We start from the raw sequence: 57,671 nt of genomic DNA on the forward strand, positions 1-57,671 counted from the left end.
GGCCAGCGTACCGCCAAGTACGATCAGGGCCGCAGGGCCGTTGATCAATGCCGACAGATGACCGCCTTCGAGGTAATTGCCACCAATGATCGCAACGAATGCCAGGATGATCCCGATCAGGCTCAAGACATCCATCAGACGCAGGCCTCGACCAGATGCCTGCCGATCTCGTCCAGGCTGTAGACGGCGTCAGCCAGGTTGGCCTTGACGATGGCCATGGGCATGCCATAGATCACGCAACTGGCTTCATCTTGAGCCCACACGGTACTGCCGCATTGCTTGAGCAAGCGCGCACCCTCGCGGCCGTCGGCACCCATGCCGGTAAGCACTACCGAGAGCACCTTGTCGCCGTACGACTTGGCCGCCGAACCGAAGGTGATATCGACACAGGGTTTGTAATTGAGACGCTCATCGCCCGGCAGGATTTTCACAGCGCCGCGAGCATCGACCATCATCTGCTTGCCACCCGGCGCCAGCAGCGCCAGGCCAGGGCGCAGGATGTCGCCGTCTTCTGCTTCCTTGACGCTGATCTTGCACAGCTTGTCCAGGCGTTCGGCAAACGCCTTGGTAAAGGCTGCAGGCATATGTTGGACCAGCACGATCGGTGCCGGGAAGTTGCCTGGCAACTGAGTCAGCACCCGCTGCAACGCTACCGGCCCACCCGTGGAGGTACCAATGGCAACCAGTTTGTACGGCTTGCGCTTGGGCGCAGGAGAAGCAGGCGTAGCCGGCACACGGGACGCTGGCGCAGAACGCGGTGCCGGGCTTGCACCCAGGCTGCTGACAGGCTGGCTGTGAGCGGCGGGTTGCGGGGCTGGCGCAGGACTTGCGTAGCTGCCCAGCCTGCGGTTGCTGCGAGAAAGGGTATGGACCTTTTCGCACAGCATCTGCTTGACCTTTTCCGGGTTACGCGAGATGTCTTCGAAGTTCTTCGGCAGATAGTCGACCGCACCGGCATCCAGAGCGTCGAGGGTCACTCGTGCGCCTTCATGAGTCAACGAAGAGAACATCAATACCGGCGTTGGGCAACGCTGCATGATGTGACGCACAGCGGTGATGCCATCCATCATGGGCATTTCGTAGTCCATGGTGATGACATCGGGCTTGAGCGACAGCGCCTGGTCGATCGCTTCCTTGCCGTTGGTCGCGGTACCGACGACCTGGATAGTCGGGTCCGCTGAAAGAATTTCCGAGACTCGGCGGCGGAAGAAACCGGAATCATCCACCACCAGGACCTTGACTGCCATAAACACTCCATTAGGTGGCGCGGCTTGTAGGCCGCGCCACCAGAATCAAATACGCCGGGCGGCGTAACGCTTGAGCATGCTCGGAACGTCGAGGATCAGCGCAATGCGCCCGTCACCGGTAATGGTGGCGCCCGACATGCCTGGCGTACCCTGGAGCATTTTGCCCAGCGGTTTGATGACCACTTCTTCCTGGCCCACAAGCTGATCGACGACAAAGCCGATGCGCTGAGTGCCGACCGAAAGGATCACCACGTGCCCTTCGCGTTGCTCTTCATGAGCGGCGGAACTGACCAGCCAGCGCTTGAGGTAGAACAGCGGCAAGGCTTTGTCGCGAACAATGACCACTTCCTGCCCATCGACCACGTTGGTGCGCGACAGGTCGAGGTGGAAAATCTCGTTGACGTTGACCAGCGGGAAGGCAAACGCCTGATTACCGAGCATGACCATCAGGGTCGGCATGATCGCCAGGGTCAGCGGCACCTTGATGACGATCTTCGAGCCCAGGCCCTTGGTCGAGTAGATGTTGATCGAGCCGTTGAGCTGAGCAATCTTGGTTTTCACCACGTCCATGCCCACGCCGCGCCCCGAAACGTCGGAGATCTCGGTCTTGGTCGAGAAGCCCGGCGCGAAAATCAGGTTGTAGCATTCGGTGTCGCTCAGGCGGTCGGCGGCATCCTTGTCCATCACGCCGCGTTTAACCGCAATGGCGCGCAGGACATTGGCATCCATACCCTTGCCGTCATCGGAGATCGACAGCAGGATGTGGTCGCCCTCCTGCTCGGCCGAGAGTACCACCTTGCCACCGCGGGACTTGCCCGCCGCTTCGCGCTCTTCAGGGGTTTCGATACCGTGGTCCACGGCGTTGCGCACCAAGTGCACCAACGGGTCGGCCAGGGCCTCGACGAGGTTCTTGTCGAGGTCGGTTTCTTCACCGACCAGCTCAAGGTTGATTTCTTTCTTCAACTGCCGGGCAAGGTCGCGAACCAGGCGCGGGAAACGTCCGAAGACTTTCTTGATCGGCTGCATGCGCGTCTTCATGACGGCGGTCTGCAGGTCGGCCGTCACCACGTCCAGGTTCGATACTGCCTTGGACATGGCTTCATCGCCACTGTTCAGGCCCAGGCGTACCAGCCGATTACGTACCAGTACCAGTTCGCCGACCATGTTCATGATCTCGTCCAGGCGTGCGGTATCGACGCGTACGGTAGTTTCGGTCTCACTGGCTGGGTGTTTTTCTGCAGCCGCTGCAGCTTGCCGTGCAGGCGCAGGTGCCGCGGCTTTGGCCGGTGCAGCTGCAGCTTTGGCCACCGGCGCTGGCGCAGGTGCCTGGGCAGGAGCGGCTGCAGGCTTGGCGGCAACTGCAGCAGCGGGAGCAGTAGCGGCAACACTATCAGGCGCAAACTTGCCCTTGCCATGCAACTCGTCGAGCAGAGCTTCGAACTCATGCTCGGAAATATGATCACCAGCGGGTGCCGCTGGTGCTGGCGTCGCCGACGCGGAAGTGGTGGCCAGAGACTCGACGGCAAAGCTGCCCTTGCCATGCAACTGGTCAAGCAGCGCTTCGAACTCATCATCGGTGATTTCGTCACTTGCACCCTGGGCCGCGGGCTCCACAGGTGTAGGCGCGCTGACACTGTCGGGGGCGAATTGACCCTTGCCATGCAACTGGTCGAGTAGCGACTCGAACTCGGCGTCGGTAATTTCGTCGCTGGTTGCGGCAGGTGCCTGCTCTTGCGCTTGTGCCTCAGCCTTGACCGCATTGAGCGAATCAAGCAGTTGCTCGAATTCGGTATCGGTGATGTCTGCTTCAGCCACCGGCGCAGGTGCTTGCTCAAGCACTGGTGCTGGCTCGGGCTCAGCTACCGGCTCGGCGCCTGCTGGCTCGGCCAAGCGAGCCAGTGCCGCCAACAACTCAGGTGTAGCGGCAGTGACATCACTGCGTTCACGTACCTGGCCGAACATGCTGTTCACCGTGTCCAGCGCTTCCAGGACCACGTCCATCAGCTCGGAATCCACGCGTCGCTCACCCTTGCGCAGGATGTCGAAGACGTTTTCGGCGATGTGGCAGCACTCCACCAGCTCGTTGAGCTGGAGGAAGCCGGCGCCCCCTTTTACAGTGTGAAAACCGCGAAAGATTGCATTGAGCAGGTCGGCATCATCGGGACGGCTTTCCAGCTCGACCAATTGCTCGGACAGTTGCTCAAGAATCTCGCCGGCTTCTACCAGAAAATCCTGGAGGATTTCTTCATCGGCGCCGAAGCTCATTAAACGTGCTCCCTAAAAACCCAGACTGGACAGCAGATCGTCGACATCGTCCTGACCGGACACAACGTCTTCACGCTTATCGGCATGAATCTGCGGACCTTCACCCCGAGTCGGATGTTTTTCTTGATCTTTTTCAGCACGCAACTGCTGGTGGTCATGTTCGATACCGGCAAAACGGTCGACCTGACTGGCCATCAGCACGAGCTTGAGCAGATTGCTTTCTACTTCGGTGACCAGTGCCGTAACACGTTTGATCACCTGACCGGTCAGGTCTTGATAGTCCTGAGCCAGCAAAATATCGTTGAGGTGACCGGCGACCTTGCGGCTGCCTTCCTCGCTACGCTCCAGAAACCGATCGACGCGATGCATCAACTCGCGAAACTCCGGCGCAGCCACTTCGCGGCGCAAGAAACGCTGCCAATCGGCGCGCAGGTCACGGGCTTCGTCACTGAGTTCGTGCAGTACCGGGGTGCTTTCCTCGACCAGGTCCATGGTGCGATTTGCGGCGCCCTCGGTCAGCTTGACCACGTAGGACAGGCGCTCGGTAGCATCGGTAATCTGTGAGACTTCCTCGGCCTGAGGCATATGCGGATCGATCTGGAAACTGACGATCGCACTGTGCAGCTCACGAGTGAGCTTGCCCACTTCCTGGTACAGGCCGAGATCACGGGTCTGGTTCAGCTGATGGATGAGTTGCACCGCGTCGCCAAATTTCCCTCGTTCGAGGCTGTCGACCAGTTCGTGGGCGTGCTTTTTGAGTGTCGACTCAAAGCCGTCCAACGATGATTGTGTTTGCTCCATAGCGCCCCCGTGGCGTGTCTCAGCTATTGACGCGCTCGAAGATCTTCTCGATCTTTTCTTTCAGCACTTGCGCAGTGAACGGCTTGACCACATAGCCGTTGACGCCGGCCTGGGCCGCCTCGATGATCTGCTCGCGCTTGGCTTCGGCGGTGACCATCAGCACCGGCAGGTGCTTGAGACGCTCATCGGCACGCACTTTGCGCAGCAGGTCGATGCCGGACATACCAGGCATGTTCCAGTCGGTTACGAGAAAATCGAAGTGACCGCTTTCAAGCATCGGCAGCGCCGTGTTGCCGTCGTCGGCTTCCTGGGTGTTGGTAAAGCCCAGGTCACGCAACAGGTTCTTGATGATCCGCCGCATCGTCGAAAAGTCGTCGACGATGAGGATTTTCATGTCTTTGTTCAATTAGACCTCCAAGCAGTCTTTAACGCGCTCAGCGCTGAACGCGCATTCAATCAATTCGGGTACTTCGTTTCACGACTGCATTGAACCTGCGTTCAACGCGCCCGCCATTCTCCCAGGCGACTACGCAAACGCGCCGCACACTGGCTGTGCAACTGGCTGACGCGTGACTCACTGACACCCAGGACCTCACCGATTTCCTTGAGGTTCAGCTCCTCGTCGTAGTACAGCGCCAGCACCAGACGCTCGCGTTCCGGCAGATTGGCGATTGCGTCGGCCAAGGCTGCCTGGAAGCGCTCGTCTTCCAGATCGCGCGAAGGCTCGAGCTGGGCGGTGGCGCCATCCTCGTGCAGGCCTTCATGTTCGCCGTCCTGCAACAGGTCGTCGAAACTGAACAGGCGACTGCCCAGGGTGTCATTCAAAATCCCGTAATAATCATCGAGACTTAATTGAAGTTCGGCAGCAACCTCGTGATCTTTAGCGTCACGGCCGGTTTTTGCTTCAATTGCACGTATCGCGTCACTGACCATGCGGGTATTGCGATGGACCGAGCGCGGCGCCCAATCACCTTTACGTACTTCGTCAAGCATTGCCCCGCGGATTCGGATACCGGCGTAGGTCTCGAAACTGGCACCCTTGCTCGCGTCGTACTTGTTGGAGACTTCAAGCAGGCCGATCATCCCGGCCTGGATCAAATCCTCCACCTGCACGCTGGCTGGCAAACGTGCCAGCAAGTGATAGGCGATACGCTTGACCAACGGCGCATAGCGCTCGATCAACTCGTACTGTCCATCGCGAGAAGCCTTGCTGTACATCCGATAACCGCTGGCGTTCATAGCACAGGTCCCGCACTCGTCGGTTGCACCAGGCGCTCGACAAAAAACTCCAGATGACCACGCGGATTGGCCGGCAGCGGCCAGGTATCGACCTTCTGAGCAATGGCCTTGAATGCCAGCGCGCACTTGGAACGCGGGAAGGCTTCATAGACCGCTCGCTGCTTCTGCACAGCCTTGCGCACGCACTCGTCGTAAGGCACCGCACCGACATATTGTAGGGCTACGTCAAGGAAGCGATCTGTGACCTTGGTCAACTTGGCGAACAGGTTGCGCCCTTCTTGAGGGCTTTGTGCCATGTTGGCCAGAACGCGGAAGCGATTCATGCCGTAATCGCGGTTGAGCAGCTTGATCAAGGCATAGGCGTCGGTGATGGAAGTGGGCTCGTCGCACACCACCAGCAACACTTCTTGCGCCGCACGCACAAAACTGACTACTGAGTCACCAATACCCGCAGCGGTATCGATCACCAGTACATCGAGATTGTCGCCGATCTCACTGAATGCCTGGATCAGGCCTGCGTGCTGGGCAGGCGCCAGATGCACCATGCTCTGCGTGCCGGAAGCGGCCGGCACAATGCGCACGCCCCCCGGCCCTTGCAGCAGCACGTCGCGCAGCTCGCATCGACCTTCGATCACATCGGCCAGAGTGCGCTTGGGCGCAAGGCCGAGCAATACGTCGACGTTGGCCAGGCCGAGGTCGGCATCGAGCAGCATGACCCGACGGCCAAGCTCTGCCAGTGCCAATGAAAGGTTCACCGACACGTTGGTCTTGCCGACGCCACCTTTGCCGCCGGTTACGGCGATCACCTGTACGGGATGCATGCTACCCATGTTTGTTCATTACCTTGTCTTGCTTAGACTGAGGCCACATGACCGGCTGCGCTTTCAACACCTGAAAAATGCCTGGCAGTCCATCAATGCAGATACTTTGCAACGTCTTCACAATCACCTCAGCCAACACGCTTGCCGGGGCTGTGGTAGAGATCAGCGAACATATCGGCCATCGCCTCTTCGCTGGGCTCCTCCTGCATCTGCACACTCACCGCGCGGCTGACCAACTGGTGGCGGCGCGGCAGGTGCAGATCGTCAGGAATGCGTGGACCATCGGTAAGATAGGCCACTGGCAATTCATGACTGATGGCCAGGCTCAGTACTTCCCCGAGGCTGGCTGTTTCATCAAGCTTGGTCAGGATGCAGCCTGCCAGACCACAGCGCTTGTAGCTGTGATAGGCGGCAGTCAGCACCTGCTTCTGGCTGGTCGTTGCCAGTACCAGATAATTTTTTGACGCAATACCGCGCCCAGCAAGCGTCTCCAACTGCATGCGCAAGGCAGGATCACTGGCTTGCAGGCCTGCGGTATCGATCAGCACCACACGCTTGCGCAGCAGTGGCTCAAGCGCCTGGGCCAGGGACTGTCCCGGATCGACGTGAGTCACCGACACGTTGAGGATGCGGCCCAATGTCTTGAGCTGCTCCTGGGCGCCAATTCGGAAACTGTCCATGCTCACCAAGGCCAGGTTCTGCGCGCCGTACTTGAGCACATAGCGCGCTGCCAACTTGGCCAATGTAGTGGTCTTGCCCATTCCGGCCGGCCCGACCATGGCAATCACACCACCGTCCTCGATCGGTTCGATTTCCGGCACATCGATGCGCCGTGCCAGGTGCGCCAGCAACATACGCCAGGCGCGGCGCGGCTCATCGATACTGCTGATCTGGTCCAGCAGTTCACGCGCCAGCGGTCCGGACAGACCGATACGCTGCAGGCGACGCCAGAGATTGGCCTGTTGTGGCTGGTTGCCCTGCAACTGACTCCAGGCCAGCGAGCCGAGCTGAACTTCCAGCAGCTCACGCAGGCCAGTGAGTTCCGAACGCATGGCGTCGAACAGGCGCGGGTCAACCGGCGCAGCAGCGGCTGCGACCGGCGCGACCGGCTCATCGACCTGCGGCTCGACCAACGGTTCGGAAGCGGTCAGCGGCAAGCCGGCAAACAACTGGCGGTTGCCCTCTTCGCTTTCGCTACGGCTACTAAGCTCGGCCTGGGCAGTGACGATGCGCGACTGGGTCTTGCGCAGTTCATCTTCGAGCTCCACATTCGGAACCCGCGGCGCCAGGGCAGACAGCTTGTAGTCCAGCGCAGCCGTCAGCTCGACACCGCCAGCAATCCGTCGGTTGCCGATGATGGCGGCTTCAGCCCCCAGCTCATCTCGAACCAGCTTCATGGCCTGACGCATATCGGCGGCGAAAAAACGCTTAACTTGCATAACCCACTACCTCAGCCGTTGGGGCCTACTGTGGCAACGATGGTAACTTGCTTGTTGTCAGGTATTTCCTGATACGCCAAAACATGCAAATTCGGTACAGCCAGGCGACCAAATCGCGACAGCATCGCTCGTACCGGCCCTGCGACCAGCAGGATCGCCGGTTGCCCCTGCATCTCTTGACGCTGGGCAGCCTCGATCAACGAACGCTGAAGCTTTTCAGCCATGCTCGGTTCAAGAAGAACACCGTCTTCCTGACCTTGCCCGGCCCTTTGCAGACTATTCAGCAAAATCTGTTCCAACCTTGGTTCCAAGGTGATCACAGGCAGCTCGGACTCAACGCCGACAATGCTTTGGACGATGGCGCGACACAATCCGACGCGGACCACAGCCACCAGCGCGGCAGTATCTTGACTCTTGGCCGGGTTGTTGGCGATAGCCTCGGCAATGCTACGAATATCACGCACCGGCACTTGCTCGGCAAGCAATGCCTGCAGGACTTTGAGCAACCCCGACAAAGTAATGACACCCGGCACCAGCTCTTCGGCAAGCTTGGGCGAGGCCTTGGCCAGCACTTGCAGCAACTGCTGGACTTCTTCGTGGCCGATCAGTTCGTGGCAGTGCTTGTGCAGAATCTGATTCAAGTGCGTGGCAACTACGGTGCTGGCGTCCACCACCGTGTAGCCCAGCGACTGCGCCTGGCTGCGCTGGCTGACGTCGATCCACACCGCTTCCAGGCCAAACGCCGGGTCGCGAGCGGCAATCCCGTTGAGGGTACCGAAGACTTGCCCGGGGTTGATGGCCAGCTCGCGGTCCGGATAGATTTCGGCTTCGGCCAGGATCACCCCCATCAGGGTCAGGCGGTAGGCGCTCGGCGCCAGATCGAGGTTGTCGCGAATATGCACCGTGGGCATGAGAAAGCCCAGGTCCTGGGAGAGCTTCTTGCGCACGCCCTTGATCCGCGCCAGCAACTGCCCACCCTGGTTACGGTCCACCAGGGGAATCAGCCGGTAACCCACCTCAAGGCCAATCATATCAATTGGCGTAACGTCGTCCCAACCCAACTCCTTGGTGTCGATCGCGCGTTGCGGCGATGGCAGCAGGTCCTGCTGACGCTGAACTTCCGCCAGGGCCTTGACCTTGGCCTGGTTCTGTTTGTGCCACAGCCAATAGGCACCACCGGCGGCCACAAGCCCTAAACTGAGAAAGGCGAAATGCGGCATGCCCGGCACTAGGCCCATGACAATCATGATGCCTGCCGATACACCCAGCGCCTTGGGCGACGTGAACATCTGCCGGTTGATCTGGTTACCCATGTCTTCGGAACCGGAAGCACGGGTCACCATGATGGCTGCAGCGGTGGACAACAACAGGGATGGCAATTGCGCCACCAAACCGTCACCGATGGTCAGCAAGGCATAGACCCTGCCGGCATCGCCAAATGTCATGCCGTGCTGGAACATACCAACCAACATGCCACCGATCAGGTTGATGAAGAGAATCAGCAGGCCGGCGATGGCGTCACCGCGCACGAACTTGCTGGCACCATCCATCGAACCGTAGAACTCGGCCTCCTGAGCCACCTCGGAGCGTCGCTCCTTGGCCTGGGCCTGGTCGATCAGGCCGGCATTGAGGTCGGCGTCGATAGCCATCTGTTTGCCCGGCATGGCATCGAGAGTAAAACGCGCGCTTACCTCGGAAATACGCCCGGCACCCTTGGTTACCACCACAAAGTTGATGATCATCAGAATCGCAAACACCACGATACCGACCACGTAGTTACCGCCGATCACCACCTCACCGAAGGCCTGGATCACCTTACCGGCGGCGGCATGTCCATCTTGCCCATGGAGCATGACCACCCGCGTGGAGGCCACGTTCAGGGCCAGGCGTAACAACGTCGCTACCAGCAAAATAGTCGGAAAGGCGGCGAAATCGAGCGGGCGCAGGGCGTAGACGCAGACCAGCAGGACCACGATCGACAAGGCGATGTTGAAGGTGAAGAACACGTCGAGCAAGAACGGCGGAATCGGCAACATCATCATTGCCAGCATCACCAGCAGCAACAGCGGCACACCCAGATTCCCCCGGCCTAACCCGGCCAGGTTGTTACGGGCATTGCTGATTAACTGAGAGCGGTCCACCTGTATTCCTCGTCTAGCTCAAGCAAAACTTTGACGCGAATGTCGCGCGCAGCGCTGCCTTTGCAAGAAGCCTTCCAACTTTGAGGTGCGCGGTGTCTTTGTAGGGGGCGGTCGAGTTTGCTCGACGGTCGCACAGAGTCAGTTGCATCGTATCGCGGGGCAAGCCCGCCCTGACTGCAAGCAACTTGGCTTCCGGCCTGTGCAGATACTTAGTCGTGCTGCAGATCCGGTGGAATTGGCACTTCGTTCAGCGGCTCCGGCGGTTTTCCCTTGCCCGCCTGGTGCTGGCGGATCTGGAACACGTAGGCCAGCACCTGTGCTACAGCCAGGTACAAACCTGCGGGGATCTCTTCTTCCAGCTCAGTGGAGTAGTAGATCGAACGCGCCAAGGCAGGTGACTCTAGCACTTGAATCTTGTGCTCATTGCCAATTTCGCGAATTTTCAAGGCTATGAAGTCCACTCCTTTCGCCAGCAATAAAGGCGCAGCACCTTGCTCAGGATCATACTTAAGCGCAACGGCATAGTGGGTCGGGTTAGTGATGATGACGTCCGCTTCTGGGATTGCAGCCATCATTCGCCGCTGCGATGCCTCGCGCTGGAGCTGTCGAATGCGCTGCTTGACTTCAGGTTTACCCTCGCTGTCCTTGTATTCGTCGCGCACCTCTTGCTTGGTCATTAACATCTTTTGGTGCGTCTGCCAGAGCTGGATCGGCACGTCTGCGGCCGCAATCAGGAGTAACCCTGCCGCCATCCACAACGCACTCCAACCCACCACCTGGACACAGTGGATAATCGCTTGATCCAAAGGCTCATTGGCAATTGCCAACAGATCGTCGCGATCGGCCGATAGCACCACCAAAGCAACAATCAAAATCATGAAAAACTTGGCTAGCGCCTTCAACAACTCGGACAAGGCATTCACGGAGAACATCCGTTTAATGCCTGAAAGCGGATTCATGCGACTGAATTTGGGCTGCAGCAGGCTTCCGGAGAATAGAAACCCGCCGAGTGCCACCGGCCCTATGGTCGATGCAACCAGCAGCACCAGCAGCACCGGCTGTATAGTGAGCAACGCCGTCTTACCAGCAGCCATGAGAAAAATCCCCATGAAACGCTCGTCGGTGATCACCTCACGCGACAGGACGAAGTTGCTGCGCATAAGCTCCATCAAGGTTTGGGCTATGCCACCGCCAAACGCCAGCAGCGCACCGGCTCCGGCCAGTGTTACCGCCACGGTATTGAGTTCTTTGGAGCGGGCGATTTCACCTTTTTCCCGAGCATCTTTCTTGCGCTTGTCGGTAGGGTCTTCTGTTTTGTCCTGGCCGCTTTCGCTCTCAGCCATGCTTAGCGCGCCCGTGCCAATTCACGCATCCATTGCAAGGCCTCGGAAGCCAGTGCCTGATAATGCGGGAGAATGTCTGCCAGGGTCACCCAGAAGATGCCAAGCCCAAGCACCAATGTCAGCGGAAAACCGATGGAAAAAATGTTCAGTTGCGGCGCAGCACGAGTCATCACGCCAAAAGCGATGTTGACCACCAACAAAGCAGTGATCGCGGGCAACACCAACAAGAGTGCCGCACCCAGCACCCAACTCAGGCGTCCGGCCAGGTCCCAGAAATGATCGATCAACAAACCGCCGCCCACTGGCAACGTCGCAAAGCTCTCCGTGAGCACCTCGAAAACCACCAGATGACCGTTGATACCCAGAAACAGCAAGGTCGCCAACATGGACAGGAACTGGCTAACCACCGCGACGTTGACGCCGTTGGCAGGGTCGACCATAGAAGCAAACGCCATACCCATTTGAATTGCGACAATTTGACCGGCGATCACGAATATCTGGAAAAACAGCTGCAACGACATGCCCAATAGAGCGCCAATGATGATTTGCTCGGCAATCAGCAGCAGCGCACTGAGATCAAGCGCATGGACTTCGGGCATATCCGGCAAGCCAGGCACAATCACCACTGTGATCGCCACGGCCAGGTACAGACGAATACGCGCGGACACCAGGGAAGTGCCAATTACCGGCATGGTCATCAGCACCGCCGTCACACGAAAGAGCGGCAGAATGAAACTGGCAACCCACGTGCCTATTTGCGCATCGGTCAATTCAAGCACTGGCTTGTCAACCGATCAACTGAGGGATGCTGCCGTACAACGACAGGATGTATTCCATGAACTGCTGCACCAGCCAAGGTCCGACCACTATCAATGTCACCAGCATTACCAACAGACGCGGCAGGAAGCTCAGCGTTTGTTCGTTGATCTGCGTAGCAGCTTGAAACATCGCGACGATAAGACCCACTAGCAGGCTGGGTATCACCAATATCGCCACCATAATGGTGGTTAGCCACAGCGCATCACGAAACAGATCGACGGCAACTTCTGGGGTCATGATCTTCTCCTCGCGGCTTCAAACGCCACCGAAACTGCCGGCCAGTGTACCCATGATCAGCGCCCAGCCATCGACCAGTACGAACAGCATGATCTTGAACGGCAACGAGATGATCAGCGGCGAGAGCATCATCATACCCATGGCCATCAACACACTGGCCACTACCAGGTCGATGATCAGAAACGGGATGAAAATCATGAAGCCGATCTGGAACGCGGTTTTCAGCTCGGAAGTGACAAACGCCGGCACCAGGATGGTCAGCGGCGCCTGATCGGGACTGGCGATATCGGTACGCTTGGACAGACGCATGAACAGGTCCAGATCACTCTGGCGGGTCTGCGCCAGCATGAAATCCTTGAGTGGCACCTGGGCCTTGGCAATCGCTTCCTGCGCCACCATCTGTTCGTTCAGGTACGGCTGCAGAGCATCTTTGTTCACCCGATCAAACACCGGCGCCATGATGAACATGGTCAGAAACAGCGCCATGCCGGTCAGGATCTGGTTCGACGGCGTCTGCTGCAGGCCAAGGGCCTGACGCAGGATGGAAAAAACGATAATAATACGAGTGAAACTGGTCATTAACACAACGAACGCCGGAATGAAACTCAGCGCCGTCATGATCAGCAGGATCTGTAAGCTGACCGAATACTCCTGCTGCCCGTCCGCCCCACTGGACAAGGTGATGGCCGGGATCGACAACGGATCGGCGGCCAGGGCCAGTGGCGCTGCCAACAGCAACAGCAGCGTCAACATCATGCGCAATGCGCCCATTACGACTTACCCTTCTGATCCTTGCCCATCAGCTCCAACAGGCGCTGGGCGAATTCTGGTGTTGCCTGGCGCGTACCGGCAGGCACTTCGACCGGATCGGCCATAATATGTAGCGCCTCGATGCTGCCGGGTGAGTGCCCGATCAGGATCTGCTCCTTGCCCACCTGAATGAGCAACAGCCGGTCCCGGGGACCCAGGGTACGACTACCGAGAATTTCGATGACCTGGCCGCCCGTTGGCGCTGCGTTCTGCACTCGGCGCAACAGCCAGGCCAGCAGGAAAATCAGCCCCAGTACCAGCAGCAACCCCAACACCAACTGGGTCAATTGCCCGACAGCGCTGCCAGCACCGCTTGACGCGGGCGCTGTAGCGCCAACCGGTTGCACCGTAGCCGCGGCCAGCGCCACGTCCATGTACAGCGCGCCAGCCAACGCCAGGGCGCGATGCCAGAGCCGACTCACTCAGCGCAGCTTCTTGATGCGTTCGCTTGGACTGATCACGTCAGTCAGGCGAATACCGAACTTTTCGTTGACCACCACCACTTCACCGTGGGCAATCAGGGTGCCGTTGACCAGCACATCGAGCGGCTCACCGGCCAGGCGATCAAGCTCGATCACCGAGCCCTGGTTGAGTTGCAGCAGGTTACGAATGTTGATCTCGGTGCTGCCCACTTCCATGGAAATGCTCACCGGAATATCCAGGATCACGTCCAGGTTCGGACCCTCCAGGCTTACCGGTTCGTTGCTGCGCGGCGAACTGCCGAACTCTTCCATGGGCAGCCGACTGGAAGAGGATCCGCCGCCAACGTCAGCGGCCAGCAGCGCATCGATGTCGGCCTGGCCAGCATCGCCGGTTTCTTCCAGGGCAGCAGCCCACTCATCAGCCAGAGCCTGCTCCTCTGGAGAGGTGATGTCGTTTTCGTTAGCCATTTTGTCCTCGACGGGCAATCAATTCGGAGTTGGAACAACCGGCGCCGCTCAACGGCGCTCGATCGGATCAATAATCTGCAGGGCCAAAGTACCCTTGTGCGAACCCAGCTTGGCCTTGAACGACGGCACACCATTGGCTCGCAAAACCAGTTCATCAGGCAGTTCGACCGGAATCACATCACCCGGCTGCATATGCAGGATGTCGCGCAATTTCAACTGGCGCCGGGCCACGGTGGCACTTAGCGGCACACTGACATCCAGGACGTCTTCACGCAGGGCCTTGATCCAGCGCTCGTCCTGATCGTCCAGGTCTGACTGGAAGCCGGCATCGAGCATTTCGCGCACCGGCTCGATCATCGAGTACGGCATGGTCACATGCAGATCGCCGCCGCCACCATCGAGTTCGATGTGGAAGGTGGAGACCACCACCGCCTCACTCGGCCCGACAATGTTGGCCATGGCCGGGTTGACCTCCGAGTTGATGTACTCGAAGTTGACCGGCATGATCGCTTGCCAGGCCTCCTTGAGATCAACGAAGGCCTGGTCCAGCACCATGCGCACCACGCGCAGTTCGGTGGGGGTGAACTCCCGGCCTTCGATCTTGGCGTGCCGTCCGTCGCCACCAAAGAAGTTATCCACCAGCTTGAACACCAGCTTGGCGTCGAGAATGAACAGAGACGTACCGCGCAGCGGCTTGATCTTCACCAGATTCAAGCTGGTCGGCACATACAGCGAATGCACGTACTCACCGAACTTCATCACCTGCACACCACCCACCGCCACGTCGGCGGAGCGACGCAACAGGTTGAACATGCTGATACGGGTGTAACGCGCAAAGCGCTCGTTGATCATTTCCAGGGTCGGCATGCGTCCGCGAACGATGCGATCCTGACTGGTCAGGTCATAGCTCTTGACGCTGCCCGGTTCGGCATTGGTCTCGGTTTGCACCAGCCCATCGTCGACGCCATGCAACAAGGCATCGATTTCATCCTGGGACAGCAGGTCCTGCACGGCCATCGGTGGCTCCTACTGCAATACGAAATTGGTGAACAGCAATTGGTCTACGACCGGTTTGCCGACTTCCTTCTGGGCAACTTCCTGCACGCTAGCGGTTGCCTTCTGGCGCAACATTTCCTGACCGACAGGACTTGCCAGGGTGTCGAAGCCCTGACCGGAAAACATCATCACCAGATTGTTGCGGATAACTGGCATATGCACCTTCAATGCATCCAGCGCAGCCTGGTCTCGCCCCTGCAGGGTGATACTCACCTGCATATAGCGCTGGCGACCATTCTGGTTGAAGTTGACCACAAACGCTGGGGTCAACGGCTCGTAAATGGCCGCGGGCTTGAGGCTGCCAACCTGCGCCGGATCGGTCGCAGGCTTGTCTTCAGACTTGTGCAAGACGAACCAGGTAGCGCCAACCGACAGGCCGATAGCCAGCAGCAATGCCAGCACCAGCAGCAGGATTATCTTGAGTTTGCCTTTAGCGGCGGGGTCTTTCACTGCGTCGCTCTTCGCCATGCCAATATTCCGTCATTCATCGGAGAATTCAGTCACATGGCGTGGGTTGAGCAAGTGTTATGCCAACCCGGCGCAACGATTGGCAGTAGGAACCGGCTTGCCCCCGCGATAGCGAATTCTCTTCACGATCGCATCGCGGCTCAAGCCCGCCCCCACCCGGGGAAAGTCAGGCGTAATAGTCGACCGCGCTGGAGCCGACCACGGCCTGCTGCTCGACAGGGGCAGCGCTTGCAGCAACCTCGGCGCTTTCGCCCGCCGCATTGCGCCGTGCAGCCACGCCACTCAGGCGTGGCGAGTCAGGCTGGCCTTGTTGTTGCTGACCCCGCGACTGGTCGGCGACATTCACATCCGGTTGACCAAGACCCTGCTGGGCAAACATCTCCTTGAGCCGGTGCACCTGGTTTTCCAGTGCTTCACGCACACCGACATGACCGCTGGTGAACGTGATCTGCGCCTGCTGCTCGGGCGCGAGGTTTACGCGAATGTCCAGGCGCCCCAACTCTGCCGGTTCCAACTGAATGTCCGCAGACTTGAGGTTCTGACTCGACAAGTACATCACGCGGTTGACCAAGCCTTCAGCCCAACCCCCTTGGTTCATGGCCAACGGCTGGTGCAACGGTGCGGCCGCCGCTGGCACAGCATTGGCTGTTTTTGCCGTTGCCGCTTGCGTCAGTGCACTCAGGCGCTCGGCAAAATTGTCTACGCGCGTGTCACTGGAAGCACTCTTGAGGTCTTTGAGGCCGTCATCGAGAAGCCCGGAAAATGCCTTGTCACCCGGCTCGCCCTGCTCCCCTCCTGCCCCAGCCTTGTCGAGCAATCCCGCCATGGTATTGACGACCGCCTGCCCTGTGGTCGCTTCTGGCTGTGCAGTCGCCGTTTTACTGGCGCTATGCGCCGAAGTGGTACCCTGTGATTGGGCGTTTTGCTCCAACGCCATGCGCAAGGCCGGCATATCATCCAGTGGATCGGCTTGCGGATCGAATTCTGGCTCTACCGTCACAGCTGGCGCCGCAACCTGGGCCTGCAACTGAGCGGCCTGAACAACGGGTGCCACTGTCTCGGCCTGGGCCTGAATCAACTGGGCGCCGGGCTGCGCGTCGGTGACCTGGCCGGCAACCAGATTGGGATCGATCAGCGTCGGATCCTGGGTCTCACTGCCTGCTGCGGGTGGACCGTCCTGGTCTTCGGGCAAGGTTTTGCCGCTGTCGGCAACTTTCTTCTGCTCGGTGGCGGTGCCCTTGCCGCTTGCAACATCCTTGCTAGCGGGCTCGGTCTTGCCGCGGTTTTGCACATCGGCTGGGCTCGACGGCTTGTCCCGTGACTGCTGAGCATACACGTTGGAAAAGCCCGAGGCCTTGTCGTTCGTTGGCTGCGGCGTCTTGTCCGGCTGGTTGCCGGCAGCGCGCGAAGCCTTTGTTGCGGTACCGACCTGCAGCAATGGATTGGAAGCGACCGGCATGTGGGAGTCTCCGCGACAGAGGGGATCAATGTTAATTAGCAGAGACTCTGCAAGACTCGCGCCAAGCTCATCGACACCGCTTCAACCGGAAACCCGCTCGCACTCCTCGATGTACAGGACGCGGACTACGTCATACTCGCGATGAATCTGATTGATCAGGTTTTCAATATCAGTGAGCGGAGGCTGCTTGACGCGCTCCTCTAATTGTTGGCACAACGCGGCCAGGGCTGTGGCGCCCATATTGCTGCTGCTGCCCTTGAAGCTGTGCGCAGCATGACCAAGCTGTTGTGCAGTTGTTGCCTGGTGCAACAGGTTAAGACGGACTTCGGAGTCGAGGAGAAAGGTTCTGATCAACTCCGCATAGTCATGCTCCATGACTTCCTGGAGACCGCTTAACACCTCGTGATCTATATGAATATCGGACACTTGCTCACTCCTTGATCAAGTTGAATTATGCCAGAGCCTCCCAAGCGAACTCCACGCATACTCGGCGCCCCTGGTCACCCCATTCGGCACGTCGACTGAGTCGGCGTACAAGATTCAACCCACGCCCGTGCAACCCTTGCTCCACCCGCGGACGCGCAAGCACGCTGCTCACATCGAACCCTTTGCCGCTGTCTTGCACCTCAATGATCAGACGCCCATCCTGGCCTTGAGGTTCAATACGCAGCCCTATCCGAATATAGCCACTGCACAATGCTTGCAAGCGCTCGTTACGCTGGCGGTAGTATTCGGCAAAGCCCTGCGCATCGTGCTTAAGCCCGGAATCCAGCCCCAACACACCATGCTCCAAAGCGTTGGAATACAGCTCGCTCAAAACGCTATGCAGTGCGCCACTCTGGGCCCGCAAGCCATGGATTTCCTGCAACAGCTGCAACAGGAACGGCAATGGATTGAAACGTTTCAACGTATCGGCGCGAAATTCAAACTGTGACGACCAGTCCAGCGGCGCAGATTGCCCACTGTCAGAATAGATCACCGGACGCGGCAACAAGGCATCCGCTTCGACGACCGTAATTTCCAACAGGCTCACATCATCACGAGAGCGCCCACGAAAGGCTTCCAGCGCCTGTTGCACCTCTGCAAACAGTAGCTCGGGCTGGCGGTTGCTGCCCAGTACCTGAAGAAGCCGCTCGACGCCGAACAATTGATCGTTGTCGTCACTGGTATCAACCACCCCGTCCGACAGCAGCAACAGTCGCTCGCCCAGCGCCAGCGGCAGCACCTGAGTCGAGTCATCGAAGCGCTCCGCCGCCAATACCCCCAACGGCAGGTGGCGTGACACCATGGGCAGCGGATCACCGCCGCCAGCCGCGGGCAGCAAATAGCTGTCGGGCATGCCACCGTTCCAGAACTCGACCATGCGCCGCTGCAAACTCAAGTTGAGCATCAACGCGCAACAGAACATATCCACAGGCAGGATGCGCTTGAGCTTCGCATTCATTTCGCGCAGCGTCTGCGCCAGGCCGTAGCCTTTGGCGGTCATGCCATAAAATATTTCTGCCAATGGCATCGCCCCTACCGCCGCCGGCAGACCATGCCCGGTGAAGTCGCCAAGCAATACATGCATGTCACCGCAGGGGGTGTACGCCGCCAACAGCAGATCACCATTGAACAGCGCGTAGGGCGATTGCAGGTAGCGGATGTTCGGGGCGCTCAGACAGCCCGCATGCGCCACTTTGTCGAATACGGCCTTGGCCACACGCTGCTCATTGAGCAAATGATGGTGATGGCGGCTGATCTGGTCGCGCTGCTCAAGCACTGTGGCCTGCAACCTGCGCAAGCGGTCCATGGCCTTGATCTTGGCCGCCAGGATCACCGGCCGGTACGGCTTTGCCAGAAAGTCGTCGCCGCCGGCTTCCAGACACCGCACCAGCGCTTCTTCCTCGCTCAGCGACGTCAGGAAAATAATCGGCACCAACGCCTCGCCTGCCAGCGCCTTGATTTGCCGAGCAGCCTCAAAGCCATCCATTACCGGCATCAACGCATCGAGCAGGACCAGTTGCGGGCGCTGCTGGGCAAACAACGCCACCGCCTGCTCACCATTCTCGGCAGTCAACACATCGTGCCCTTGCTTGCTCACGATGCGTGCAAGCAACAGACGATCCGCCGCGCCATCTTCGGCAATGAGCACGGTCAGGCGTGACTCAGGCATGGACTGGATCAACTGATATCGAACAGTTTGTCGAAGTTGGCAATGGCGAGAATCTTGCGCACATCCGGGTTGGTGTTAACCACCCGCACATCCGCCTCATCCCCCCCCACGTGATCACGCAACATCAACAGCATCCCCAGCGCGGAGCTGTCCAGGTAGGTCGCTTCGCGCAGATCAACCACCACCGATGAAGCACAGCGTTGGTGTTCATAGGCGTTGCGAAATTCCAGATGCTTGCCAAAGTCAAAGCGGCCTTTAACCTTGATCGTCAATTTTTCCCCATCCTGGGAAACTTCAGTATCAACTGCCATGTTGGCGATTCCTTCGATAACGACGATTGCAGACACCGTGAAGGTTTAGCAGTCTTGGCGCTCCACAACAACTAAAACCGCCCTCAATAGCGTTCGCGACGCGGTAGGCGCTGAGACAATTCATCAAGCAGTTTCTGCTCGCGCTTGTCTTCGATCATGCGCGCCTCATCGACATATCGCTGCACCAACTTGCGCAGCCCTTCGACCCGCGCATAAGCCTGTTGCCAGGTGCCCCGGGCATTGTTGAGGTTGTTCTGGTGCCAGGTCAGGCTCTGGCGCTGCTGAGTCATGGCGCTTTCCAACTGCCCGAGAAAGCGCTGGTAATTGACCAGCCAACTGCCAGACACGCCCTGCCCGCCGCGGTTGATCCACTGCAGCTGGTAGTCTTCGCGAAAGCGGTCAAGCTCGGCAAGCTTGGCCTGGGCCAGGTTCACCTGTTGCTGGAATTGCCCCAAGCGCTGGGCGGCCTGGCGCTCGGCGTTCTCGGCCATTTCCACGACCGGTGCCAGGCGCGACGCACGACTGGTTTGAGCCATGGCCTACTAGCCGCCTGCGCCAGGGTTGGGCTGGGCAAATACGCTTTCAAGATGTTCGCGGCTCTGCTGCATGCTGACGTTGTCGTTCAGCCCCTGGCGCAGGTAATGCACAAGCTTTGGCTGCAAGGCAATGGCCAGGTCGGTTTCCGCATCCCCGCCGGCTACATAAGCGCCGACGCTGATCAGATCGCGGCTCTGCGACAGCCGCGACCACAACTGCTTGAACTGTTGGGCTTCGCGCAGATGGTCGGGGCTGACCACCTGCGGCATCACCCGACTGATCGACGCCTCGATGTCGATGGCCGGGTAGTGCCCTTCTTCAGCCAGACGCCGCGACAGCACGATATGCCCGTCGAGCACACCCCGCGCCGAGTCGGCGATCGGGTCCTGCTGGTCGTCGCCCTCGGACAACACGGTGTAGAACGCGGTGATCGAACCACCGCCTGCCTCACCGTTACCGGCACGCTCCACCAGCTTGGGCAACTTGGCGAACACCGATGGCGGATAACCCTTGGTCGCTGGCGGCTCGCCGATTGCCAGGGCAATTTCCCGCTGGGCCTGGGCGAAACGTGTGAGCGAGTCCATCAGCAATAGAACGTTCTTGCCCTTGTCGCGAAAATATTCGGCGATACGTGTGCAATACATGGCCGCGCGCAGGCGCATCAGCGGCGCATCGTCAGCCGGGGATGCCACGACCACCGAACGCTTGATGCCTTCAACACCCAGAATATGCTCGATGAACTCCTTGACCTCACGTCCACGCTCACCGATCAGGCCGACCACAATGATGTCGGCCTCGGTAAAACGGGTCATCATGCCCAGCAGCACACTCTTACCGACCCCGGTACCGGCAAACAGACCCAGACGCTGGCCACGGCCGACGGTCAACAAGCCGTTGATGCTGCGAATACCAACGTCCAGCGGCACGCTGATCGGGTCACGATTGAGCGGGTTGATGGTCGGGCCGTCCATCGGCACCCAGTCTTCGGCCTTCATGCCGCCTTTGCCATCCAGCGCACGACCTGCACCGTCGAGCACCCGCCCAAGCATGCTCATGCCCATGGGCAGGCGTCCATTGTCGGCCAGCGGAACCACGCGCGCCCCCGGGGCGATACCGACCACACTGCCGACCGGCATGAGGAACACCTTGCTCCCGGAAAAGCCCATGACCTCGGCCTCGACCTGCACCGGATGGTAGCTGTCGTCGTTGATTACCACGCAGCGGCTTCCAATCGATGCACGCAAGCCTTCGGCTTCGAGGGTCAAGCCGACCATACGCAGCAGGCGTCCCTCGACGATCGGTTGCGCGGGCAGCTTGACCGTATCGGCGTAACCTTGCAGGCGCTTGCCGAAGCTGGTGCGATCAAGGCGCATCGGCAGCGTCCAAATCAATGCTCAGGTCCGGCGCCGCAGGGTGCAGGCCCTGGTCGTGCAACTGATCGAACAACTGCGCCAGGGCTTTCTCGATCCGCGTTTCCATGCTCGCGTCGATGCGGCTGTGGTCGGTTTCGATGCGGCAACCACCGGGCAGCAGGGTCTCGTCTTCCAGTAGTTTCCAGCGTTCTTCGTGGCGCTCACGCAAGGCCTTGGCCTGCTCGAAATCCTGGGGATTGATATGAATTCGGATATTTTCCGCGCCCATCGGCAGCAACTTCAGGGCTTCGCGCAATACCTGGCCGATCTGGCTCGAGTCGCTACGCAGCTCACGACCGATAACTTCTCGGGCCATGTGCGCAACCAGGCTCACCAGCGACTTTTCGATCTGGTTGTCCTGTTCGGCGATTGGCTCGAGTAAATTACTCATTAGCCGTTCGAGGCTGGCGAGCTTGGCCTTGAGAGCGGTTTCAGCTTCCTGACGCACCTTGAGTTGGGTGCTGTGGAACCCTTCGCGCTCACCGGTGGCGAAGCCTTCGTTGTAGGCTTCCTGGCGAATGCTTTCGAGCTCTTCAAGGGTTAGCGGCTGGACTTCTTCCAGCGGCACTTCCTCGACTTCCTCCTGAAGCACTTCAGGCTCAGGTTCCGGCTCGGGCACAGCTTCCGGCTCCGGATCGAAGCTAGGCAACGCCCAACGATCGAAGCCCTCGATCTCATCGGCGCGAATCAGCTCACTCAGGTGCTCGTTGGTTGACATGATTGCACGCACTCAAAAAAATCGCGGGCCAAGCCCGCACCCACAGAACCTTTCCCTGTGGGCGGGCTTGCCCCGCGATAGGCTTTAGATCATCTCTTCGCCGCCCTTGCCACCGAGCACGATTTCTCCGGCTTCGGCCATACGGCGGGCGATGGTGAGGATTTCCTTTTGTGCCGTTTCGACGTCGCTGACCCGCACCGGCCCTTTGGCCTCCAGGTCGTCGCGCAGCAGTTCCGAGGCACGCTTGGACATGTTCTTGAAAATCTTGTCCTTGACCTTCTCGTCGGCGCCCTTGAGCGACACCACCAGCACATCGGAGGACACTTCGCGCAACAGCGCCTGGATGCCACGGTCATCAACATCGGCAAGGTTGTTGAAGACGAACATCAGGTCTTCGATCTGCTCGGAGAGGTCGCCGTCGATGTCGCGAATCGCATCCATCAACTGGCCTTCCACGGAGCTGTCGAGGAAGTTCATGATATCGGCAGCACGCTTGATACCACCCAGGGTGGTACGCGCCGCGTTGGAGTTGCCGGAGAACTGTTTCTCGAGGATCTGGTTGAGTTCCTTGAGCGCCGCGGGCTGCACGGTATTGAGCGAAGAGACACGCAGGATGATGTCCAGGCGTACCTTGTGATCAAAGTTGCCCAGCACTTCGCCAGCCTGATCGGGGTCCAGGTAAGCCACGACAATGGCCTGGATCTGCGGGTGCTCGTAGCGAATGACGTCAGCTACGGCTCGCGGCTCCATCCACTTGAGGCTGTCCAGGCCGCTGGTATTGCCGCCAAGCAGGATGCGGTCGATGAGGCCGTTGGCCTTGTCTTCGCCCAAGGCCTGGGTGAGCATTTTGCGAATGTAACCGTCGGAGCCGACACCCAGACTGGTCTGGTCGCCGACGATCTCGACGAACTCGCTCATGACCTGCTCGACCTGCTCGCGATGGACATTGCCCATCTGCGCCATGGCAACGCCGACTCGCTGAACTTCCTTGGGCCCCATGTGCCGCAGCACTTGGGCAGCATCGGTTTCCCCCAGGGACAAGAGCAGGATTGCCGCCTTGTCGACCCGGGTCAGTTTCGCGGTTAGGGCTCGGTTATCACTCATCGGCGTTGATCCACTCTTTCACGACCTGGGCCACCCGGCCCGGGTCTTCGGCCACCAGGCTCTTGATTGCATTGAGCTGTGCGTCGTAGCCCTCGCTCGGGCTCGGCAGCAGAATGCTTTGCGGACCACCCAGGCTTACGCGGTCGTTGGCCAGTTCGCCATCCAGACCGAGCATACCGCCCAGTTCCATGTCGCCATCGGCACCGGCGCTTTGCTTCCCATTGCCAGTGATGTTGTTGAGTACCGGACGCAGCACGCCGAACACCAGCACGAGGATGAACAGCACACCCATGACCTGCTTGATGATGTCCCAGAACCACGGCTGCGAGTAGAACGGAATTTCGCTGATCACTTCACCGCGGTCAGCAGCGAACGGCACGTTGATAACGCTGACGCTGTCGCCGCGGCTGGCGTCGAAGCCCACCGCATCCTGGACCAGGCGGGTAAAACGCGCCAGGTCTTCAGCGGCCCATGGCGCACGGGTGGTGTCACCGGTTGCCGGATCGATCTTGACCTGGTCGTCGACCACCACCGCGACCGACAGCCGATTCAAACGACCCTGCTGCTGGCGGGTATGGCTGATGGAACGATCAAGCTCGAAGTTCTTGGTCGATTGCTGGCGCTTGTCCGCAGGGTATGGCGCGAGCATTGGCTGGCCCGTGGCCGGGTCCATGATCTGCTGGCCGTTGGCATCGAGCAGCGGCTGGCCTGGCTGGATGGCAGCAGTCGCCCCTGGCGCGCCACCGGTCGTCTGCGGTGCCGAGGCCGGGCCTGGCGGCTGGTTGCTCAACGCACCCGGAACACCTTGAGGGCCCATACTGCTGGAGCGCTGCTCATTGACCGACTGCTCGCTGCGCAGCGCCGGCTGGTCCGGGTTGAACTGCTCGGAAGTCGATTCAACGGCGCTGAAGTCGACATCGGCCGACACTTCGGCCTTGTAGCGATCGTTGCCCAGCACCGGCTGCAGAATGTTATGCACGCGCTGGGTGAGCATGCCTTCCATGCGGCGACTGTAGTCGAACTGTTTGCCCGCCATGGTCAGCTCAGAGTTGCCGAGCTGCTCGGACAGCAGATTGCCCTTCTGGTCGACGACAGTGACCTGGGACTTGTCCAGCTCCGGCACACTGGTTGCCACCAGATTGACGATGGCCATCACCTGACCAGCTTCCAGCGCTCGCCCCGGGTAGAGCTCGACCAGTACCGAAGCACTCGGGCGGCGTTCATCCCGTACAAACACCGAGCTTTTCGGAATCGCCAGGTGCACGCGTGCGGCCTTGACGTTGTTCAGGCTTGAAACCGTACGCGCCAGCTCGCCCTCGAGGCCACGACGATAACGGGTGGCCTCCATGAACTGGCTGGTGCCCAGGCCTTGTTCCTTGTCGAGAATCTCGAATCCGACATTGCCATCCCCCGGCGCTACGCCGGCCGCGGCCAACTTCAGGCGCGCACGGGAAAGGTCATCGGCCTTGACCAGCAAGGCACCGGAGTTGGGTTCGACGTTGTAAGGGATATCCGCAGCGGCCAGGGTGTCCATGACCTGCTTGGTATCCATGCCGGCAAGGCTGCCGTACAGCGGCCGGTAGTCCGGTTGCTGCGACCAGAGCACCACGGCAAAACCGATGGCCACGCTGGCAGCCAGACCGACCAGCAGGCCAACCTGACGCAGCATTGGCATCTGCGAGATATTTTCCAGAAACGACATGCCGAACAACGGCGGCTTGGGCGCTGTTGCGCCGCTTTTCGCGGGCACGTTATCGACGACTGATTCGGCCATGACTCAATTTCGCCCTTATACCGGCATCTGCATGATGTCTTGATAGGCCTGGACCAGCTTGTTACGCACTTGGGTCAAGGCTTGAAACGATACGGAGGCCTTCTGCGAGGCAATCATCACGTCGGTCAGATCAACACCGCTCTTACCAATTTCAAATGCATTGGCGAGCTGCGTGGAAGCCTGCTGGGTGTCGCTGACCTTATTGATGGCCTGCCCCAGCATATCGGCAAAATTACTCGAGCCGAGCTCGGGCGCTGCTGCCGCCTTGGGCATCGACATGGCGTCCATCTGCATGGCCCGCATGTCCAACATCAATCGATTAAATTCAACACCTTGACTCATGGACTTCTCTCTCCGACGGCCCGCATTTTTTTGACACTCACGCAGCGGATAGGCAGGACTTAGCAACAAGAGTGCCAGCTCTACCTGCAGGCCTTACAAAACCGCGAATAAACACGCCTTCAGGTGGCGTACAAGCTGGCCTCGACATCCATCCCGGCGTCACGCATCTGCGCCAGCTTGTAGCGCAGGGTGCGCGGGCTGATGCCCAGACGCTCTGCGGCCTCTTTGCGCCGTCCACGCTCGGAGCGCAGGGTGTCGATGATCATCTGAAATTCATGACGCCGCATATCGTCGCCCAAGGCGTTTAGCGCCTCGCCCGCAACGGGTGCCGGCAAGGCCACAACCGGTGGTGCGGGCGCAAACATTGGCATGGCACCCGCCAGACAGAAATCCGCCGCCTCGATCACACCGCCCTGTTGCAGGATCAGTGCCCGTTGTAAGGCGTTGTCCAGCTCACGCACGTTTCCTGGCCAAGCGTATTGTTGCAGACAAGTCTTGGCCTCAGGCGACAGGCGAACCGGGGCATGCTTCATTTTATTGACGTGTCGCGCCAGCAAACGCTCAGCCAGCGGCAGAATATCGGCGCTACGCTCACGCAGCGGTCGCCAAGCCAGCGGGAACACTGACAGGCGATAGAACAAGTCCTCACGGAAACGCCCTGCAGCCACTTCCCCCGCCAGATCACGGTTGGTGGTGGCCACGACACGGATATCCAGGGCAATTGGCTTGCGCCCACCCACCCGCTCCACTTCCCGCTCTTGCAGCACCCGCAACAGCTTGGCTTGCAGCCCCAGCGGCATTTCCGAGATTTCGTCGAGCAACAAGGTGCCGCCATCGGCCTGCTCGAACTTGCCAGGCTGGGCGGCAATGGCGCCGGTAAAAGAACCTTTCTCGTGACCGAACAGCGTGGCCTCGAGCATGTTGTCGGGAATCGCTGCACAGTTGATCGCCACGAACGGCTGGCCGTTACGCTTGGACTGCTGATGGATAAAACGCGCAAGGACTTCCTTGCCGGTACCCGACTCACCAGAAATCAATACCGTCGATTCGCTGCGCGCCACTCGCGCCGCCAACTCCAGCAATTGCAAGCTGGCCGGCTCGCAGGCGACCGGCCCGTCATCAGCCCCACCGGCGACCACGCCAAGTGCATGACGCGCAACCAGATCGAGCAAGGCACGGGGCTCGAAGGGCTTGACCAGGTAGTCCACCGCCCCTTGGCGCATGGCGTCGACCGCACGTTCCACGGCAGCATGGGCCGTCATCAACAATACGGGTAATTGCGGCTGCCGCGAGCGCAACAAGGTGAGCAATTGATGCCCATCCATGCCTGGCATGTTGACGTCGCTGACCACCAGGCTAAAGGCCTCTGCCGCCACCGCCTCCAGCGCATCTTCGGCCGAGCCGACGGCACGATAATCAAAGCCGCCCAATTCCAGGGTATCGCCCAAGGCCTGACGCAGTGCCCGATCATCTTCGACCAGCAGCACCTTGATTGCCTTCATTGCTTGTTCTCCCTCTCCAGCGCATCGATCAATGGCAACGTCACCAGCGCGCAGGTGCCGCGCCCCGGCCGGGAACGCAACTGCAAACTGCCCTGATGCGCGCGCGCCACAGCCTTGACCACCGCCAACCCAAGCCCCGTACCAGTGGCTTTGGTGGTTAGGAAAGGCTCCCCAAGACGCTCGAGCAACGCACTGTCGATGCCGGCACCGGCATCACTGACGCACAGGCGCAGCAGTTGCCCGCGGCGGTACAGGTGAATTTTCAGACGGGCAGGCTCACTACCCGCCTGCAGAGCGTTTTCAATCAGGTTGAGCAACGCGCCGACCAGGGTGTCGCGGTTGCACAGCAGCTCCCCCAGGTGGCTGTCGCACTGCCAGCGCACTGCATGCCCCTGGACATGAGGCTGTGCTGCCTGCTGCAAGGCCTGAAACAATGCCTTGGGGGTCAACCGGTCCGTCAGTGGCAGCTCGCCACGGGCGAACACGAGCATGTCGCGCACCTGATGCTCCAGCTCATGCAGGCGCTCCTTGAGGTTGCCGGCAAAGCGTTGCCGGGTGTGCAGCGGCAGGTCGTGTTCGGCCAGATGGCTGGCGTAGAGCAAAGCGGCCGACAACGGTGTGCGAATCTGGTGTGCTAGCGAGGCGACCATCCGCCCCAGCGACGACAAGCGCTCATGGCGCGCCAGCTCGCCCTGCAAATGGCGTGTTTCGGTCAGGTCATTGAGCAGCACCAGTTGCCCAGGCTCGGCATCCAGCGAGCGGGTTGCAATCGACAGGCGCCGGCCATCGCGCAACGAGACCTCGTGCCCGTCGTCTTCTCGCGGTGCAAAACTGCGGGCAATGACCACGCGCCACAGCTCCCCCACCAGCGGCTCGCCAAGCAAATCGCAGGCGGCCGGGTTGGCTTCGCGCACGCGACCCTGGGCGTCGATGACAATGACCCCGCCCGGCAGCAGGTCGAGCAAGTTCTGCAGGCGATTGGCCAAACGTTCTTTTTCGGCCAGTTCGGACATGCGCTGATCACTGACGACCGCCAGCTCACCCTTGAGTTCGGTTACCCGCGCCTCAAGCAGGTTGAAGGACGCGCTCAACTGACTGGAGACCTGGTCGAACAGGCCTAGGCGACTTTCCTGCTCGGCGTTCTGGCCCTTCGAAGTCGGGGCACAGGAGATGGGGGCAGCCTGGGGCATCGTGCTCTCTCGCGTGACTGACCGTCATAAAACGGTATGTTGCCAGCGATATAGCAATAGACGTGCCGGATATCGGCCAGGGAGGTGCAACCGCAGCCGTTGCAACCCGGTAAAGGCCGACAAGACGGGGGCTACAGCCTTGCAAATGGTAGGGATATAAAAGACAACGGGGCGCCAAGGCGCCCCGTTATGATCAAGCAAGCGTCAATCCTCCGCCTGCTCTTCTCCGTCTCGACGGCTCATGCCGTACTTGCGCATCTTTTCCACCAGGGTAGTGCGACGAATGCGCAGGCGTTCGGCAGCGCGAGCAACGATACCATTGGCGTCGTCCAGCGCCTGCTGGATCAGACCCTGCTCAAGGCCACCCAGATAGTCCTTCAGGTCCAGCCCTTCCGGCGGCAACATGGCATGGCTGGTGTAACCCGGCACGCTGCCATTGATGGCCACACGCTCTTCCAGGTCCGAACGCATGCTATCGACCAGTTGCTCGTCTTCATCGTCGACGTAGCGGAATTTCTTCGGCAGTTCCGAAACCCCAATCACGCCATAGGGATGCATGATCGCCATGCGCTCGACCAGGTTGGCAAGTTCGCGAACGTTGCCCGGCCAGCCGTGGCGGCACAGAGACATGATCGCTGCCGAATTGAAGCGAATCGAGCCACGCTTTTCGTGCTCCATGCGCGAAATCAGCTCGTTCATCAGCAGCGGGATATCCTCGACGCGCTCACGCAACGGAGCCATCTCGATGGGGAATACGTTAAGGCGGTAATACAGATCTTCGCGGAAGGTGCCCGCTTCGATCATGCTTTCGAGGTTCTTGTGGGTCGCGGCGATAATGCGCACGTCGATACCCTGGGTCTTGTTGCTGCCCACACGCTCGAATGTCCGCTCTTGCAGCACGCGCAACAACTTGACCTGCATCGGCAGCGGCATGTCGCCGATTTCATCAAGAAACAGAGTGCCGCCGTTGGCCAGTTCGAAGCGACCGGCGCGACTGGTAATGGCACCGGTAAACGCACCCTTCTCGTGCCCGAACAATTCGCTTTCGAGCAATTCCGCAGGGATTGCGCCACAGTTGACCGGTACGAACGGCGCTTCACGGCGCTTGGAATGGTAATGCAGGTTACGCGCAACCACTTCCTTGCCTGTACCCGACTCGCCGAGGATCAGCACGCTGGCGTCAGTGTCGGCTACCTGCTGCATCATTTGGCGCACATGCTGGATGGCGCGACTGGTACCGACCAGGCTGCGGAACAGATTCGGCTCACGCTGGCGACCACGCTCGCGGGCCTGGTCGTACATCTCGCGATAGACCTGGGCACGGTGCAGCGAATCGAGCAGTTTGCTATAGCTCGGCGGCACTTCAAGGTTGGAAAGAACACGGCGACGCAGCTCTTCCGGCAGATCAGCCGAAGAAATTTCACCTAAAAGCATCACCGGAAGGAACTCATCCCACCCAGCCACGGTCTTAAGCAAGCTCATCAGACTTGCCGGAGCACTTACAGCGCCAATCAGCACACAAAGCACTTCGCGACTCGATGACAGCGACTCAACCGCCTGCTGCCAGTCTTGGCTCGAGCAGGTGAGATTTTCTTCGCCTAGAAAATTCAGAACCACCGCCAAATCGCGGCGGCGAACGCTATCGTCATCGATCAGCAGAATTTTGGTTTCACGCCACATGCAATAGCAACTTCCCTAGTCATCTCGGCGCCCTATTGAGGGCAAGCTCGACATCATTCCGACTGAACGGTCAGTGTTCGGACGTCTGAAAATTGAAAACAGCTACTAGTTAAGTCAAAAAACCGCACAGAGTCAAATTTATGGCGCCCTGTTTATGGTTTTGCCCAGCTTCAGCTGAACAAATGGTATACCTTTGCCGCGTTCTTGGCATGCCGGATCTGCGTCATCTCATCGACTATTGATTGACGCTCGTCACTTGCAACCTCAATTAGTTGCCGGTAGACACCGAGCAACTCCTCCAGACTGCTGCGCAATACCGCTTCGTTGACCGAGGCTTCGGCCAATACATCGTCGACACACAATCGGCAGCTGACGTCGAGCTCGCTGATCGCCTCCCAGTCACGACTGTTCAGGGCACCTAGCAATGCTTCGCGGGCTTGTTCGATACGTTCGAGCACGACACTCATGACAACCTCCTAGACGTCGGCGGGTTGATCACCGATGGCGTCCCAGCCTTCCTTTACGGTAATCAGTAGCCGGGCAACCTCGTTGAGAATTTCCGGATCGTTTTGCACGTTGGCTTCGATCAGACGCTTGCTCATGTAAGTGTACAAGTTGTCCAACTCGGTCAGTGCGTCAGTATGATTTTCTAGATCAAGGCCTTCGCGCAGGCCACCGACGATACCAATCGCCTTTCCGATCAGGATACCGCGCTGGGCGATGTCGTTGCGCGCCATGGCGCCTTTTGCCTGGGCGATTCGATCCAGACCACCCTGCATTAACATCTGCACCAGCCTATGCGGGCTGGCCTCTGAGGTCTGCGCCACGCCGTTGACTTTCTGGTACTGCCGAAGGGCTAACATCGGATTCATGTTCTACCTCGTCACAACTAAAAGGTTTCATATAGCGATTGTATCGCCTGGGCATCAAAGAACTTTAGCCCGCACAGCAAAAAGCCCGGCACCCTTCTAAGGGTACTGCCGGGCCTCTGCGAGTCAGTCGATCAAGAGTTCTTCTGTTGCGCCTCAATCGAGGCAAACATCGAAACAATGTTCTTGCGTTCCGCCTCAAGCTTACCGACCAGGGTATCCATGGCTACGTAACGCTTGGTCAGGGAAGCCGTCAGGGAGTCGATTCGACGATCCAGAGCCAATTGCTGCTCGGTAAGGTCCTTCTGTAGCTTGTCCAGACCAGCCTTGCGCGAATCAAGAATACCCCCGGTCTCCAGATAAGGCTTTATCGCGCCATTCATTCGATCGAACACGCCATTGGTACCAGTGAACAGCTCTTGCACTTCTGGCCCGAGCTTCTTCTCCTTCATGGCAGCATCGAACTTGGTGGTATTGAACTCGAGCGTGCCATCCTTCGCAGTATTGATACCTAGCTGGCCGAGAGTGGTCAGGCGATCACCAGCCCCCACAGTGGACAGCTGCGAGCGCAAATCACTGAGCAATGAGCGCGATGTTGAATCGCCAGTCAGCGGGCCAAGTACATTGTTACCGTCTTCGTCCTTGCTTACTGCAGTGAGACTGTTGACCGTTTTGACCAGCGTGTTATAGGCATCAACAAAGGCTTGCACAGAGGTCTTCAGACCATCTTTGTTCTCACCAACAGTGATGGTGACCGTATCACTGGACGCCTTGAGCAGGTCCAGACTCAACCCACTGATCGCTTTATCAACGGTATTGGTCTTGCTGGTGACCTTCAAACCATCGATGGTCAGGGTCGCATCCATGGCAAGACTATCAATGTAACCAGCGCCAGTCCCCGTCATTTTATCAGTGCCGACAATCTTCAACTCGGCAATACCGTCCACCGAAATATCGGTACCGGCACCTGTCTTGCTCGAACTGAATACCAGGCGCGAACCATCCTTGCCGTTGACGATGTTGGCCGTGATGCCTTTTTCTGCGAGCGAGGAGTTGATTGAGTCGCGCACAGTCTGAAGCGTTGCCCCCGGACCGACTTTGACAGTATGGATCTGGCCATCTTGTGTGATGGTCAGATCACCTTCAGGGATCGGGGTGCTGGCGCCGGTATCAAATGCCTGGCTGGCAACCTTAGACGAGCTGGCGAGGTTATCAATCCTAACCTGATAACTACCTGGCACCGCGGTATTGTTAGAGGTCGCCTTGATCGTGGTGTCGCTGCTCGATGTCGCACTGTAAGCATTGAACGCCGGAGCCAGCGGATCATTAAGCTTCTTCATCGCCGCCTGATAGGCCGACAGCGCCCCCTTGAGCGACGCAACACCAGAAAGCATGGCCGTGTTGTTGGCGGTCTGGCGCTTGATCTGATTAGCTTTGGGGTCGGTATCAGCCTTAACAAGCGTCTCTACGATCTTGTTGATATCTACGCCGGAACCCAGACCTACGCTGGGTAAAATCGAACTCGCCATTGCTACTCCCTCTTGGTTACGCGCCGCTCTAGCCGGGCCAGACTAGCGGACTTACCATTCTGCCGCCAGTATCAGGCCTTGGCATTGAACAGCAGGCTGTTCACATCACTCAGGCTGTGAGCAATCTTCAACGCCTCTTCCGAAGGAAGTTGGCGGATCAACTCACCTGTTTCGCTGGCGATGACTTTGACAATAATTCTGCCGGACTCTTCATCCGTGGAAAATTCAAGATTACGTCGCGATGAGGCCAGGAACCTTTCAATGTCCTTGACGGCGCTTTTCACTTTTTCAGCTTCAGAAACACCTGTGTCTGCCGCCCCCTGCACTGACCTGGTGGCTTCCACCACCTCAATCGGCCTTGCTGCCGGGCGCTCGATGGTCTGCTCGACCGGCTTCGCCGTAGGGTACGACAGGCTCAGCTTCACGCTCATATCCATGTCACCACCTCTCAATGCAAAAGGCGGGGAAGTGCAGTATCCGCACTTCCCCGCCGATAACCATCAGGCGATTACTGAAGCAGTTTCAGCACGGCGGATGGCAATTGGTTGGCCTGGGCCAGAACCGAAGTCGACGCTTGTTGCAGAGTCTGCTGCTTGGTCAGCTGGGCAGTTTCAGCAGCGAAGTCGGTATCTTGCACGCGACCACGAGCAGCATCAGCGTTTTCGTTGATGTTCTGCAGGTTGTTGATGGTGCTGGTCATACGGTTCTGAACAGCACCCAGCGCGGCGCGAGAGTTACCGATGGAGCCAACAGCCTTGTCGATTGCAACCATGGCAGCCGAGAAGTTAGTTTCGGCGACGGCGCTGTCGCTACCGGCGATGGTGATGGCGCTGGTGATACCCAGGTCGCTAGCGGTGAACTTGCCACTCAGGTCGATCTTGATCTGGTTTTCGCCACCAGTGTTGGAGCCGACCTGGAAGGTCATGACGCTGGCCGAACCGTCCAACAGGTTTTTACCGTTCAGTTGGGTGGATTGGGCGATACGGGTCAGTTCCGCAGCCATTTCCTTGAATTCATTGTCCAGCGAGGTACGGTTAGTCGAATCGTTGGAGTCGTTTCGCGATTGCAGAGCCAGTTCGCGCATACGCTGCAGGATGTTGACCTGCTCTTGCATCGCGCCTTCAGCAGTCTGGGCGATCGAGATACCGTCGTTGGCGTTTTTGATTGCCATGGTTTGACCGCGGATCTGCGAGGTCATACGAGTAGCAATCTGCAGGCCAGCGGCGTCGTCTTTGGCGCTGTTGATTTTCAGGCCGGAAGACAGACGAGTCATCGAGGTGCTCAGAGCGTCGGAAGCGCGGTTCAGGTTTTTCTGAACGTTCAGCGACGTGACGTTGGTGTTTACGGTTAATGCCATGACGAATTCCTCGTGTGTGGGTATTGCGGCTTCCGGCCCTGGCAACCGCCGGGTGTGGCCTAGAGAACCTTCGTAATGGTTATCGTCGTCTTGGCAAGTTGCTTTAGGGCTTTTTTGAATTTTTTTACTGGCACCCTGCCACTGCAATGAAATCAAGGGTTTGACGCCAATAGATCCACCGCATGAAACACAGGTACAAAAAAGCGCCGCCGGGTAACCGGCAGCGCTTTTCAGACAGGGATCGATCTCAGCCCTTGCGCTCGATAATCGCTGACCCCCAGGACAGGCCAACACCAAACCCACTCAAAGCGACCCGTTGGTGCTGCGAGCCCAGCACGTGCTTCTCCAGCAGCAGCGGAATGCTCGAAGACACAGTGTTACCCGTCTCAACCATGTCCTTGACGAACTTGTCCGGGTCATTCTCGAAACGCCGAGCTACCGCATCAACAATCGCCGCACTGCCCTGATGGATACAGAACAGGTCAATGTCGGCTGCTGTCAGCTGGCTATCGCCCAGCAACTCGTGCAGGTGCGCAGGCACTTTAAGCAGGGCAAAATTGAACACCTGACGGCCGTTCATGAAGAACACGCCATCGCTGACCTTGAGGTGCGCGGCGCCACCACCATCGGTACCGAACTTAGCTTTACCCAATTGCCAACGAGCGTCCTCCCCCATCCAGGTCACGGTTGCCGCATCACCGAACAACATCGTGGTGTTGCGATCTTCTGGATCGACAATTTTCGAATACGGATCTGCGGTGATCAGCAGGCCGTTTTTCAAACCTGCCGCCTCCATGAAACCCTTCATGGCATAAAGGCCATAGACGTAGCCCGAACATCCCAAGGAAATGTCGAAGGCCGCAACATGGGTAGGCAAACCCAGCTTATCCTGGACGATGGCAGCTGTATGCGGTAATCCTTCTTCATCACCGTTCTGAGTGACGACAATCAGCGCATCAATGGACTCAGGCGACAGGCTCGGATTGGCAGCGAACAGGGCCTTGACCGCCTCCACGCAGAGGTCAGAGGTTTCCTGGCCGACGTCTTTACGCGGCAGGAATGTCGACCCGATCTTGCCGAGAATGAACTCTTGGTCCTTGGCGAATTTTGCACCCTGGGCGTAGTTGTCCACGCCTTCAACCGGTACGTAACTCGCAATGCTTTTGATGCCAATCATTGTGGCTTCCCAATAGGTATGGCGGATTTTCACGGACACCGGAGAAGAACAACGGGCTGCACGCCCTGCACGCCCACCCCCGGAGCCGATTCAGCGACTGATTAGATTAAAGATGCACGTTTCGACTGCCAAGTCACGATCGCGCATTATTATCCATAGTCGCGCGGCCAAACTTGCCTGGAAACAGCCCCTTAGAGATCGAGAGCGGGCACACCACCAGCCCCCAGGGCCTAATGGCCTTGACTACAGACCGGAAAAATCATCCATTTGGTGCAATGAGTCGTAGCTGACTTTTGTGCTGGCCCATGCCTGCTTGGCATAAATCGGGCCTGAGCCTGTGTATTCAACCCCTGTGTAGTGCCGCGGAATGAAAAAATGACTAGGAAAAACAGTTAGATTCACATACTGATATTGACGATAGGCAGTAGTCAAAAACAGAGGACCGACGGTTTCCCATGCCTTACCGTTCAATACGGTCGGTTTGTTCTTCAGGTCCAGCACCAACTGCCCGTAGAACGAATTCTGAGGGACCGAGGCGACATACCCTGCAGCGACCAGGTTGGGACGGACGAGCTCGTTTTCCCAGCAGGCAAAGCTTTCACACTCCAGCATCCAGTCTTCCAGAGGGCGAACACAGATGCTGTCTGCGTCAACCACCAGCCCACCGATGTGATACAAGATCTCCCATCTCATCAGGTCTGCCACACCGTTGAGCTCGGAACCGTACATTTCGGTCATATGCGCCGAGTTCACCCAACCGAACTCGGCCAACTCCTGATTCCCCCAGATGCGCACGTCCCAGGTGGGGTTCAGTTCACGCCATGTGGCAATGCAGTGTAACCGATCCATGAACCCCACCTACCACAAGGTGGAAGCCAAGGTTACCGTGGCATCTCTGGCGAACAGTTCCATGGCAGCAGCGCTTCGTAGTCTGCTACCGATGAGGCGTGCGGCAGTCGCTCCAGGACGTGGCGCAGCCACGTATAGGGCTCTTGGCCGTTGACCTTGGCGGTTTCGACCAAGCTGTAGATCTGCGCGCTAGCCGTGGCTCCCTTGGGCGTGTCACTGAACAGCCAAGCTTTGCGCCCGATCACAAACGGCTTTATGGCCCGCTCTGCCAGGTTGTTGTCGATCGGCAGGTGGCCCGCCTCGACATACCGCTCCAAGCGGTTCCAGTTGTTTGCCAGGTAAAGCACCGCCTTGCCCAGTACGCTTTGCGGTGTCACCTGTGAGTGCGTCTTGTCGAGCCAACTTTTCAACTGCTCAAGGATCGGCAGGCTTCGTTCCTGACGACCGAGGAATCGCTGTTCATCGCTGGCATCCTTGAGGTCGCGTTCGATGCCATACAGTTTGTTGATCATCGTCAGCGCAACATCGGCGCGACCGGTCTTGCCCTTAGGCTGCACCTTCTGCGCTTCGACGAATTTACGCCGGACATGCGCCATGCACGCCAGTCGTTCAACGCCCGGCTGTAGCGCCAACACGTTGTAGCCGGCGTAATCATCGGTCATCACGTAACCGCGATAGCCCTCCAGCAGGCGCAGCGGCACCTCCTGCGCGCGGCTGGTGGTGTAATCGAACAGCACGACTTGTCGATCAGGCGGGCCACTGGCCTGCACCCACATCCAGGATTGACTGGTCGGATCACGATCCGGCTCTTTGAGCACCTGCACGCGAGTTTCATCGCAATGGATCACCGGGCTTTCCAGCAGGCGGTCACGCATCAGGTTCAGCAGTGGCTGAAAGTGTTCGCTGCACTGGATGACCCAGCGGGCCAGGGTTTGCCGGGGGATCTCGATACCATGTCGGTTCAGCACCGTCTCGAAGCGGTGCAGCGGCAGGCCATCGACGTATTTGGTGGTCAGCAACATCGCCAGCACGCTGGGACTGGCCATGCTCTTTTCAATCAATTGGGCCGGCTTGTCAGCGGTGACCGGCGCGGTTTCGCAGCCACGGCAGCCATAGATTTTGCGTACGTGTTTAAGCACACGGATCTGCATCGGCACGATGTCGAGTTGTTCGCTGGTTTGCTCGCCAATCACGTGTTTGCGGCAACCACAGGCGCAAGTCAGTTCGTGCTCGGGCAAGTCATGAATGACTTCAATGCGTGGCAGGTCAGCCGACAGTGGCTTGCGTTTGCCGCGCTGCTTGCTTGGCGCAACAACTTCTTCGTCGGCATCATCAGCGGTAGGTACCCACTGACTTTCGGGTTCATTGAACAACGCCAGTTGGGGCGTGTTGGACTCGACGGTTTGCTCGGACTTGCGATTGAATAATCGGTCACGCAGCAGCTTGACCTGTTCCTTAAGGTCGACGATCTGACCTTTGTCGACCGTGCGCTCGGCCAACAACTGCGCAAGCAGTAGTTTGAGCGCGACAGGGTCGTCAGGAAGGTTATCGGGCACTGAAATCATGGCCCGGATTATACCCGCTCAGGCGACGAAACGAGGAGTCAAAACCTGATGCGGACGGTTGCGCCAGAGATCGAAACCGTCGAGTAGCCAATTCAGTTCCTGGACGGTCAGTACGATAGCTTCGTCGGTCGCGTCGGGTGAAGTTTTGAAACGCTCGGCTTCGAGGCGCTTGAGCCAAAGGCAGAAGCCGTTGCGCTCCCAATACAACACCTTGATGCGGTTACGGGCTTTATTGAGGAAGACGAAAAGTACCGGGTCGAACACGGCGACCTTGATGTCCAGTTCGACCAGGGCAGTGAGGCCGTCGATGGACTTTCGAAAGTCCACGGGCTTGGGGTAGAGGTAGACTTTTTCGACTTTGCTGTCGGGGCGCATCATGGCGGGCTGGCTCCAGAAAGAAATCGGGAGCACAGCATCGGGAATCAGGTGGACGGTTGGAATGTGGGGATGATGGATCCCTTACAATGCAGTTATCCGGGCGAATCGACTCATCGCCCACCCAGATGATATGGAGTATTTTCGGAATCTTCATTACTACGCCCCTACACTCAAGCCGCCCGCGTGGCAATCATTAGTAGGGATATCCGGTTATAAAACCAAATCCCCTGAATATTCCAGTCGGTGTACTTTTTTATCGAATTCTGAAAAGTATAAGGCGTGTACCAGCAGTTATGATCCGGGTGAACGACCTCGACAAACGTCTCACTACCTGCATTGTAATCAAAGTGCTGTCTGAAGCACTGAAATGCATCAGGAACAGTGATAACGTAGGCCTTGGCATCCAGAGCAGATAGTTTTCCCAGAAAATCAGCTACATTATCCACATGTTCCATAACCTCAGGAACCAGGACCACATCGTATTGCCCGCTGACATCTTCCCAGCGGTCGAACAACTGCCCACTGACGTGAGGCTGAAGCTGCTCAAAGGCATCAGAGTTCACATCAAAGCCATCAAGCGACTTACACACTGACTCCAGTTGCAGGTGTAAATTATTGTTCAGATCGGTGATCGGAAAATCGACACATCCGACATGCAATACATTTTTGTCCTGACAGATCTGAGTCATGACATCGATACGCGGTACACCCGCCAATGAACCAACCGCTACTTTCTGAACAAAATAAGTGTCGTGCTGACTTTCGAGAACCGAATCCATCATAGCCTCTGGACATGGAGATTAGAGTAAACGTGGCTGGTCATAAAAATGACGCCTCACAATCGCGTCTAAGCCTTTGCAAAATTCTCGCCAGCCTCTGCAAATACCTTCAAAGCACTGGATTAGTATAGAAGCTCCCGGCCCACTCGAAGAATACCTTGCGAAAGTCTTCGTTTTCCGGTTCGACAATCAAAGCCTGGCGTAGAAACTCGACAGCCTCTGTAACATCACCAACCTCTCGACTTAGAAAAGCTGCGAGGTGCAGTTTGACAGGGTCGAAGAATTGAAATGACAACGAGACCTTGATCATCGTCAGCGCCTCACGCAGGCACCCTGCTTGCAAGCGCTCCTCCAATTCACTGACGAAAACGTTGTTATCTACAATTCGGGAAGCGGCCAACCCTGTAACTTTGCGCAGGACCACGGTGTGCCCATTACCGACCTTGCTGTCAGTTTCCTCGACACACTCGATATACCAACAACCAAGACCATTACAATTCAAATAATTGACTGCCTCCAGCATCCGTTGCAAGGAGAAGACCTGGTAGTGTTCACGCCATGGTTCTTCGGGCATCGACTCGATACCGACACCCAGTTCGAACGCCTCAATCATCGCGGGCAAGGTGGTCAGCGCTCTAACACCATCGGTGACAGCCGCCACGCGTTTCGGAAAAATACAAAAAAATACACCAAGATCCTTCAATACCCGCTGGGACTCAATATAGGCAGCGAATACATTCGGAGCATGTTCAATCACATGGGAACTTACAATATAGTCAAATGCACCGTCTTCGCTTCGAATAGTTTGATAATCGCCAACCAGATCGACACTAACGAAATCCCCCACACGTTCAACTTGAGCATTGCTATACTTTAAAAAGTCTGCCAGATCCCGCGGATGGACATAATCAACACCATCGCTTGGCGCCACATTCAAGCAGTTTGGCAAGTAAAAAGCATTGTGCGCCGCAGCGCCTAGCTCTATGCCTTGACCGACACAGTATTTATGCGCCAGCGCCATGCCAGGACGACGCTCAGCCGAGCCATCCTCGGGGCTCGACTTAACAGCGTAGCGTCCATGGATATCCCGTACGCTGGCAACAAATTCATCAGACGACGCCAACGGTATACCAACAGGAGGTACCCCATGCTTCTCCTGAAAATAGGCCGCCGCGCACTGAGCGATCTTTTGATGATCATGCCTGGAGGAGATTGTCGACTGCTCCACGCTCCAGGCATCATCCCCCAGATAGGCCGCCGAATCAGGAATGTCCGCAAAGTACCAGAAAGACGGATGCTGTCCGGCCTGGATTACCCTCAGCGTATGTTCTACATGTTCGAAAGCGTTGTAAAAGCCTTCATCCATTCCACCCACATCCAACAAGCACTGCTTGGAATAGTAGGAGAATGCCCCCACACAGTGGGGGTAGAACGGCACATTCAATTCTTCCGAATACTCAATGGTGACACGAGGATTCGGCCTGCCATCTGGCGTCTTGTTCATCACTCCATGTTGACTGAAATTCATGTGCTGAATTCCCGTCAAGCTGGCAACTTGGACGTAGCGGGAAAAAACCTCTGGGTCACGAACAAATATATCGTCTTCGATCAGAAATATATGGTCAGCGCCACACGCCAATAGGTAGTCCAGCGCTCTATTCTTGGACTTGGCCACGCCCAAGTTGCATTCATTCTGAAGAAAATGATGAGCGCAACCCGGCACGCTCAGCGCGTATGGTTCTCCATCGTTGACAATGACCAGATAATCGATGATGTCCAAGGGCAGGGTTTTACACAACCGCTGCAATTGCTCTGGCCGATTGAACGTGGTGATCCCACAGCCGACAACTTTGCCGTCGATCACACCACTTCCCCCAACTCGTCAACCCAGGCCAACATCGAAACCTGCCCGCCGTTGGCTGCCCTGGAAACATCAATGCCCCGTTCACCCTCTACAACTGCGCGGGTGGAGAATGCACCCGGCCAGCGCTCAAAGAGCATATCGGCTCCACGTAAGTCGCCAGCCTCAACACCAGGGTTGCGTACCTGTGCTTGCGGCGCCCATACCGTCAGCAACCCGAGTGTTGCAACTTTCAAGCAAAAATCGATGTCGGCGGCGACCTGGTTGTCGTTAATCGTATCCAGGCCCTGTACTTGCTCAAAGGCCGACTTACGCACCATCAAACAGTCACTTGATACCCCGTGGCAGCCACGCTCTATCGCGACTCCCACCGCAGGTTCAAGCGCTTGCCGCGCCAAACCGACCCAAGACGCCAATACCCGTCCGGAGCTGTTCAGTTCGAAACCCGCGTGACTGATGATGTTGTCTTCACTGATCATCTTGCAACCAACAACACCCACCTCAGGCCGCTGCGCCTGGTTCAGCAAAGACTCAATCCAGGCTGGCGTCACGATCTGACTACGGTCAGACAACAGAATCAGGTACTCGCCTTGGGCAGTACCACTTGCCAGACTCAAAAGGCTTTCTCGAGTGTGCGCTTGCTCACTCCACAGCACTTTCACCCGGCCACTAGCTCCCTCGAAGCGAGAGAGGTATTCCCTGACCGTTTCAGATGTGCGGGAATCACCGATCACAATAATTTCATAACGCTGATAACGAGTGCGCTGAGTGATACTCGCCAAGCAGGACTTGAGCAGCTCGCAGTTGCTGCCGGCAGGCAGCAAAATGCTGACCATTGGTGTATGTGAATGGCGGAAGTCGATGTGGAACCCCCCACCGCTCAACATGTTCACTTGCCCACGGTAACCCAGCACGACCAAATGTCGTTTGAGCGTTTCGTAAGCGTCCTTGGCCATTGCCCCATCATCCTGTTTGGCGATGACAAGGTACTCATCCATGTGGGCGAAGCCTGAAACGCCCTTCTGCTCGATCAAGCGCAACAGCAGATCGAACTCAAAGGCTCCTTGGCAGGCTTCATTGAACCCCCCGCAGGCTTGCACTGCGCTACGGCGAAGCACCCAGTGACGGGACATCAGGTCAGGGCGGCTACGCAACAGCTCGATGTTGTTGGCAGGACGCACCACACTATGCAGGCAACCTTGCTGGTCACGCTGAATCTCGTTTGCGGAAATTGCCTGATAGTCACTGGCACTCGACAGCTCCACATGCAGGCGTAGTACTCCGCCAGGTGCCAGCACATCGCCGACATCAAGCACCATCAACCAGTCGCTTTTCAGTTGTCCAATGACCTGGTTCAGCCGTGCGACCAGGCTTCCTTTAGCAACCCTGATAAAATGCACGGTGTCATGGATAGTGGTAATTGCCGGAAGATCTCCTGCCCTGAGAACTACTACCTTGAAGGTTCGCAAACCGCTACCCAGCAAGCTATCGAAGGTACGCTGCAAGGCAGCGTCATCTTCTTCCAAATCGATCACCAGGAAGTTCAACACGGGGGCAGGATTTTTATCCAGGTGACGCAGAACCCGCTCCCTTGCCAAACCCTGTGGCGTGGCTTGCTCAAGGGCCTGCAGAATTCTCCCCGACGGCGTGCACTCCAGCAGGCGTTCAACATTCGAAGCATCGCTGACTTGCAACCGCTGGTACCAGCTACCCACCTGCTCTTTGAACGGGCGATCTTCTTCATCTTCCAGCACCCCCATCAAACGCTCACTCACCCGAGCATTGAAAAGCCCCAGCGAAAAAGCCTCTGCGTATCGATACTGCAGACTGCCAGGCGTATCGTTTGGATGGACCTCCAGCAGAGCCTGTTGGCGCACCCAGCACCCTTCGAGTGCACCGATCTGGACAACCCCAGCCGGTTGCGCATGAACCAGGAACTCCAGCTCTGTCAAAGTATTGAACAAGCTTGCAGAGTAGTACGGCAAATCGATGAACTGTCTAGGCTCGAACACACGTTCTGGCTTCTGACCGGCCTGCGTCCAGTTCGAAGTGAACAACAGCGGATGTTCCCCCGGCTCAGCCATCGACCGAGCAAAGTCCCCCAAGGCTTGCTGATCAACAAGCCTTTGGCAGAACTGCCAGGTCTGCGCATCCCACTTACGCAATGCCTCAATAAAAGGGGCCAGCCCGGTGTCCGCGCCATCTTCAGCATCATCTGCACTGGACTGTTCGATCAAAACGAAAGTCGACGGCAAAATCGCCACCGGGTGTTCAGCGAGCAGACCAAAGGAAAGTGCGGACTTCCAGCTTTCCAGTGCAAGGTCCTCCGGGGCATCTCGAACCACCGTCGACAACGCATCAACCCTTACCACCGCACGCCAAGCCTGAAGCCGGCTTGCAGTGTGGCGACGAATTCGCTCAAGACTGGTGGCAGGCTCATCCCCATGTTCTAAAGCGTTACCCAGTTTGTGGTATCCGACACTGGCATTGAGGGGCCGATAGCCTAGCGAAAACCCCTGGCACAGGGCGTACTGCGGATTGGCATGGAGGAACTCCACCGATTCGCCCAAGGAGTCGACGAGAAGAAAATCCGTCTCGGGTACAAGAACGACATAAGGCGTCTCGATGCACTCAAGACAGTCGCCAATTGCACGCTTCCAGGCCTGAGTCTGCGCTACCTGCCGAGCATCAACGTGCGACGAAATACCTTGAGCATCAGCTTCAACGGTAACCACCTGCAGATGCGGGACCTTTCGGCGGTAATAGTTTTTAGCTCGCCCCAAGTAATCAGTACGGCCAGTCCCGAGCAGGATGACCGTCACATCGCCCAGCGGCTTCGCAAACTCGTTCGATACGTTGCCCATCATCCACCCCTCACTAAATTTGTCATTGTCTGCCGGCTCTAACGACCGGTGGAACTTGATTAATCCGCCAACCAGCCGTTGACCCATTGCTGCAGATTGTTAGCAGTCAATACATAATCACGTAACACTACTTCCCGCAGCTCGTCGCCGATGCGATAACTCGCTTGAGGGTCGCTGAGGTGCATACGGATTGCTGCCAACCACTCCCGAGAGGTGTGACTTGTTACTCGAGTGCAGGGCAAATACCCCCGATAAGCTTTGGTGTCACTGCAGATCACGGGAAAGCCACACGCGCCATACTCAAGCAAGCGAAGGTTACTTTTACAATCGTTGAACAGGTTTACCTCGAGCGGTGCCAAAGCCAAATCAAGGTTCAAACTTGCCAACTTCTGGGGATACCTGCCCAACTGAACCCCAGCATGGAATTCTTTGATGTAAGGGCGCAGAATATCAGGGCACATGCCGAAGAATACCCAGTCCACTTCGTTGGCCAGTTCTTTGACGACATCAGCCAGCAACTCCAGATCGCCGCGATGACTCGTGCCGCCCGCCCACCCAACTCGCGGCTTGACCGAGGTCTGACGACGGCTCTTCAAACCCAACCACAGTTGTGAGGCCAGCATATTTGGCACAACACGAATGTCGTGATGCATACTGGATAGCGCATCAGCCAGCGGCTGAGTTGAAACAACCACACGATCACACATTGAAATCCCGCGCCCTACTAGCTCCAACATATTGGCTGGCATATTGCGGCTGTGCGCATTTTTCTTCGGCACATCTATTATGTAGTCGTCCAGCTCATAAATGCGTCGTGCGTTGGAGAAGCTTTTGACCCGTTCAAACTCACGAACGGAACTCGGCATATAACGGCACTGCATGATAATTACATCCGCCTTGCTTCTCTCCAACTCGATATTACCGGGGGTGGAGTAATCTACACGCCCCTGAATCCAGCCCGCACTTTCCAACTCATGGAATGGCTGGGCAACGCGATAGTGGCCAACAGCCGAAGTGTTTATCGGCAGGCCCAGAACGAACGGCAGCGCTCGGCTGATAAAAGGATCCCAGCCGCTAAGCAAACCTGCGTCGATATTGAAGCTTGACATTTTCAGACTGAGGTTGCGGTTGTATGCGGGGTCATAAGCAATCCGGGAAAGCCAGCGCTTATAGAATATTTCCTGATCCTGTTCGCTGCTAAGCGCGCAGGCCTTACTGCGCTCGTCATCCGCAAACCGGGCAACAACGGCGTACGGAGTCCAGACCACCAGATATCCATGATCGCGGATACGCAAGCACAGATCCGCATCAAACAACTCACGTTGAAATGCTTCCGCATCCAGACCTGCCACGTCATTGAAAATGCTCCGACGCACAAGCAGGCAACTAGCCTCTACAGCACTTAAGTTTTGTACGACGACCAACCGATTCATGTAACCACTTGCATCGACGGTCTGCCCGATAAATGGGCTACCAACCAAACCATGCAAGCCCAGCACCAACCCCGCGCTCTCAACTCCACCGGACATGTTACACAGCTTCGAGCCAACGACACCGACCTCAGGACGCTGCGCCTGGCTCATCATCTCGTCCAGCCAATGGGCGTCGAAAATCAGGCAGCCAGCGTCGAGCATCAACAGATAATCGCCTCGCGCCTGAGTACTAGCCTGATTGAACAACAACGATCCGCACGTTGCGTCAATCTTAACAATTCGCAGCTGTGACGTATCCAGCGCACGCATCGCCGCAAACCAGTCCTGAAACTCACCAGACTCCTGGCCGTTGGCTAAAACAAGCACCTCATAGGAGCCATAAGCGGTGTGTTCGAAAATCGATTCAACACACCTGGCCAACAGCTGCAGATTGCTGCCGGTAGCGATCATGATCGAGACCAGTGGCGTATCCGCATGCTGGTAAAGCACCCGAGACACCATTGACCCCGGTGCACTCAACAACTCGGCGGCAACCTCGAGGCGCTGCAAGTGCGCGCGCAGGATACGCGGCGCCTGGACGGTGCACTCTGGGTCGAGCAACCACGCCCCGTAACCAGTTGGACTTTGCACCAACAGCTCGGCGACATGCTCGACCACCTGTAATCCGTGGGTTTCCACCAGGCGCCAAAGCAAATCCTGAGGCGCCAGCACATCAAAGCTGTCGTTGAAGCCCCCCAGCTCAAGTAAACCCTTGCGTTCGAATGCGAGCATGCGCCCGACGAAAGGAAAACTGCGCATCAAGTCCAGATTGAAGTCTGGCTTGAAAATAGGTTGGGAAGCTTCCAAACCATCATGGCTGCCCTCGTCGGTGTACAGACACAAGCGGTCCGCACGCACAGCCATACGCTCCGCCATGATCACCAACGCATGCGGATGCAAGCGATCGCCAGCTTTTAAAAGGAATACCCAATCCGCCGAGGTGGCAGCATTTATATGCTCATTTAGCTGATTAAAGCCATTGCCTTCCGATGCAATGTATTTGACCTGCGGCGTATCTACACGCGACCCCGCCCCAGGTGCGAGCACCCAGACTTCGCTGGCGAGATAGGACTGCGTCGAAATACTGTCCAGCGTGATTTGCAACGCCAGTTCATCATTGCCTGGATTGCTGATCACAGAAACAATGCGCGGCTGTTGAGGCCATTGCTCTAGCCGCTTGGGGAGCAGCCGTATCTGAGCAGAAGACAGACTGCGGCAATCCAACCATTCGGCATACAGCTCGGTAAAACTAAGGCTGCGCGTGCCCACCTGCTGTTGATAGCTGGCAAGTTGTCCGGCATACAAGCGAGTCAACTCGAACTCTTCCCAAACCCTGCCTTCCACTGGAGCATAGCTCTCTATCGGCATGTAGCGAATCCAGCCGCTGGCGGGAGCGGGCTCGCCCGTTCGCGCTGCCAACATCTGTAGCAACCACTCGGTCTCCATATCAAATGCCAGCGTCATACTCGCGTGATGGCTTAAACGCCCCGCATGCACACGCTCAAGGCTTAACATTGTTGTCAAGTAAGCAAGGTGACCGCGGCGCAACAGACAAATGTATAAGGCCAGATCCAGGCGAGCACTGAATCCCGCTCCATCCTGTACAAGTTCAGGTAAGTACTCCTGCACCGGCGCTCGGCGCATCAGCATATGGCTGATGCCTCCGAAAAGATTGGTCGCTTTATCCTCGATAGCTTCGAGAAAGTCGCCACCATTGAGCACCGCACTGCATGGAGAGATCACGCAGTTTGCCAGACGGGCAGGCAACAACGTCTCATCTGCGTCGCAGATCAGCCGATGGTTTACAACCATGTTGACATCCGGGCAATCAATCAACACCCGAACTTTTTGTTCAATACAGCCAGCAATCAACCAGTCGTCATCACAAAGGAATTTGATGAACGTACCGCGGCAGTGCTCAAGACACGTTAGAAGGTTGTGCGCAAAACCCAACGTAACGGGATTGCGTACATAACGAAGCTCACAACGTGCCTGCGCGGCCCATTCATCGAAAATTTCCTTGACCCTGTCCCCTTGGCTGTCATCACAGACGATTACTTCGAGATTCGGATAGGACTGCGAAATGGCACTGAACAGCGTGCGGTTCAAGAACTCAGGATTGAAGGCAGGAATGGCAATACTGACGAGCGGCTGTTCGTACATGATGGTAAACCTAGAGAGATTCCCAAGTGATGCCAGAGCTAAGCATCACTTGGGGGATACAGCGCGAGGAAGTATCAGAGGCGGTTGAAAAGGCTCAGCGAGGATATCTTGGTGAATGCCAATTGCGACGCCTGGAGCATCGTCTGTTGCAGGCTCAAGCGAACCAGTACTTCAGCAGGGTCCGCATCACGAATCGAACTCTGGGTCTTGGTGTTGGCCATTTTCAGGCTCTCGTTGGTTTCCGCCTGAACATCCAGAGCGGCACTGCGAGCACCGATCGAACTGATGGCCTCGGCAACTTTATTTGCCCCACTTTCCAGATTGCCAATCGCCGATTCCAAGGCGGCCTGGTACTTCTGGCGCGATGCCAGGTCTGTGTCAACCGGCATCTCCAGCGCTTTGCGGAACGCCGAGATGGTATCAAGGATATTCTGGGTCTGATGAGTATCGACCTTGACCGAGAACTGGTCACCTCCGGCTGGCGGCTCGGAGAAGTCAAAGTCGACACCGGCAATGTTGGCCTTGGTGGCAGGCGTGCCGGTCAGGGCACCACTGGCCACAGGACGGGCATCCGGCAACATCGGCTGGGCGTAGACCTCAAAGTTGGTAGCGCTGGTGAATTTGATGATCGCACCACCACCCGGGAACGCGTCGCTGTAGGCCGACTTGTCAGTAATGGTGGCACTATTGATCTGCGCTGACGACGAATTGCCAGGGCTTCGCGAACCGCTGACATCATCGGCTTTGGAGGCCAGATTGAACGAGTACCCGGCGATTGCGGTATCCGGATCGTCGCCTTCCTTCAAGTTGACGTCCAGGCGCATTTCGACACCGCGGAAGCTGATGTTGGCGCCCTTTTTCAAATCGAAGGTGCCGCCACCGGTGGCCTCCAGGGTCACGTCATTGCTGGCCGCGTCAGTGATCTTGAATTCGGTGTTGCTGGTGAAGGTGATGGTGTATGGCTCACCGCCACGGAAACGATCATTGTACTGAGTGCTACCGGACACCTGGCCGTTGGACAGACTGACCCGGCCATCATCCACGGCCGGAAAGGTCAGGGTCGTCTGGCTGCGACTGGTATTGAGCGCTTGCTCGAATACGCTGTAGCCGCTTTCATTGGTGGCCATACTAAGCATGTCACCCACCTGCAGATTCAAGGTGCTCTGATCGCCTTGGTATGTATAGGTGCCATCAGCGTTGCGTGCGTAAGGTGGGGTGTCGCCACGCGAACCGGAGAAAATGTACTTGCCGTTTTCATCCCGGCTGTTCATCAGACTGTAAAGCTGCTCTTCGAGCTGAGTCAGCTCTTGGGCATTGGCTTTACGGTCGGCATCGGTATAGCCGCCGTTGCCAGCGCCGACTGCCAGTTCCTTGACCCGGGCCAGCACGTTGGTGATGGAGTTCAAGGTCGCCTCGGCGGTACCCAGGCTATTGCGCACGCTGGTGATGTTGCCACCGAACTGATCAAGCAGGTTGCTCTGCTGTTGCAACTGCAGCAGGCGAGCAGCACCGACCGGATCATCAGCAGCCGTGCGCACACGAATATTGTCACTGGCCTGCTGACCGGTCTTCACTACGTTGGAAAAATTACGCTGATAGCTTGAGGAGCTGGTTTCGTAAAACTGGGAAGTAGAAATACGCACGGTCTACCGCTCCTTAAAGGGCATTGATCAGCGTGGAGAAGATTTCCTGCGCCGCTTTGATGATCTGCGACGAGGCCGTGTAGTACTGCTGATATTTGATCAGGTTGCCGGCTTCTTCATCGAGTTGGACGCCCGACAGCGAATCGCGCGAAGCCTTGGCCGAGGTGTGCAATGCGGTGGTTGAGTCCACATCCATCTGTGCCTGGGCGGTCTTGCCACCGACGTTCTCCACCAGTTTGCCGTAGGCGTCGGTGAGGCTGATGCCCTTGCCGTTGGCGCCGACTTCAACAGTGCCCTTGGTCTGCAGGTCGATCACTGCCTGGCCGTTGCGGTTGTTGTCCGAACCCGGGCCGGTCAGGGACACAGTGTAGTTGTCACCTTCCTTGGGCGATCCGGACACGTCCATCTCGAAGGTGAACGTTTTCTGGTTACCGTTGCCATCGTTGATCGGTGCCCCGGTGGAATCGATCATTGGTACCGAGAACTGCAGTTTGTTGGCTTGTCCTGGAATGATCGTACCGGCACCCAGGGTACCGCCCTGGGCATCGATCAGCTTGTAGGTCTGCGGGTTAGCTTTGTCATCACCAAACACCAACTTGACCGGTGTCGAATACTTCAGGCCGTTCTGCAGATCCAGGCGCTGGGCCGGATCATAGATGTCCATCGACGAGGTCAGATTGGGCTGACCGATGATGCCGGTACCCTGGTTGCCCGACCCACTGGTGGCGGTAAGCGGTGACGCCAGCGCCAGGCGTTTGGGATCGGTAAGTACGGTATCCAGGTTGCTGGCGGCATTGCGCGTCGGGGTGATCTTGAAGCTGTCACCGGCACTCATGCCACCGCTATTGAGCTTGAGGGCGAAACCATCGATCACCGGCGCCGGGTCGTCGGCAATGTCGAAGGTGCCCATGTCGGTACCCTCCGGCAGCTTCTTGACACTGTAGCCGGTGGCACTGGTAAAGGTCACTTGGTAATCGCTAGTGCTCAGCTTGCCGGTGTCCTTGATGACCACATCGAGCATACCGTTACCGGTGTTGCCGGCTTTGGCAATGCTGCGCTGGCTGATCAGTTCAGGGCTGTTGATGTTGTTGAACAGGGCGGCACCGAACTCGCCGTTCTTGTCGATCCCCTGGGCCAACTGACGGTTGATTTGATCAGCCATGACCAGCGCCACACGCCCCAGTTCGTTGAGCGAGGGATCGAGAACTTCACTGCGATAACGCAGCAGACCGCCAATTTCGCCACCCTTGAGACTGGAAGTGACATCCATAACCGTGGTGCCACGGTTGAGTTGGAGACTGACCCGGGTCGGGTCGTTCTTGCTCGGTACGGTCTCCAGGGTGTTGATGGTCTTGCCCATCACCAACGGCTGGCCGTTCTCCAGGTAAATATCCAGATTGCCTTCACGCTCGACCACCTCGGTACCGACCAGCTGGGACAACTGACGCACCGCTTCGTTGCGCTGGTCGAGCAGGTCGTTCGGGGTACCTTGCATCTGCGAGATCTGGTCGTTGTACTGGGCGATGGTCGCCGACAACTTGTTGACCTGATCGGCCATCGACGACAGGTTGCCATTGATGTTGCTGTTCTGTTCGTTGAGCTGGTTGGCGATGGTGTTAAAGCGCTTGCTCAGCGATTGCGCACTGGTCAGCAGCAACTGACGCGAAGCATCCTCGTTGGGCTTGGCGGCAGCACTTTGCATGGCAGTGAAGAAACTCTTCAAGGCGCCGGTAATACCGGTATCTGCGTCGGACAGCATGCTGTCGATCGGCGCAACCTGATTGAGATACGCCGCCGCATCACTGTTCAGCGAGGTCGTGGTACGCAACTGATTTTCAAGGTAGGCGTTATACACCCGGCGCACATCGGACAGGGTCGTACCGGTACCGATAAACACGTTGCCGTTTTGCTGAGAGCCATTGGCCCGCTGCACGTTCTGCTGACGCGAATAACCGGCGACATCGGCATTGGTAATGTTGTTACCCGTGGTGTGCAGGCCCGACTGACTGGCGTTGAGCCCCGACATCCCGATGTTGATCAAACTCGCCATGGTTCAAACCTTATAGTTGCGTAGTGGTGCCAATCGCTGCGTAGCTTTCGTAGGATTTCATTTGCTTGGCGATCTGCGAGATTTTGCTCGCGTATTCCGGGTCGGTTGCGTAACCGGCCCGCTGCAGCTCGCGTACAAACTGTTCCGGCTTATCGGCAGCCTTCACCGCTTCTTTATAGCGAGCGTTGTTTTGCAACAGGCTTACCAGATCATGGAAACTGTCTTGATAGGAGTCGTAGGAGCGGAACGCCGCCGTCTCCTTGACGAACTGACCATCACGAAACTCGCTGGTGATCGCTCGCGCCTGGTCACCCTGCCAGTTACCGGTCGCCTTGATACCAAACAGGTTATGGCTGCTGCGCCCGTCATCCTGACGCATGACCGACTTGCCCCAGCCCGTCTCCAGAGCGGCCTGAGCCACCAGGTAACGTGGGTCGATACCAATACGCTTGGCGGCCTGCTCTGCCATCGGCAGCATGGTGGCGACAAAATCATCCGAAGAGCTGAAGGCACGCTTGGCCGGCGCCAACGGTGGTTGAGCAATCGCGCGGCCGTAAATACGCAGGTTGCCCGGCGCGGCAAAGGCTTGTGCTGGCTGCCAGTCACCCTTGACTACCGCATCGCCAGCCAGGGTTGCGCGCCCGGGTATCAGCGCGGCGTTGGTAGTAGCCGGCAGTCCACCTGCGGCTGGAACCAGGCCCGCCAACAAACGGTCGGTGAGCTTGCCTGGTAACGCCAGGCGCCGGGAGTTGAGCGCAGCCACGTCGTTACGCGTAACTGCCGTCTCCTGCACGCGCTCAGCTACGCCGACAGCCGTCGGGCCCAATGCCCGCGGCTGAACATCAAAGCGCGGGAACGGGCTGTTGTTTACCGGCGCCGCCTTCTGTTTGGACAGCTGGCGCATCAACACATCCTGCAAACCAATACCGCCGCCTTCACGAGACATGCTCACTGCCAATTGCTGGTCATACATCTGCTGGTATTGCTTGGTGGTTTCAGTATTGAGCGGGTTGTCCTTGGCGATTACATCGCTGGCCGAACGCATCGACTTGAGCATCTCGTTAAGAAACAAAGACTCGAATTCCTGAGCCACCTTGCGCAGGTTCGCGTCGCTATCGCGGTCACCGACCTTCAGCGAGTTGAGTCGATTGAGGTCGGTGTAGGCACCACTGTCAGCCATGGAGGCTAGCGAGTTTTTCGGCATATCCATTCGCCAGCCCTCAGATCACGATCAAGTCGGCTTGGAGCGCGCCGGCTTGTTTCAAGGCTTCGAGGATCGCCATCAGGTCACTCGGCGCCGCGCCAACCTGATTCACCGCACGAACAATTTCATCCAGCGTAGTGCCGGGGCCAAACTTGAACATCGGCTTGGCTTCTTGTTCCGCGTTTACCCGCGAGCGAGGTACCACTGCCGTCTGCCCGTTGGAGAACGGCCCAGGCTGACTGACGATCGGGTCTTCAGTGATGGTCACAGTCAGGCTGCCGTGAGTAACTGCCGCTGGCGACACCTTGACGTTCTGACCAATGACGATGGTGCCGGTGCGCGAGTTGATGATGACCTTGGCGACCGCCTGGCCAGGGTCAATTTCCAGGTTCTCGAGAATCGACAAATAATCGACACGCTGGCTAGGATCGAGCGGAGCGCTCACTCGCACCGAACCACCGTCCAGCGCCTGAGCGACGCCTGGACCGAGCAGCTCATTGACCTTATCGACGACACGCTTAGCAGTGGTGAAGTCAGGACGATTGAGATTCAAGGTCAAGCTGTTGCCTTGATTGAAACCACTGGGCACTGCTCGCTCTACCGAGGCTCCACCGGGGATACGTCCAGCCGACGGCACGTTGACGGTAATTTTCGAACCGTCCCGCCCCTCGGCGTCAAAGCCACCGACCACCAGGTTACCCTGAGCGATTGCATAGACGTTGCCATCGATACCTTTGAGTGGTGTCATCAACAAGCTACCACCACGCAAACTCTTGGAGTTACCGATCGAAGACACGGTGATATCCACCACCTGCCCCGGCTTGGAGAAGGCTGGCAGGTCGGCATGCACCGAGACTGCCGCGACGTTCTTGAGCTGCACGTTACCCGAACCTGCCGGCACCTTGATACCGAACTGGGACAGCATGTTGTTAAAGGTCTGCAACGTGAACGGCGTCTGGGTGGTTTGGTCACCCGTACCATTAAGCCCCACCACCAGGCCGTAACCAATCAGCTGGTTGGTACGCACGCCCGAAATGCTGGCGATATCTTTGAGCCGTTCAGCTTGTGCGGCAAACGCAACAGACATCAAAAGCGCGGCGGTGATCAGCTGCTTGAAGTTGAACATGGTCATCCGAACCTAGAAAGGCCAAAGCGGGCTGATGAAGAAGCGGTCGAGCCAACCGGGCTGGCTGGCATCGGCAAACGAACCGGTACCCGAGTAGGTAATGCGCGCGTCGGCTACACGGGTCGACGGTACGGTGTTGTCGGTGGCGATATCATCGGCGCGAATCATGCCGGCAATCCGCACCAGTTCGTCACCGGTGTTGAGGGTCAGCCACTTCTCACCCCGTACAGCGATGATGCCGTTGGGCAGCACATCGGCAACGGTGACCGTGATCGAGCCGGTCAGGCTGTTGCCCTGCCCGGCTTTGCTATCGCCCTTGGTTGCACGGTCGCCACTGTAGCCGGCGCTCAGGCTCAGGTCGCCATCACTGAATGGGTTGTTGGTGGTCATCGAAGAGCCGAACAACGACGTCAGGCCGATATCGGCCTTGCTGTTCTTGGCGATCTGCGAGTTGGCATTCTTGCTGGCCTGGGTCCGCTCGTTGAGGGTGATGGTGATGATGTCACCAACCCGGAAGGCCTTGCGATCGCTGTACAGGTTCTGGTCGAAACCGGCCTGGTAGATAGAGCCGTTGTTGGCCGCTGCCGGCAAAGGCGTACGCGGCAGTACCGGCGCGTAGTACGGATCATTGGGCTTGGGCGTCGGCGCAACGCAGCCGGCCAGCACGCTGATCCCACTTAGGGCAAGTACGTAGAACAAACGACTCATGACTCTGACCTCACGGTGTAACAGGCGCTGTTGAAGCGACCTCGAAGACTTTACTTACAGGTTCTGGGTAACGAACGAGAGCATCTGGTCGGCGGTGGAAATGACCTTTGAGTTCATTTCATAGGCGCGCTGGGTGGTGATCATGTTGACCAGTTCTTCCACCGTGCTGACGTTGGAGTTCTCCAGGGTCTGCTGCTGAACCACACCGAAGCCGTTCAAACCCGGCGTACCCACATCCGGGGCACCGCTGGCAGCAGTTTCCAGGAACAGGTTGCCGCCCACCGCTTGCAGGCCTGCCGGGTTGATGAAGTCTGCAGTCTGGATATTGCCGATTACCTGCGCTGCAGGATTGCCCGCAGTAGTGATCGATACGGTGCCATCACGGCCTACGGTGAATGTCTGCGCTTCGGGTGGAACGACAATGGCCGGCTCAAGGGCAAAACCACTGGCGGTGACGATCTGACCATCGGAGTTCAGGTGGAAGGTGCCGTCACGCGTATAGGAAAGCGTACCGTCGGGCTGCAGAATCTGAAAGAAGCCGCGACCATCGACAGCCATGTCCAGGGGGTTCTCGGTAGTCTGCAGGCTACCGGCGTTGAAGCTTTTCTGCGTACCGACAATTCGCACACCAGTACCCAACTGCAGGCCCGAGGGCAGCTCGCTGTCCTGGGTCGACTGGGCACCTGCCTGGCGACGGGTCTGGTAAAGCAGATCCTGGAACTCGGCACGGTCACGCTTGAAGCCGGTGGTCGAAACGTTGGCCAGGTTGTTCGAAATGGTGGTCAGGTTCATGTCCTGGGCGGACAGACCGGTTTTACTGACCCAAAGAGCCGGAAGCATGCTGTTCTCCTCGCGCGCCTGTTTTACGGCGCTACGTCTATGTAATTAGCCGATCTGCAAAACCCGAGCCATGGCTTCATCGCCTTCTTTGGCCGTGGTCATCATTTTGATGTGCAGTTCAAATTGACGGGACAGCGCCAGCACCGAAGTCATTTCTTCGACGGCATTGACATTGCTGGTCTCCAGGAAGCCAGAGACCAGCTTGACGTTGGCGTCAGCCACTGCTGGCTGGCCATTGCCCGTATGAATCAAACCGTCCAACCCTTTGGACATGGTCTTGAGATCGGGATTGACCATCTTGATCCGATCGACCTCAGCCATTACTCGTGGCCCCTCGCCCATAGCGCGAATGCTGATGGTGCCGTCTTCACCGACTTCGATCTTCTGCTCAGGCGGCACGGCAATCGGCCCACCGTTGCCCATGATTGGCATGCCATTGCCAGCACGCAGAACACCCAAAGCATCAATGTTCATACTTGCGGTACGTACATAGGCTTCGCTGCCATCAGGTGCTTGCACGGCGATAAAACCATCACCGCCAATAGCCACATCCAGGTCACGCCCGGTCTCCAGCATCGAGCCCGGCGAGAAATCTGTCGCAGGGCGCTCGGTCATGGCATAGGCTCGCGCCGGAAAGCTGTCGCCGAATACCGGCATCGAACGCGCCTGCTCCAGGTCACGCTGAAAACCGGTGGTGGAAATGTTCGCCAAGTTGTTGGCATGGGCCTTTTGCGCCAATGCGTTCTGGCTGGCACCGGTCATGGCCACGTACAGCATCTTATCCACAGCATTTCTCCCCTGCGCTGACGAACACTTGCCGCTCGCCGCTGCTTTGCCAGTGATAAAGCAAGTTTCAAACCAACTTTGCAGAAGTGGCTAAAAGCCCCGGCAGGCAAGGACTTACACCGCCACCCTCGAAGCAAGAACATAAAACGCTGTCGAGTTTACGGCGCCAACTTGCCGCAAGCGGCAAGACTCAATAGTCGCGGCATCCGGGGTTATTGAAAGGGCCGGCAAAACGCTTCCAACCTTCCCCCGGTGAAAACTGCGCGCAAACCAGGCGCCCATCAACCTGGCTTTCCCAGCGATACCACGGCGCAGCATCAGCCTTGACCTGCGCCACCAGCAATGTCGTAAACAACGCCAACATCAATCGCCGCAACATGATCGACACCCTTGAAATAAAAGACCCCTTCCGAAAAAGGGGTCTATCCACAATCAGCCAATCACACTGACATCAGGCCATCTGGATGATGGTCTGCATGATGGTGCTCTGGGTGGAGATGGTTTTGGCGTTTGCCTGATAATTACTCTGCGCCTTGATCAACTCGACCAACTCGTTGGTCAGGTTGACGTTCGACGCCTCCAGCGAGTTAGAGGCGATAGCGCCCAAAGTACCGGTCTTAGGCGCGTCGATACCCGGGATACCCGAGGAGTAAGTCTCGGTCCAGCGCGTTCCACCCATAGGCTGCAAGCCCTGCTCATTGGCGAAGGATGCAATGGCAACCTGACCAATGGCGCGCGACTGCTGGTTGCTGAAGCTGGCAAACATGACGCCACTGGAGTCGATACTCAGACTCGACAGGATGCCGGTCGCATAACCATCCTGACTCTGCGACAGACGCGTAGTCGGGGTGTTATAGGAAGTGGTTTGAGTCATATCGATGGCAATACCACTGGCACTGGCTTCAGAACCATTGGAACCCCATACCGGCGGCTTCGCAGTGGCATCAGTAACAGTGGCAGGCACCCAGCCGGTCAGTTTGAAGACCTTGTTCACCACTTCGTAACCAGAACCAGCCGCACCAGCTGTCATGGTATCGACGCTACCATCGGGCTTGAAGCTGATAGTACCCTCCAGAGGCTCTGGTGGCTCCTGGGAAGGATCGAGCGGATTGCGACCATCGATCAGGGTGTAGGATTTCCACTCGTTGGTATCAGTCTTTACATAATACTGATCCATGACGTGCTCGTTACCCTGACTGTCATAGATCTTGGTAGCGAAGGTCTTGTTCCACGTAGAGTCGTCGGTTGGATCAAACTTGGTGGTTGACGGAATAACCTTGTCCGACGAGTTCAGGTTAATGCCCTGATCGATGGAAGTTGTGGACTTTGGTGCCAGCGCCGATGTATCGATCTTCAAGTCGGTCAGTACACCGTTGATGATCTTGCCATTCCCATCCACGCCGTAGCCACGCAGACGCAGGCCGTCAGCGGTGACCACGTAGTTGTCCTTGCTGGTCTGGAAGGCACCGGCGCGACTATAGCTGAGCGAGCCGTTATCGCTCAGGACAAAAAAGCCCTGCCCCTGAATACCCATATCCAACACGTTGCCGGTATTGGTGATTTCACCGTTGGTGAACTGCTGCGATACCGAAGCCAGACGAACACCGTTACCCACGGTCTGACTACCAACACCCAGCTTGTTCGCAGAATAGACATCGGCGAATTCGGCGCGCGACGATTTGAAACCGGTGGTTGCAACGTTGGCAATGTTGTTGCCGGTCACGTCCAGTTGTTTATTGGCTGCATAGAGACCGCTAAGGCCGATATTGAATGACATCTTTCACTCCTTGTGCCGCGTTAGCCGGCTCTATATACCGATAGTTTGGACTTTGGACAGCGCGATGCTGCCCAGGCCAGCAAGATTGAGCATCATCTCGCCGCCGGTCTGACTGATTGTGACGCTGCTGACCGTTGCCGGCAGCAGGGTGTACATATCCAGTTGCTTACCATCAATGGTGGTCTTGGCGGCGAAGCTGTAAGTACCCGGGTCGACTTTCTCACCCTTGTCGTTGGTGCCATCCCAGACGAACGCGGCATTACCAGCCTTCTGCTCGCCCAGATCGATGGTTTTGACCACCTTCCCATCTTTGTCAGTGATGGTGACGGTGGCATTGCTCAACGATTGCGGCACAACCACCGAACCGTTGAAGCTCTTGGTGGTATCGACCACGGCCTTATCCGTCTGAACGATCACTGAGCGACCGACCAGGGACGAGGCCTGCAGCGCTTGGGACGACTTGTAGTTGCCAGAGATCGCAGTCACCGACTCATTGAGCGAGGTGATACCCTCCAGGCTGCTGAATTGAGCCAACTGGGCAACAAACTCGCTGTTGTCCTGCGGGTCCAGCGGGTTCTGGTTACGCATCTGGGTAACCAGCAACTGCAGGAACGCATCCTTGCCCAGCGCCTGATTGCCGGTCTTGCTGTTGGTTGCCGACGCAATGCCACTGCCATTGGTCTCACCAGACTTCTTCACCGACGCCTTGAGCACGTCGTTCAGGTTTACACCAGCGGTTGGATCGTTAACGGTTGCCATTGGCTTAGTCCTTTTATCACTGACCCAGGGTCAGGACCTTCTGCATCATGGTCTTGGCCGTATTCATCAGCTCGGCATTGGTCTGGAACGAGCGACTGGCAGAGATCATGTCGGCCATTTCCTCGACCACGTTGACGTTCGGGTAGTACACGTAA

The 57,671-nt window shown here is 57.7% G+C and carries 54 protein-coding genes (2 of these 54 cut by a window edge); all 54 read right to left on the bottom strand.

What is annotated here, in order from left to right; translation table 11 throughout:
• Window positions 1–135, bottom strand: partial view of a flagellar motor protein gene (locus H8F21_RS23775; RefSeq protein ID WP_136477499.1) — the 5' portion only. It extends 606 nt beyond the left edge of the window; 135 of the gene's 741 nt are visible here — the first part of the coding sequence; the start codon lies at window positions 133–135; the stop codon falls past the left edge of the window.
• A complete protein-coding gene (locus tag H8F21_RS23780; protein ID WP_203585459.1) occupies window positions 135–1,247 on the bottom strand; it encodes a protein-glutamate methylesterase/protein-glutamine glutaminase in 1,113 nt (370 codons plus the stop codon). The genes H8F21_RS23775 and H8F21_RS23780 overlap by 1 nt, the downstream gene beginning before the upstream one ends.
• A 45-nt stretch (window positions 1,248–1,292) precedes the next feature.
• Complete coding sequence (locus H8F21_RS23785; protein WP_203585460.1) at window positions 1,293–3,512, bottom strand: chemotaxis protein CheA; 2,220 nt, start codon at window positions 3,510–3,512, stop codon at window positions 1,293–1,295.
• 12 nt (window positions 3,513–3,524) lie between these two features.
• Entirely contained in the window at window positions 3,525–4,313 is a 789-nt protein-coding gene (locus tag H8F21_RS23790) for a protein phosphatase CheZ (RefSeq protein WP_136477502.1), read from the bottom strand.
• 19 nt (window positions 4,314–4,332) lie between these two features.
• Window positions 4,333–4,707, bottom strand: coding sequence for a chemotaxis response regulator CheY (locus H8F21_RS23795; protein WP_036990294.1), 375 nt, complete (start codon window positions 4,705–4,707; stop codon window positions 4,333–4,335).
• A 104-nt stretch (window positions 4,708–4,811) separates the two neighbouring features.
• A complete protein-coding gene (gene fliA / locus H8F21_RS23800) occupies window positions 4,812–5,552 on the bottom strand; it encodes an RNA polymerase sigma factor FliA (RefSeq protein ID WP_136477503.1) in 741 nt (246 codons plus the stop codon).
• Window positions 5,549–6,382 carry a flagellar synthesis regulator FleN gene (fleN, locus tag H8F21_RS23805; protein ID WP_136477504.1) on the bottom strand — a complete coding sequence of 278 codons (834 nt, stop codon included), beginning with the start codon at window positions 6,380–6,382 and terminating at the stop codon, window positions 5,549–5,551. Before fleN ends, fliA begins: the two co-directional genes overlap by 4 nt.
• A gap of 119 nt (window positions 6,383–6,501) precedes the next feature.
• Entirely contained in the window at window positions 6,502–7,812 is a 1,311-nt protein-coding gene (gene flhF / locus H8F21_RS23810; protein WP_203585461.1) for a flagellar biosynthesis protein FlhF, read from the bottom strand.
• An 11-nt stretch (window positions 7,813–7,823) separates the two neighbouring features.
• On the bottom strand, window positions 7,824–9,953 hold the full coding sequence (gene flhA, locus H8F21_RS23815; protein WP_203585462.1) for a flagellar biosynthesis protein FlhA: 2,130 nt from the start codon (window positions 9,951–9,953) through the stop codon (window positions 7,824–7,826).
• 209 nt (window positions 9,954–10,162) lie between these two features.
• A complete protein-coding gene (flhB, locus tag H8F21_RS23820; protein WP_203585463.1) occupies window positions 10,163–11,296 on the bottom strand; it encodes a flagellar biosynthesis protein FlhB in 1,134 nt (377 codons plus the stop codon).
• A 2-nt stretch (window positions 11,297–11,298) separates the two neighbouring features.
• Window positions 11,299–12,075, bottom strand: a complete 777-nt coding sequence (gene fliR / locus H8F21_RS23825) for a flagellar biosynthetic protein FliR (protein ID WP_203585464.1) — start codon at window positions 12,073–12,075, stop codon at window positions 11,299–11,301.
• 7 nt (window positions 12,076–12,082) lie between these two features.
• Window positions 12,083–12,352, bottom strand: a complete 270-nt coding sequence (gene fliQ / locus H8F21_RS23830) for a flagellar biosynthesis protein FliQ (protein ID WP_203585465.1) — start codon at window positions 12,350–12,352, stop codon at window positions 12,083–12,085.
• 18 nt (window positions 12,353–12,370) lie between these two features.
• The gene (gene fliP, locus H8F21_RS23835) at window positions 12,371–13,123 is read right to left on the bottom strand and encodes a flagellar type III secretion system pore protein FliP (RefSeq protein ID WP_203585466.1); all 753 of its coding nucleotides are present in this window, start codon (window positions 13,121–13,123) and stop codon (window positions 12,371–12,373) included.
• Window positions 13,123–13,536 (bottom strand): flagellar biosynthetic protein FliO, encoded by a 414-nt coding sequence (gene fliO / locus H8F21_RS23840; RefSeq protein WP_203585514.1) that lies wholly within the window; start codon window positions 13,534–13,536, stop codon window positions 13,123–13,125. Before fliO ends, fliP begins: the two co-directional genes overlap by 1 nt.
• A gap of 48 nt (window positions 13,537–13,584) precedes the next feature.
• Window positions 13,585–14,052, bottom strand: coding sequence for a flagellar motor switch protein FliN (gene fliN / locus H8F21_RS23845; protein ID WP_203585467.1), 468 nt, complete (start codon window positions 14,050–14,052; stop codon window positions 13,585–13,587).
• A 48-nt stretch (window positions 14,053–14,100) separates the two neighbouring features.
• Complete coding sequence (fliM, locus tag H8F21_RS23850; protein ID WP_136477512.1) at window positions 14,101–15,069, bottom strand: flagellar motor switch protein FliM; 969 nt, start codon at window positions 15,067–15,069, stop codon at window positions 14,101–14,103.
• A 9-nt stretch (window positions 15,070–15,078) separates the two neighbouring features.
• Complete coding sequence (fliL, locus tag H8F21_RS23855) at window positions 15,079–15,576, bottom strand: flagellar basal body-associated protein FliL (protein WP_203543941.1); 498 nt, start codon at window positions 15,574–15,576, stop codon at window positions 15,079–15,081.
• A 166-nt stretch (window positions 15,577–15,742) separates the two neighbouring features.
• Window positions 15,743–17,035 (bottom strand): flagellar hook-length control protein FliK, encoded by a 1,293-nt coding sequence (locus H8F21_RS23860; RefSeq protein WP_203585468.1) that lies wholly within the window; start codon window positions 17,033–17,035, stop codon window positions 15,743–15,745.
• Window positions 17,036–17,116: 81 nt separating this feature from the next.
• Entirely contained in the window at window positions 17,117–17,461 is a 345-nt protein-coding gene (locus tag H8F21_RS23865; protein WP_203543943.1) for an Hpt domain-containing protein, read from the bottom strand.
• Between the two features lie 25 nt (window positions 17,462–17,486).
• Window positions 17,487–19,190 carry a fused response regulator/phosphatase gene (locus tag H8F21_RS23870; RefSeq protein ID WP_203585469.1) on the bottom strand — a complete coding sequence of 568 codons (1,704 nt, stop codon included), beginning with the start codon at window positions 19,188–19,190 and terminating at the stop codon, window positions 17,487–17,489.
• Window positions 19,191–19,198: 8 nt separating this feature from the next.
• The gene (locus H8F21_RS23875; protein ID WP_203585470.1) at window positions 19,199–19,501 is read right to left on the bottom strand and encodes an STAS domain-containing protein; all 303 of its coding nucleotides are present in this window, start codon (window positions 19,499–19,501) and stop codon (window positions 19,199–19,201) included.
• Window positions 19,502–19,584: 83 nt separating this feature from the next.
• Entirely contained in the window at window positions 19,585–20,037 is a 453-nt protein-coding gene (fliJ, locus tag H8F21_RS23880; protein WP_203585471.1) for a flagellar export protein FliJ, read from the bottom strand.
• Window positions 20,038–20,043: 6 nt separating this feature from the next.
• Entirely contained in the window at window positions 20,044–21,411 is a 1,368-nt protein-coding gene (gene fliI, locus H8F21_RS23885; RefSeq protein ID WP_203543947.1) for a flagellar protein export ATPase FliI, read from the bottom strand.
• Window positions 21,401–22,168 carry a flagellar assembly protein FliH gene (gene fliH, locus H8F21_RS23890; protein WP_203585472.1) on the bottom strand — a complete coding sequence of 256 codons (768 nt, stop codon included), beginning with the start codon at window positions 22,166–22,168 and terminating at the stop codon, window positions 21,401–21,403. The genes fliI and fliH overlap by 11 nt, the downstream gene beginning before the upstream one ends.
• An 84-nt stretch (window positions 22,169–22,252) precedes the next feature.
• Entirely contained in the window at window positions 22,253–23,272 is a 1,020-nt protein-coding gene (gene fliG / locus H8F21_RS23895; RefSeq protein WP_038613367.1) for a flagellar motor switch protein FliG, read from the bottom strand.
• The gene (gene fliF / locus H8F21_RS23900) at window positions 23,265–25,046 is read right to left on the bottom strand and encodes a flagellar basal-body MS-ring/collar protein FliF (protein WP_203585473.1); all 1,782 of its coding nucleotides are present in this window, start codon (window positions 25,044–25,046) and stop codon (window positions 23,265–23,267) included. The genes fliG and fliF overlap by 8 nt, the downstream gene beginning before the upstream one ends.
• A 15-nt stretch (window positions 25,047–25,061) precedes the next feature.
• A complete protein-coding gene (gene fliE / locus H8F21_RS23905) occupies window positions 25,062–25,388 on the bottom strand; it encodes a flagellar hook-basal body complex protein FliE (RefSeq protein ID WP_010224994.1) in 327 nt (108 codons plus the stop codon).
• Window positions 25,389–25,507: 119 nt separating this feature from the next.
• On the bottom strand, window positions 25,508–26,890 hold the full coding sequence (locus H8F21_RS23910) for a sigma-54-dependent transcriptional regulator (RefSeq protein ID WP_203543950.1): 1,383 nt from the start codon (window positions 26,888–26,890) through the stop codon (window positions 25,508–25,510).
• Window positions 26,887–28,080, bottom strand: coding sequence for a sensor histidine kinase (locus H8F21_RS23915; protein ID WP_203585474.1), 1,194 nt, complete (start codon window positions 28,078–28,080; stop codon window positions 26,887–26,889). Before H8F21_RS23915 ends, H8F21_RS23910 begins: the two co-directional genes overlap by 4 nt.
• Window positions 28,081–28,284: 204 nt before the next feature.
• Window positions 28,285–29,760, bottom strand: a complete 1,476-nt coding sequence (locus H8F21_RS23920; protein ID WP_136477524.1) for a sigma-54 dependent transcriptional regulator — start codon at window positions 29,758–29,760, stop codon at window positions 28,285–28,287.
• A gap of 170 nt (window positions 29,761–29,930) precedes the next feature.
• A complete protein-coding gene (gene fliT / locus H8F21_RS23925; protein WP_203585475.1) occupies window positions 29,931–30,227 on the bottom strand; it encodes a flagellar protein FliT in 297 nt (98 codons plus the stop codon).
• Window positions 30,228–30,236: 9 nt separating this feature from the next.
• A complete protein-coding gene (fliS, locus tag H8F21_RS23930; protein WP_203585476.1) occupies window positions 30,237–30,632 on the bottom strand; it encodes a flagellar export chaperone FliS in 396 nt (131 codons plus the stop codon).
• A gap of 131 nt (window positions 30,633–30,763) precedes the next feature.
• Complete coding sequence (fliD, locus tag H8F21_RS23935) at window positions 30,764–32,158, bottom strand: flagellar filament capping protein FliD (RefSeq protein WP_203585477.1); 1,395 nt, start codon at window positions 32,156–32,158, stop codon at window positions 30,764–30,766.
• A gap of 71 nt (window positions 32,159–32,229) precedes the next feature.
• The gene (locus H8F21_RS23940; RefSeq protein ID WP_203585478.1) at window positions 32,230–32,595 is read right to left on the bottom strand and encodes a flagellar protein FlaG; all 366 of its coding nucleotides are present in this window, start codon (window positions 32,593–32,595) and stop codon (window positions 32,230–32,232) included.
• A 71-nt stretch (window positions 32,596–32,666) separates the two neighbouring features.
• Window positions 32,667–33,515: a flagellin domain-containing protein gene (locus H8F21_RS23945; protein WP_203585479.1), complete on the bottom strand. Its 849-nt coding sequence runs from the start codon at window positions 33,513–33,515 to the stop codon at window positions 32,667–32,669.
• Window positions 33,516–33,762: 247 nt separating this feature from the next.
• The gene (locus tag H8F21_RS23950; protein WP_203585480.1) at window positions 33,763–34,692 is read right to left on the bottom strand and encodes a ketoacyl-ACP synthase III; all 930 of its coding nucleotides are present in this window, start codon (window positions 34,690–34,692) and stop codon (window positions 33,763–33,765) included.
• 243 nt (window positions 34,693–34,935) lie between these two features.
• Window positions 34,936–35,541 carry a glycosyltransferase gene (locus tag H8F21_RS23955; protein ID WP_203585481.1) on the bottom strand — a complete coding sequence of 202 codons (606 nt, stop codon included), beginning with the start codon at window positions 35,539–35,541 and terminating at the stop codon, window positions 34,936–34,938.
• A 32-nt stretch (window positions 35,542–35,573) separates the two neighbouring features.
• A complete protein-coding gene (locus tag H8F21_RS23960) occupies window positions 35,574–37,106 on the bottom strand; it encodes an IS66-like element ISPpu15 family transposase (RefSeq protein ID WP_203585482.1) in 1,533 nt (510 codons plus the stop codon).
• 18 nt (window positions 37,107–37,124) lie between these two features.
• Entirely contained in the window at window positions 37,125–37,484 is a 360-nt protein-coding gene (tnpB, locus tag H8F21_RS23965; RefSeq protein ID WP_009687920.1) for an IS66 family insertion sequence element accessory protein TnpB, read from the bottom strand.
• 170 nt (window positions 37,485–37,654) lie between these two features.
• Window positions 37,655–38,263, bottom strand: a complete 609-nt coding sequence (locus H8F21_RS23970; RefSeq protein ID WP_203585483.1) for a class I SAM-dependent methyltransferase — start codon at window positions 38,261–38,263, stop codon at window positions 37,655–37,657.
• A 109-nt stretch (window positions 38,264–38,372) separates the two neighbouring features.
• A complete protein-coding gene (locus H8F21_RS29870; protein WP_328824534.1) occupies window positions 38,373–40,127 on the bottom strand; it encodes a methyltransferase domain-containing protein in 1,755 nt (584 codons plus the stop codon).
• Entirely contained in the window at window positions 40,124–42,988 is a 2,865-nt protein-coding gene (locus tag H8F21_RS23985; RefSeq protein ID WP_203585484.1) for a glycosyltransferase family 2 protein, read from the bottom strand. The genes H8F21_RS29870 and H8F21_RS23985 overlap by 4 nt, the downstream gene beginning before the upstream one ends.
• Window positions 42,989–43,047: 59 nt before the next feature.
• A complete protein-coding gene (locus H8F21_RS23990) occupies window positions 43,048–46,623 on the bottom strand; it encodes a glycosyltransferase (RefSeq protein WP_203585485.1) in 3,576 nt (1,191 codons plus the stop codon).
• 74 nt (window positions 46,624–46,697) lie between these two features.
• The gene (locus H8F21_RS23995; protein ID WP_203585486.1) at window positions 46,698–48,266 is read right to left on the bottom strand and encodes a flagellar hook-associated protein 3; all 1,569 of its coding nucleotides are present in this window, start codon (window positions 48,264–48,266) and stop codon (window positions 46,698–46,700) included.
• A gap of 13 nt (window positions 48,267–48,279) precedes the next feature.
• Window positions 48,280–50,316: a flagellar hook-associated protein FlgK gene (flgK, locus tag H8F21_RS24000; RefSeq protein WP_203585487.1), complete on the bottom strand. Its 2,037-nt coding sequence runs from the start codon at window positions 50,314–50,316 to the stop codon at window positions 48,280–48,282.
• A 10-nt stretch (window positions 50,317–50,326) separates the two neighbouring features.
• On the bottom strand, window positions 50,327–51,520 hold the full coding sequence (gene flgJ, locus H8F21_RS24005) for a flagellar assembly peptidoglycan hydrolase FlgJ (RefSeq protein WP_413243048.1): 1,194 nt from the start codon (window positions 51,518–51,520) through the stop codon (window positions 50,327–50,329).
• A 16-nt stretch (window positions 51,521–51,536) separates the two neighbouring features.
• A complete protein-coding gene (locus H8F21_RS24010; protein ID WP_203585489.1) occupies window positions 51,537–52,646 on the bottom strand; it encodes a flagellar basal body P-ring protein FlgI in 1,110 nt (369 codons plus the stop codon).
• 12 nt (window positions 52,647–52,658) lie between these two features.
• The gene (flgH, locus tag H8F21_RS24015; RefSeq protein WP_203543958.1) at window positions 52,659–53,354 is read right to left on the bottom strand and encodes a flagellar basal body L-ring protein FlgH; all 696 of its coding nucleotides are present in this window, start codon (window positions 53,352–53,354) and stop codon (window positions 52,659–52,661) included.
• Window positions 53,355–53,408: 54 nt separating this feature from the next.
• On the bottom strand, window positions 53,409–54,194 hold the full coding sequence (gene flgG / locus H8F21_RS24020) for a flagellar basal-body rod protein FlgG (RefSeq protein WP_203585490.1): 786 nt from the start codon (window positions 54,192–54,194) through the stop codon (window positions 53,409–53,411).
• 45 nt (window positions 54,195–54,239) lie between these two features.
• Window positions 54,240–54,980 carry a flagellar basal body rod protein FlgF gene (locus tag H8F21_RS24025; RefSeq protein WP_203585491.1) on the bottom strand — a complete coding sequence of 247 codons (741 nt, stop codon included), beginning with the start codon at window positions 54,978–54,980 and terminating at the stop codon, window positions 54,240–54,242.
• A 190-nt stretch (window positions 54,981–55,170) separates the two neighbouring features.
• Entirely contained in the window at window positions 55,171–55,359 is a 189-nt protein-coding gene (locus H8F21_RS24030; protein WP_203585492.1) for a hypothetical protein, read from the bottom strand.
• Window positions 55,360–55,431: 72 nt separating this feature from the next.
• Window positions 55,432–56,757, bottom strand: a complete 1,326-nt coding sequence (gene flgE / locus H8F21_RS24035) for a flagellar hook protein FlgE (protein ID WP_203585493.1) — start codon at window positions 56,755–56,757, stop codon at window positions 55,432–55,434.
• A 30-nt stretch (window positions 56,758–56,787) separates the two neighbouring features.
• A complete protein-coding gene (gene flgD, locus H8F21_RS24040; RefSeq protein ID WP_203585494.1) occupies window positions 56,788–57,516 on the bottom strand; it encodes a flagellar hook assembly protein FlgD in 729 nt (242 codons plus the stop codon).
• Between the two features lie 16 nt (window positions 57,517–57,532).
• On the bottom strand, window positions 57,533–57,671 hold the end of the coding sequence (gene flgC, locus H8F21_RS24045) for a flagellar basal body rod protein FlgC (RefSeq protein WP_203585495.1). 305 nt of this gene lie beyond the right edge of the window; 139 of the gene's 444 nt are visible here — the last part of the coding sequence; its start codon lies off the right edge, out of view — the gene reads right to left on this strand; its stop codon occupies window positions 57,533–57,535.

It is taken from the genome of Pseudomonas arcuscaelestis (genome assembly GCF_016881005.1).
GTDB lineage: Bacteria > Pseudomonadota > Gammaproteobacteria > Pseudomonadales > Pseudomonadaceae > Aquipseudomonas > Aquipseudomonas arcuscaelestis.

Excerpts from the sequence above, each read along its gene's own strand:
- H8F21_RS23780 (WP_203585459.1), bottom strand. The coding sequence starts at position 1,247 with ATGGCAGTCAAGGTCCTGGTGGTGGATGATTCCGGTTTCTTCCGCCGC.
- H8F21_RS23785 (WP_203585460.1), bottom strand. The coding sequence starts at position 3,512 with ATGAGCTTCGGCGCCGATGAAGAAATCCTCCAGGATTTTCTGGTAGAA.
- H8F21_RS23790 (WP_136477502.1), bottom strand. The coding sequence starts at position 4,313 with ATGGAGCAAACACAATCATCGTTGGACGGCTTTGAGTCGACACTCAAA.
- H8F21_RS23795 (WP_036990294.1), bottom strand. The coding sequence starts at position 4,707 with ATGAAAATCCTCATCGTCGACGACTTTTCGACGATGCGGCGGATCATC.
- fliA (WP_136477503.1), bottom strand. The coding sequence starts at position 5,552 with ATGAACGCCAGCGGTTATCGGATGTACAGCAAGGCTTCTCGCGATGGA.
- fleN (WP_136477504.1), bottom strand. The coding sequence starts at position 6,382 with ATGGGTAGCATGCATCCCGTACAGGTGATCGCCGTAACCGGCGGCAAA.
- flhF (WP_203585461.1), bottom strand. The coding sequence starts at position 7,812 with ATGCAAGTTAAGCGTTTTTTCGCCGCCGATATGCGTCAGGCCATGAAG.
- flhB (WP_203585463.1), bottom strand. The coding sequence starts at position 11,296 with ATGGCTGAGAGCGAAAGCGGCCAGGACAAAACAGAAGACCCTACCGAC.
- fliQ (WP_203585465.1), bottom strand. The coding sequence starts at position 12,352 with ATGACCCCAGAAGTTGCCGTCGATCTGTTTCGTGATGCGCTGTGGCTA.
- fliP (WP_203585466.1), bottom strand. The coding sequence starts at position 13,123 with ATGGGCGCATTGCGCATGATGTTGACGCTGCTGTTGCTGTTGGCAGCG.
- fliO (WP_203585514.1), bottom strand. The coding sequence starts at position 13,536 with ATGGACGTGGCGCTGGCCGCGGCTACGGTGCAACCGGTTGGCGCTACA.
- fliN (WP_203585467.1), bottom strand. The coding sequence starts at position 14,052 with ATGGCTAACGAAAACGACATCACCTCTCCAGAGGAGCAGGCTCTGGCT.
- fliM (WP_136477512.1), bottom strand. The coding sequence starts at position 15,069 with ATGGCCGTGCAGGACCTGCTGTCCCAGGATGAAATCGATGCCTTGTTG.
- fliL (WP_203543941.1), bottom strand. The coding sequence starts at position 15,576 with ATGGCGAAGAGCGACGCAGTGAAAGACCCCGCCGCTAAAGGCAAACTC.
- H8F21_RS23860 (WP_203585468.1), bottom strand. The coding sequence starts at position 17,035 with ATGCCGGTCGCTTCCAATCCATTGCTGCAGGTCGGTACCGCAACAAAG.
- H8F21_RS23870 (WP_203585469.1), bottom strand. The coding sequence starts at position 19,190 with ATGCCTGAGTCACGCCTGACCGTGCTCATTGCCGAAGATGGCGCGGCG.
- H8F21_RS23875 (WP_203585470.1), bottom strand. The coding sequence starts at position 19,501 with ATGGCAGTTGATACTGAAGTTTCCCAGGATGGGGAAAAATTGACGATC.
- fliJ (WP_203585471.1), bottom strand. The coding sequence starts at position 20,037 with ATGGCTCAAACCAGTCGTGCGTCGCGCCTGGCACCGGTCGTGGAAATG.
- fliI (WP_203543947.1), bottom strand. The coding sequence starts at position 21,411 with ATGCGCCTTGATCGCACCAGCTTCGGCAAGCGCCTGCAAGGTTACGCC.
- fliH (WP_203585472.1), bottom strand. The coding sequence starts at position 22,168 with ATGTCAACCAACGAGCACCTGAGTGAGCTGATTCGCGCCGATGAGATC.
- fliG (WP_038613367.1), bottom strand. The coding sequence starts at position 23,272 with ATGAGTGATAACCGAGCCCTAACCGCGAAACTGACCCGGGTCGACAAG.
- fliF (WP_203585473.1), bottom strand. The coding sequence starts at position 25,046 with ATGGCCGAATCAGTCGTCGATAACGTGCCCGCGAAAAGCGGCGCAACA.
- fliE (WP_010224994.1), bottom strand. The coding sequence starts at position 25,388 with ATGAGTCAAGGTGTTGAATTTAATCGATTGATGTTGGACATGCGGGCC.
- H8F21_RS23910 (WP_203543950.1), bottom strand. The coding sequence starts at position 26,890 with ATGAAGGCAATCAAGGTGCTGCTGGTCGAAGATGATCGGGCACTGCGT.
- H8F21_RS23915 (WP_203585474.1), bottom strand. The coding sequence starts at position 28,080 with ATGCCCCAGGCTGCCCCCATCTCCTGTGCCCCGACTTCGAAGGGCCAG.
- H8F21_RS23920 (WP_136477524.1), bottom strand. The coding sequence starts at position 29,760 with ATGTGGCGTGAAACCAAAATTCTGCTGATCGATGACGATAGCGTTCGC.
- fliT (WP_203585475.1), bottom strand. The coding sequence starts at position 30,227 with ATGAGTGTCGTGCTCGAACGTATCGAACAAGCCCGCGAAGCATTGCTA.
- fliS (WP_203585476.1), bottom strand. The coding sequence starts at position 30,632 with ATGAATCCGATGTTAGCCCTTCGGCAGTACCAGAAAGTCAACGGCGTG.
- fliD (WP_203585477.1), bottom strand. The coding sequence starts at position 32,158 with ATGGCGAGTTCGATTTTACCCAGCGTAGGTCTGGGTTCCGGCGTAGAT.
- H8F21_RS23940 (WP_203585478.1), bottom strand. The coding sequence starts at position 32,595 with ATGGATATGAGCGTGAAGCTGAGCCTGTCGTACCCTACGGCGAAGCCG.
- H8F21_RS23945 (WP_203585479.1), bottom strand. The coding sequence starts at position 33,515 with ATGGCATTAACCGTAAACACCAACGTCACGTCGCTGAACGTTCAGAAA.
- H8F21_RS23950 (WP_203585480.1), bottom strand. The coding sequence starts at position 34,692 with ATGATTGGCATCAAAAGCATTGCGAGTTACGTACCGGTTGAAGGCGTG.
- H8F21_RS23955 (WP_203585481.1), bottom strand. The coding sequence starts at position 35,541 with ATGGATCGGTTACACTGCATTGCCACATGGCGTGAACTGAACCCCACC.
- H8F21_RS23960 (WP_203585482.1), bottom strand. The coding sequence starts at position 37,106 with ATGATTTCAGTGCCCGATAACCTTCCTGACGACCCTGTCGCGCTCAAA.
- tnpB (WP_009687920.1), bottom strand. The coding sequence starts at position 37,484 with ATGATGCGCCCCGACAGCAAAGTCGAAAAAGTCTACCTCTACCCCAAG.
- H8F21_RS23970 (WP_203585483.1), bottom strand. The coding sequence starts at position 38,263 with ATGGATTCGGTTCTCGAAAGTCAGCACGACACTTATTTTGTTCAGAAA.
- H8F21_RS23985 (WP_203585484.1), bottom strand. The coding sequence starts at position 42,988 with ATGGGCAACGTATCGAACGAGTTTGCGAAGCCGCTGGGCGATGTGACG.
- H8F21_RS23990 (WP_203585485.1), bottom strand. The coding sequence starts at position 46,623 with ATGTACGAACAGCCGCTCGTCAGTATTGCCATTCCTGCCTTCAATCCT.
- flgK (WP_203585487.1), bottom strand. The coding sequence starts at position 50,316 with ATGGCGAGTTTGATCAACATCGGGATGTCGGGGCTCAACGCCAGTCAG.
- flgJ (WP_413243048.1), bottom strand. The coding sequence starts at position 51,520 with ATGCCGAAAAACTCGCTAGCCTCCATGGCTGACAGTGGTGCCTACACC.
- H8F21_RS24010 (WP_203585489.1), bottom strand. The coding sequence starts at position 52,646 with ATGTTCAACTTCAAGCAGCTGATCACCGCCGCGCTTTTGATGTCTGTT.
- flgH (WP_203543958.1), bottom strand. The coding sequence starts at position 53,354 with ATGAGTCGTTTGTTCTACGTACTTGCCCTAAGTGGGATCAGCGTGCTG.
- flgG (WP_203585490.1), bottom strand. The coding sequence starts at position 54,194 with ATGCTTCCGGCTCTTTGGGTCAGTAAAACCGGTCTGTCCGCCCAGGAC.
- H8F21_RS24030 (WP_203585492.1), bottom strand. The coding sequence starts at position 55,359 with ATGTTGCGGCGATTGATGTTGGCGTTGTTTACGACATTGCTGGTGGCG.
- flgE (WP_203585493.1), bottom strand. The coding sequence starts at position 56,757 with ATGTCATTCAATATCGGCCTTAGCGGTCTCTATGCAGCCAATAAACAA.
- flgD (WP_203585494.1), bottom strand. The coding sequence starts at position 57,516 with ATGGCAACCGTTAACGATCCAACCGCTGGTGTAAACCTGAACGACGTG.